We start from the raw sequence: 54,748 nt of genomic DNA on the forward strand, positions 1-54,748 counted from the left end.
CCCGCCCCGCACCAGACGAAAGCCGAGGTGATCCGGCGGCAGGCCCACGGCACAGCCGCCGACACTGGCATCCCGGACAAAGTCGATGACCGCCGCGCGGTGCACGCCGCCGGCGATGCGCACGCCGCAGTAGGGCTCGGTCTCGGCGACGGTCCCGTCCGGCGAAAGGCGGCCGCTCTGCATGCAGCCGTCGGTCCATTCCCAGACATTGCCGGACACGTCGGCCAGCCCCTTGGAGTTCAGGCCGAAGGCCCCTGCCCCGTGCAGGGCCGGGTCCGCCTCGCGCCGCAGGGCGATGCCCTTGCTGTAGGCGGCCAGCATCTGCTGGCCCGGATCGGTGGCCTCGTAGTCCGCGCCCCCGTCGCCGTAGCGTTCCGCCGCCGCGAGCTGCCATTCGCGATCGGACGGCAGGCGCCAGGCCTGGCCGGTGCGGTCCGAGTACCAGTCGGCAAAGGCGCTGGCGTCGCTCCAGCTGACCCCGGTCTGCGGCATCGCGTCCGCGACCGGCCGTGCGGGCGCACAGGCCCCGTCGGCCACGCAGGCCCGGTACTGCGCGCCCGTGACCTGGAACTTCATGATCGCAAAGCCCGGCACCGCGACGGGCAGTCGCCTCGGCGTGCGGGTCTTGCCCGCCTGCGTGAAGCTCCCCAGCGGCCGGTAGAGGATCTCGCCGCTGTCCACCGTCACCAGGTCGGGTTGCGGAAACGGCGGCGCGGCGGGCGGGTCGACCAGCACGCCAAGGGACGCGGCGGCGGCGATGACGGGCAGAGCGAGTACGGTCTTCATGTCGGATCCCTCCAGAACGGGCGAGGGCGGCCGCAGGTCGCGGCCGCCCCCTGCCCCGGCGGTGTCGGAGCTGCCTCAGAAAGCGGCGATGGCACTTGGCGCGAGGACCTGTTCCATCAGGTCGTTGTTCCAGTCGCCCTCGACCATCACGTGTGCGGTCGCGCCCAGGTTCACCGCCTCGATCAGGTTGTGGTTCACGTAGGCGTAGACGCCCGGCTGCAGGAACTCGTAGAGCGCCGCTCCGGCCGAACCGCCGCGGATGAACCAGGTTTCCATGTCGCGGTCCGGCGGGTTGTTGAACTTGCCGCCTTCCCAGACCAGGTCGCCGTGGCCGCCGATCAGGTGCGGACGCGTATCCCGGTTGCCCTGGCTGTGGACGAACAGGACCTTTTCCCCCACCGCGGCCTTCATCGCGTTGTCGCCGGTCAGGGCCCCCACCGCGCCGTTGAAGACGACGTGACTGGGGATCAGCCCGTTCATCACCTCCAGCGAGTCGGGATAGCTTTCGGCCACGTCCGCGTAACGCTTGTAGTTGCCGTCCGCATCCTTCGGGATGTAGAACTCGTTTTCGCCGATGTAGTAGACGCGGTCATAGCGGACGGGCCTGCCCTCGTGGTCCTTCAGCCCGTCGCGCGGCAGGATCATGATGGTGCCCACCATTCCCGCGGCGACGTGCCAGGGGATCATCGGGCCGCCCGGGGCGCAGTGATAGACGAAGGTGCCCGGCCGGGTGGCCTTGAAGCGCAGGATCGTCTTTTCGCCAGGGTTCACCAGCGTCAGCGCACCACCCCCCAACGCGCCCGTGGCGGCGTGGAAGTCGATGTTGTGCTGCAGCATGTTGTCCGCCGGGTTGATCAGCGTCAGTTCCACGTAGTCGCCTTCGTGGACGACCATCATCGGCCCGGGGATCGACCCGTTGAAGGTCATGCCCTGGAGGTATGCGCCGTCGTCGACCTGGATTTCCTTTTCGACGATGGTCATCTCGAACTCGACAATCCGGGGCGCGCCGGTGACCACCTGTTCGTGATCGTGCACGTAGGGCGGCGCCACCAGCTCGCGGCGAATACGCTTCAGCGTCGAGAGATCCGCCGGTGCGGCAACGGGCGTGAATGCCTCTTCGGCATGGGTGGCCCTGGCGAGGATGGGCAAGCTCGCCGCTCCGGCGACCCCCATCAATGCGGCCCTTCTCGTCAGCATTTTCAATCTCCTTTCCGGTATGAATGCTGTTGAGAAAAGAATAACGAACCCGTGAGATCCAAACGTTGTGGAAACGCAAGTTTCAGGCCCGTTCCGGCGGTCCGGCCACGATTTCCACGCCGATCTTGCGCAGCAGTGGTAGCTGATTGTCCGCCAGCACCACCGCCGCGGTCGAGGCGGCATCCGCCATCGCGGCGCTGTCGTGCAGGGCGGTCACCGGCGTGCTGCGCAGGGCTCCTGCCCTCCCCGCGGGATCGAAGATATGGCCGATGCCCGCGCCCGGACCGACCAGCGTGGCGCCCAGTTCCGAGGTGGCGACCGCCCTGTTCGTCAGGCGCAGCACCCGGCCACCCGGCAGCCGTACAGGCCAGCCGTGGCCGGCGCCGTCGCTCAGCACGCGGATTTCCCCGGCATTCACCATGACGTTGTGCAGGCCCGCGCGGGTCAGCAGCTGGGCCAAACGGTCGGTGGCAAAGCCCTGCGCGATGCCATTGAGCGTCATGGCCATGCCGTCCCGCCCGAAACGCACCGCGTCGGCCGCGACCGACACCCTGTCGAACCCGATCCAGCCCCGCGCCTCCTGCAAGCGGTCGGGGTCGGGGCGCCTGCCTGTCGCCGCCTCTGCATGGAGCGCAAAAAGCGGCTGCACGGTGGGATCAAAGGCGCCCTCGGTCACCGCGTGTATCGCGCGGGCGACCGACAGAAGGTGCAGGACATCCGGGTCCGGATCCGGCAGGACGCCGTCCCGGTTCAGCCGCGACAGGGCGCTGTCGGGGCGGTAGAGCGAGAACAGGCGCTCGATCCGCTCCAGCTCGGCGGCGATGGCGGCAAAGACGGGGGCCGCCTCCTCCTGCGTGACACCCGGCAGCGCGACCTCGGTATGAGCCCCCAGCGCGTGCCCGCGCCAGGTGGCGACCGGCGCGGCCGCCGACAACCGCGAGGCGGCACAGGCCGCCGCCGTGATCGCAAGAAGGCGCCGTCGCGTGATCCCGCTCATTCTGCCGCCTCCGTGTTCATGACGTGACCGACCATTTCTGGCATGTCCGGCCGGACATAACTCTCGGGCACCTCGCCCCATGTCACGACCCGCCCGCCGTGTTCGGCCACGAAGGCCAGCGCGGCCGCCCGGTCGCCGAAGGGGATGGCCTCGGGCACGCCCATGCCGCCCGGCCGGTCGCTTTCGATCACCAGGCTGGCCGCATCCGCCGCCAGCCAGTTCGCGATGCCCGGGATCGCCCAGCTTTCGGCGCGGGCCATGTCCGAGACGAAGATGCCCGCGATCTCGGCGTCCCGCTCGGGGTCGTATAGGTAGGCGACCGCGTCCGAGACCTGGGCAAACCACAGAGGCGCCGCCTGCCCCTTGAGGTGGATCTGCGCCTTGGGTCCCGGGTGATCGGCCACGAACATCTGGCAGTAATGGCCAAGCGCTTCGTCGGTCATGGCGACGGGCAGCACGGCGGCGGTTTCTTCCTTGCACCCCGCGAGGGCGACAGAGGCGAGCAGGACGAGGACAAGCGGTTTCATGGAACGATCCTTTTCGTGCGGATGACGCCCAGCATCAGGCAGGCGCCCAGCCAGAGGCCGAGACCGGCCAGCGCGGCGACGGGCGGAAACGGCAGCGTCCGCGCCAGCCCGTCGATGCCCGCGATGGGCGCGGTCTCGATCAGGGCGAGGTTATAGAGCCGGAAGGCGTCGGCGGGATTGGCGATCACGAGCCACGGAAAGACGTGCGAGGCAAAGGTGCCCTCGCCCGAGGCCATGAGCGCGCCCAGCAGCGCCACGTCGTAGAGCACGACCAGCAGCAGCCAGGTGCCCACCGCCGCGGCCGCCGCCCGGGCCGTCCGCCCGGCCAGCGCCGACAGCATCAGCCCGACGCCGACAAAGACCGCCCCCAGCACTGCGGCGGTGACCATGAGGCGCAGCCATGCCGCGATGCCCTCGGCCCCGGTACCCAGCCACACCGCCGCCAGCAGCCCGGCACCGCCAAAGGCCAGCGCGATGGCCAGCCCGACGGCCGCGGCCTGCGCCAGGAACTTGCCGACAAACACCTCCCATCGGCGGACGGGCGTGGCGAAGGTCAGCGCAAGGGTGCCGCGCTCGATTTCGCCGGCCAGCGAGTCGTAGGACATCAGCAGGGCGATCAGCGGGATCAGGTAGACCGACAGCGTCGCCAGGCTGGCGGCGGTCAGCGTTAGCACGTCGGCCTTGAGCGCCGCCCCCTGCCCCGCGCCGAAGAGCGCGAGCGCCACGGCGAAGAGCCCTAGGACGCCGGTCGCCAGCACGACCCAGAGGTTGCGCCGGGCCTGCCGGAATTCCTGCTCGAAGATGGTACCGATCCGGGTGGTCATGTGCGGTCCTCCGTCTCGTTACGCCCCGAATAGTGCCGGTAGATGTCGTTCAGTCCCGGCGCGGCGAGGTCGATGTCGCTCAGCGCATGTTCGTGGCGCCCGAGCTGCGCCAGCATCGCCAGCTTGGCGTCCTGCGGGCATTCGAGCTCCAGCCGGCAGCCGTTGACGCGGCGCCCCCCGAATGCTGCGTGCAACTCGTCCGCCGCGCCGGGCTTCGCCGTCACGCGGATCCGTGTGGGCAGCGCCGCGCCCGCCGCCAGCTCGGCCAGGGTGCCGTCCGCTCGCAGTTTCCCCTGTGCGAGGATGGCGACGCGATCGGTCCGGTCCTGCACCTCTTCCAGGCTGTGCGAGGACAGCAGGACGGCAGAGCCGCGTGCGGCGGCATCGGCGATGATCTCGTAGAACTCCTGGCGCGACACGGGGTCGAGCCCGCTTGTCGGCTCGTCCAACAGCAGGAGCCGCGGCGCGCCGATCAGCGCCTGTGCCAGCCCGAGGCGCTGGCGCATCCCCTTGGAATAGGTCCCGACGGTCCGGTCGGACGCCTCCGTCAGACCGACACGCGCCAGCAGGTCGGCCACCGCCGCCCGCGGTGCACCGCGCAGCCCCGAGAAAAAGACCAGCACCTCGCGCCCCGTCAAGTTGCGCGGGAACGAGACGACCTCGGGCAGGTAGTTGACGGCGATGCGGGCCGCGTCGGTTCCGGGTGCGTGGCCTGTCACGGCTATCCGCCCCGCGGACGGTTGCAGGAAGCCCAGCACCGCCTTGAACAGCGTCGACTTGCCGGCACCGTTATGGCCCAGAAGCGCCAGCCGCTCGCCCGGCCGGACGGACAGGGAAACGTCCTCCAGTGCCCTGAGCCGCCCGAAGGACAGGCAGAGGTTTCGGATATCGAGAATGGGATCAGTCATGAGGGATCTCCCTGCGGCACGCCCGCGTCTCCGGGCGAGGCCAGCGGATGGCTGTCGATCACGCCGCCGGGCAGCAGGCCCGGAAACTTCGACTGCGACCAGCGGACAAGCTGCATGGCCGGCGCCCCCATCAGCAGCCGCGCCGCAGGCTGCGACCAGACCAGCCGGTCGATGCTGTCGTTGGGCCGGTAGGGGCTGTCGGCCAGCCCGTCGCCGTTCACGTCGAAGGAGGCATGATCGGACCAGTAGTTGCCCCGTCCCGCCTCGGACCACTCCAGCCAGCGGGTGCCGACATATTTCACCTGCGACCGGTTCCCGACGAAAGCATTCCCCACAAGGGCGTTGCCCTGACTTCCGGCGGTGAAATGCACGCCGATGCTGCAGCCTTCGAACCGGTTCGCCTCGAAGCGGTTGTGGTTGGAATTGTAGACGAAGAGGCACTTCTCGCCGCCGTCGCGCACCTCGTTGCGGCGCAACTCGGCCTTGTTGGCGAAGTTCATGAAGTAGCCGTGATTGGCATCGCCCTCAGACAGGTTCCGCGCCACCAGCAGCCGCGTGGAATACATGAAGGCAAAGCCCATGTCGTTGCCGCGGCTGATATTGTCCGTGACCTCGATGCGGTTGGCGTACATGGAATGAAAGGCAAAGCGCAGGTCGGTGAAAGTGTTGCGCCGATAGACCGCGTCGTTCGAGGTGGTGATGAACACCCCGTCGCGTCCCTTGGCAATGGTGTTGTCCTCGACCGTCAGGTCGGGGGCGTTCCAGACGTAGATGCCGGGGCCGCGTTCGGCGACGCGCAGGTCGTTGCGGCCCTCGATCCGGTTGCCGCGAATGGTGACGTCCCTGGCGCCGTGCACGTCGATGCCGATCAGGTTGCCGTCGAGCGTCACGCCCTCGATCACCGCGCGGTCGGCGCCCTTCAGCAGGCGGATGCCGCTGTCGAGATCGGCAAGCGACGCCCCGGCCCCCGCGATGGTCACACCGGAAATCGTGACATCCGGCGCCGTGACGGTGACGACAGAACCCTTGCCCGGACCGTCGATCCGGGCAAGGCGCCCCGTTAGTGTGAGCGGCTTTGTTATCTCGACCGGCCCGGCATAGGTGCCGTCTGCGAGCACCAGTTCGTCGCCGGGCCGGGCCTCTGCAACGGCCCGTGCCAGCGCACCCTGACCCGGCCGCACCTCGACTCGCTCCGCGAGGCAGGCAAGCGGGGTAAGGGCCAAGGATAACGTCAGGATCAGGATGCGCAGCATCGGATCTGCCCCTTAAGCGACCGGCTTGACCAGCATCCGGCCGCGCATCTCCATGTGGAGCGCGTGGCAGAACCACTGGCAGTAGTACCAGTGCACCCCCGGCCGGTCGGCGGTGAAGGTGACGGAGGCGGTGGCCTGCGGACCGACCTCGAAGGCGATGCCGTGGTTGCCTAGGGTAAAGCCGTGGGTCAGGTCGTCCACATCGTCCATATTGGTTATGTAGACCGTCACCTCGTCACCCTGCGTGACCTCAAAAGCCTCGAGACTGAAGGCCGGCGCGACCGAGTGCATGTAGACCCGGACCTTGTTGCCGTCCCGGATCACGTCGGCCCCCCAATCAAGGTCGACCCCGTCTTTTTCGGCCTGAAGGCGCGCCTCTTCCCACAGAGTGTCGCCGCGATCGTAGATCGACGCCGGGTTCACCTTGTCTGCCCGCACAAGGATACAGTCATGCGGCTCGGCAAAGGTAGGTCCGTCGTGCACCAGCGCCATCTTGTCGCCCGAAATGTCGATCACCTGGTCGTTCTCTGGCTTCAGGGGCCCGACGTTCAGGAACCTGTCCTTCGAGAACTTGTTGAGCGAGATCAGGAACTGGCCATCGGCCTCCAGCGTTTCGCCCATCGTGGTGTGGTTGTGGCCGGGCTGGTAATGGACATCGATCTTTTCAATGATCGGGTCCGCATCCTCGCCACTATAGGCGCGGATCGCGTCGCCAATGTTCCATTTCACCATCTGGCTGTCGAGGAACAGAGTGGTAAAGGCGTTGCCCTTGCCATCGAAAGCGGTGTGAAGCGGGCCCAGACCAAGTTGGGGTTCGGCCACTACGGCGGAACGCGGCTCGGCCCCGCCGAACACCTCGGGCAGCTTCGTCACGTCGATGACGGTCACGGTTGGCGACAGTTTGCCGTTGATGCACAGATGCCGCTTGTCCGGCGCCATGTTGCAGCCGTGGGGAGAGTTCGAGACCGGGATATACTGCGTGTATTTGCCCGCCTTGCGCCCGTCCAGGACCTTGACGCCGTTGTACTCCTTGAAGTCTCCCGCCGCGATGCCCGCCTCAATCGCCTTGATGTCAAATACAACGACCCAGTCTTGCTCATTGGCGGTCATATCCGCCAGAGTGACCCCGTTTTCCGAGTTGTAGCAGGTCGAGAAGGCAAAGAGCCCGTCATAATCGGCGTCGCAGTTGTCAAGGTTGCCGTTGACGATCACCTGCCAAGCGATTTCCATCGTGTCACCGTCGATGGCGGTAAAGATCGAGACGTATTTCTCTGGCTCATCCAGAACGATACCGTCGTTCGGCAGCGGGATACGGTGTTCGCCATTGGCAAAGACATAGCCCGTGCGCGGGTATTTCTGCGGCCGCAACCCGTGGATGTCCGAAGTATTGGGGATCTCGATGATCTTGTCGGTCTTCATGATGTCGCAGCGGATGCGCGCGACACGGGTGTTGGCCTTGTCATTGGCGAAAATGTAACGCCCGTCATAGGTGCCCTCGGTAAAGGACATGTGCGGGTGGTGCAGGTCGCCGTTGTCATAGGTGACGCGCCCACGCTTGGCGAGGAACTCCTTGGTTTCGGGCAAAAGGCCCTCGGTCAGGATCTTGAGGCTTTCGTTGGTCGAGCCCCAGCCGGTGGCCGAGCAGCGGTTGAACACCGGGATGCGCATAAGTTCACGCATCGAGGGCACGCCGATGATGCGCACCTCACCCGACTGGCCCGAGGACCAGAAGCCATAGTAGCTGTCCAGTTGACCCGGCGCGACCTCGGTCGCCGCCGTGGCCGCATGGGCCTTGCGGGCAGAGGCGAGCATGCTGAGCCCCCCGGTGCCGGCAACGGTCACCAGCGCCGCGACGCCCGCCGTCCCCTTGAACAATCCGCGCCGCGAGACGCCTGTCGTTTCTTCTTCGCTCATTGTCTTTTCTCCTTCATTTGGTGCTGGAAAGCTGGTTGGGATGGCCGAGGTTCGGCCTGTCGGCCCGTTGGGCATGGGCGGCAAGCGAGGCCGCGGAGGCCGCGCCGCTAGCCCGCCGCTTGTCACGCTTGATGACGACCGGGCAGCGGGCATGATCCTGATAGAGCACCTGGCAATTCAGGCAGGAGATGCATTCGTTCGGATTGATCTCTCCGGTCGGATGAATGGCCTTGACCGGGCAGTCCGTCGCGCAAAGCTGGCAGGGGTTGCCGCATTCCTTGTAGCGCTTCAGCCAGCGGAACATGTGCAGCCGCGCCGGGATCGCCAGCCCGCCGCCCAGTGGGCAGACGTAGCGGCAATAAAAACGTTCGATGCACAGCCCCGGCAGCAGGAAGGCCACCGCGATCAGCACATAGGGCAGCGGGCGCGCGAACTTCAGGATGATGGCGGTCTTGAAGGGTTCGACCTCGGCAAAGCGTTCCGCCAGTTCCAGCGAGTAGAGCGACAGGCCGAAGAGCCCGAGGAAAATGACGTATTTCAGCGCCCAGAGCCGCTCATGCAGCCCCCAGGGCAGCGTCACCTGCGGCACACCCAGCCGCCGCGCGATCTTGTTGGACAATTCCTGCAGGGCGCCGAAGGGGCAGAGCCAGCCGCAATAGGCACCCCGCGCCCAGAACAGCAGCGCGGCGGCCACGGCGAACCACAGGATGAAGATCAGCGGATCCATCAGGAAGGTGTTCCACTGGAAATCGCTGAACAGCGCGTTGACCACGGCGAGGATGTTGACGACCGAAAGCTGCGCGTTGGCGATCCAGCCGACGAAGACCAGCGTGAAGACCAGGTAGGCATTGCGGAGGATCGCAAAGGCCCGGGCGTTCCTGGTCGCTATGCCCTGAAAGAAGAAGATCCCCGACAACAGCGCCAGTGCGGCGGTCAGGACGACGACCTGCGTCCGCTTGGTGTCCCAGATCCGCTGCCAGAGCGCATCGCGCGCGGCGGCGTCCGAGGGCTCGGGCGCGGCCTCGGCGGCCGGGGCGGCGGCGACGGTGCGGGTGTAGAGATCAGGCAGTTCGAAGCCCAGGTCATAGGTCAGAAAGACCTTGTCGATCGGCCCCACGGCACGACTGACGAGAAACTGCAGCCGGAACGGCGCGGCCGGATCGAAACCCGCCTCGGCCGGGATGACGAACAGGTCCATCTCTGGGAGGTCCGGCGCGCCTTCGGCCGCGACCCGGACGATGCGGCTGTGATCGCGGTCGCGGAAACGATAGGACATCTCGTCCTGGATCAGCTGGAACCGGTCAAAGATGCCGCCGCGCACATAGCCCGAACCCTTGAAGGACCAGCGCCCTGCCCCGAACACGGCGATCGCCTCGTCGCCGGGCTGCAACCGCTCTGACAGGTTCTGCCAGGCCGCCTCGCCCAGCAGCGACCGTCCGATGGTCGGATGGCTGACCAGCGCGGTCCAGACATCCACATGCGCGTCGGTTCCCGGCCCCGGCTCGGCGTTCTTGTCGGTGCGCGGATCGCCGAGCGCGGCGAAGTCCGCGTTGATCGACTCGACATCCAGCATGAGCCGCCGCAGCGCACCGTTCCCGGCCAGCGTCTCCCAGCCGGCGACGTCGCCCGCGTCCCGGTCGATTTCCCGCATCGGGCCGGCCTGTTCCGGCGCCGCGAAGCCGTCCAGCCCCAGCGCCCGCGCCGCCTTGACCCCGGCGCGCAGGATGGAATCGTCGATCACCATGATCGTCACCGTCGCGCCCGACACGATCTGCAGGTCGTCGGCGTCCCGCGGGCCGGACACGCCGCGCAGGTCAAACCCGGTGTAATGGTCGATCACCGCACGGATCTCGGATTCCGGGATGCCCACCAGCACGATGGGTTCGGAGTGTTTTACCAGTTTCGCGCCGGTCAGCATCGCGTCCGGCGAGATGCCGGCGAGGATGTGGATGGGTTTGCCGGAATAGCCCGTGGTCGGGACGAAATCGGAGGTCAGAAAGACCCAGCCGATGGTTTCGCCGCCGCTCAGGGCGGGCACGAGCCCGTCGTCCCGCGCCGGTCCGAATGCCGTCGCGCCGGGGACCACGTCGGCCACCTCCACGCCATCGAGAAAGCCTGTCACCAGCGGATCGGCGCGGCCCGGCACGGCAAGGCCAGTGATCGCCATCAGTGCCAATAGCAGGAATGCCCGCATCGTCTTGTCCACCGCTCTCGTCTGATTGATCCGTTCAATGACGGCTTAGCCGGAAGCCGAGAGGCGAAGTTTGCGATTGCGCAACAAACAGGCGGAAAGGCCTGTGCCGGGGATGGTGACGGCAATTCAGACGGCGCGATCCTGCACGCCGGCGCGCGGGTCAGATCACCAGATCGTCGGCATAGGCCCTGAGGATCCACTCCGGCAGGATCGGCGCGGCCCTTGTGAGGCGTCCATTGGCAAAGACCAGCATCTGCCCTGGCGCCGTGTTGAGGCGGGATTTGTCGAAGACCATGCCCCTGTCGGCCCGCAGCACCGCCGCGCGGATAAGTGGCGAGCCTCGGTCGTACTGCGCGCGGATCTTTTCTTCGGGCACGTCGTGCCCGCCCTCCTCGGTGCGGCCCCTGACACGACTCCCCGAGAGATCGTGGCTGTCGACGCCCACGTGCATCACCACGACGATGTAGCCATGTGCACGGGCATCTTCGATGATGTCCAGCTTGGAGGGATGCGAGAACACGGTTTCGGTGGCGAATCTCCGACCCGCCTGCATCATCTCGGCCCGGCGCGCGTCGGCGCTCCTGGCGGCCTGGTAGGACGCCGCCATCGACGGATCGCGCAGCTCGTCGCGTTGGATGATGTCGGCATTGATGAATTGACCGGCGAAGGCAGGCGCGACGCGGGGCTGGTAGAGGGTCGATTTACCGGCGCCGTACGGCCCGGCCAGCAAGACGAGGCTGGGCCTCAAGCAGGATCGTCCTGACCGGCATAGACGAGGTTGCCACCGGTATCGAGACCGCCCCCCCCCGGCCAAGAGCCTGGCGCCGGGCGAAGAAGGCCTCTTCAGCCTCGGACGGCTGCGCCATCTTCTCGGTGAAGGCGTCGAGCCATGCGGATTCCTCGTCCTCCTGCAATTGGGACGTGTCCAGCCTGCCTTCCAGGGCCGCGGTGATGCGGGCATAATTGAAGTGTCCCGAGTGTTCGATCGCCCAGCCGATTTTCAACCAGTGGGTGATCTGGCCAGCCACGGACCGGCTGTGCAGGTCCGCCTCGCGGCGAACCAGGGCCATGATGACGTCGGCAAGTTTCACAGATTGTGCCATGGGCGCCTCCTTACATGCCTCTCAGGTGGCAAAATGCCACCTCAAAGTTAATCTCCGGAGGCCGGCGCGCGGACCCGCGGTTGCTGCCCGTGATTGTCCGTCGTACCGGTCAGCCGGACGGGTTCTCGTCGTCGCCCTGCCCCGTCTTCACGCCGCGCCGAATGGCCGTCAGCCCCTGTCCGACCTCGCCCATGGCGGACGAGATTTTGCCGCGGCCAAACAGGATGATTACCATGAGCAGGACCAGAACCAGTCCCGGCAGTCCGATGTTGTTGAGCATGTTGTCGTATCCGAATGCGCCCGGTGCGGCTTGCGCCGGGGAATGTGATGAATGCCTTGCGGCACGTCCCCTTTCTGGCCGGTTTCCGTGCAGTCGACGTTGCGCAACCGCAATGTGAGGACGCATCGGCCCGCCGTCTCACACTCCGATCTCGATCCTTCGCAACCCAGGGAATTCCAGTTGCGCCGCGCCCCTCAGCAGGCGCTGGTGATGGGTCTGCACGTATTGCGCTAGGAACCGGCTGGGCGCGCGCAGCGCCAGCACACCGCCCTCGTAACAGGCAAGGGTCAATGGCGAGAACCAGCGACGGTGCAGCGACGGTTCCAGCTCGGCCAGCCACGCCTGCGTGCGTGCCCAGGGATCGCCCGACGCCGGTGTCTCTCGTTTCGTGGCCTCGGTCCGCGCCCCCTTCCCTTTGAAATCCACACGCACCACCTTTTCAGAAGCGGACGGCGTGGCGGTCTGCCGTGCCATCCGGTCGGAATAATCCGGCCCGACCCGGTCCCAGACCGGCGCGCCCAGCCGGGGGATCTCGGCGATGTTGAGACGGTAGGCGGCCACCCTGCCCCGGACGCCGGGTCGCAGCTGCAGTTGCAGCAGGATCGAGGCCGCGGTGAGCCGCTTGATCTCCCGCTTGACGGTGCGTTCGTCGACCGACCACAGCCGGGCCATCTCGCGCTGGCCAACGGTCAGTTCGTCACGCGCCCAGTTGTATCGTGCCGTCACCAGCGTCACGAGCCGCTGTCAATCCCGGAGCAAGATTGGCCAATGCACCGGTGTGACAATCCCCAGCGGTTGGCTCTGACGCGTGCCAAGGCGCACAGGCCGAAGGCCAGTTCAAGGGGGACTGGATTGTTTGGTTTCAGGGATTGCGCTTTCGGCTCTCGCGTAGCCTGAAGCTTTCACCGTTCATCTCGAGGATGTGGACGTGATGGGAAAGCCGATCGAGTATGGCGCCGGACAGGCGTTCCGATCCGAAGACCTCGGTCCGTTCGTCGAACGGCAGGTTCGAGGTGGTGATGATCGAGCCTCGCTCATATCGCTGTGAGATAACCTCGAACAACAGCTCCGCGCCGGTTTTGGAAAGCGGAACGAAGCCAAGCTCGTCGATGATCAATAGGTCATGGGTGGTAAGGCTCTTCAGGAGCCGTTGGAGCCTGCGATCATCGACAGCCTCCATGAGTTCGTGAACCAGGGCCGCGGCGATGGTGAAGCCGACCTTCCGGCCCTTCTGGCAGGCGGCCAGACCAAGACCGAGGGCGACGTGCGTCTTGCCCGTGCCGCTCGGGCCCAGAGCGAAGACATTCTCCCGACGGTCGATGAACTCGCAGCGTGCCAACTCCATGGTCAGCGCCTTGTTGAGAGACGGGATAGCCGTGAAGTCGAAGCTGTCGAGGCTCTTGGTCGATGGGAACTTGCGGCAATGGTCGGTCTCGCGATCGGCCAGCAGATCGTCACTGTAGACTTGGTCCGTCATGGACAATTCAGCGTTTTCGGCCATCGTACCGCTCATGTCTGTCTCCGTTCCAAACTGTCACGGCACCGGCGAGTCGCATGCCCGCCGGTCGGGCAATCTCCCGTTCTTCCTGGCAATGCCCAAGACGGCCCGAGGAAAACGGTTCGCCCATGTCGCACCCTGTCCCGATTGGCTTTCGCGCCGTGACCGGCAATCCGCGAACCGTCAAAGTCTTCAACCCAACTGGCAAGGCGCAAGTCACCGGGCGGACACTTTGCCAACACCTGCCAGCCCCAAGGTTCTGGTTGGACGCCGTGGGGAAACCCTGTAAGAGGGCTGGCGCGACAATCAGAGAAGTGAAAACGATTCAATTGGCGCCTCGGATAGCTACGGGCTCCGCTGGGACGGGGAAACCACCGGCACTCGTTCTTCGGGGCGTTTCGGTACGCCTCGGCGGACCGGCGATCCTGCACGACATCTCCATTGACATCAGAGAGCGCCGCATCGGAATTGTCGGGCGCAACGGCTCTGGCAAGACCACGCTGGCACGGGTGATCGCAGGGCTGCAGGCGCCCGATGGCGGGACGGCGCAGATCGACGGAACCGACATGGCGAAAGACCGTAAGGCGGCGCTGCGCACGGTCGGAATCCTGTTCCAGAACCCCGATCATCAGATCATCTTTCCCACCGTCGAGGAGGAAATCTCCTTTGGTCTGGTTCAAATGGGGCGTAAGCGCGACGCGGCTACGCGGGAGACGCGTAAGATCCTCGAACGGTTCGGCAAGTCCCACTGGGCGGGTGCGGCAACCCATGCCCTGTCCCAGGGGCAAAAGCAGCTCGTCTGCCTGATGGCGGTCCTGGCGATGCGACCGGCGGTGATCGTGCTGGACGAACCCTATTCCGGCCTCGACATTCCCACACGTCTGCAACTCATGCGCTTTGTCGATGAGGTCGAGGCGAGCGTCATTCAGATCACCCACGATCCGGCCAGCGTGCGGCATTTCGAACGCGTGATCTGGCTGGATCGTGGCCGGATCCGTCAGGACGGACCGGCGGCCACGGTTCTGGCCGGGTTCGAACACCAGATGCGCAGATGGGGGGAGCAGGATGATCTCTCTGACCTCTCCGGTTGAGACCTGGGCCCACCGCGTGCCGGCGGGCGTCAAGCTGGCCGCCCTGTCGGCGGCGACCATGGTCCTCTTCGCACTGCCAAGCCCCGAATGGCTGGCCCTCGCGCTGGCCGGGGTGGCTGGGCTGACACTGACCGGCGGCCTGCCCTTTGCCCGCGCGGCGGCCCGCGCGCTGAAGATCCTCCTGCCTTTTCTGCTGCTCATCGCCGTCTGGCATGGCGTCACCGGCCAGGTTGCGGCGGGCCTGGCGGTGGCCCTGCGCCTGCTGGCGGCGCTGGCGCTGGCGAATTTCGTCACGATGACGACGCGGCTCAGCGACATGGTGGCGGTCGCGGCCCTGCTGCTGAGCCCGTTCCGGCGTCTTGGCCTGTCGACCCGTGCGCTGGAACTCTCGGTGGCGCTGGTCGTGCGCTTTACCCCGTCGATCGCGCGCAAGGGGGGGCTGCTGGCCGAAGCCTGGCGCGCCCGCTCGGCCCGGCGCACCGGATGGCAGATCGTCATGCCGCTGGCCGCAACGGCGCTGGACGATGCCGAACATGTCGCTGAGGCGCTGCGCGCCCGCGGCGGCCTCGAAACCACGCAACCCACGGACTAAGGAAACCAAATGGAACGCAATCTTGCCCTGATCGCCCTTTTTGCCGCGCTGATCGCCGCATTGGGCATGGTCCCGAAATTCACGCTGGCCTTCGGCGTGCCGATCACAGCCCAAAGCATGGGCGTGATGCTTTGCGGCACCGTGCTGGGGGCCCGCCGCGGCGCGCTGGCGGTCCTGCTGTTCCTGGCGCTGGTGGCGCTTGGCCTGCCGCTGCTGGCCGGTGGACGCGGAGGCCTCGGCGCCTTTGCGACGCCCTCGGTCGGCTTTCTGATCGGCTTTCCCGTGGCCGCCTTCGTCACCGGCCTGATCGTCGAGCGCTGGCGCGCCAGTCTTGCGGCGGTCGCCGCGGTGGCCTCGCTGGTTGGAGGCGTCTTCGTGCTCTATGCCTTCGGCGTGGTCGGCATGTCAGTGATGCTCGACAAGTCGATCCCGGAGGCGGCGCTGCTTGTCACCGCCTTCATTCCCGGCGACGTCATTAAGGCGGTGCTGGCGGGATTGATCACCGCAGGCCTGGCGAAGTCGCGCCCGTCGAGCGTGCAGTCTCGAGGATGACAGCGGCAGGGGGGCAGCACCTGCTTTCTGCGCGGCGCTCGGTCCGGGGCTTCCTGCCCGACCCGGTGCCGCGTCAGGACATCGAGCGCATCCTGACCGCCGCCCGGACCGCCCCCAGCGGGGCCAACCTGCAGCCTGGCCGGTTTCATGCGCTGACCGGCGGACCGCTTGCGGATCTCTCGCAGGCGTTGGTGGCGGCCGCGGAAAGCGGTCGCCCGCCGGTGGCCGAATATTCCTACTTTCCGCAACCCATGCCGCCGGACCTCAAGGCGAAACAACGGGCGGCGGGTTATGCGCTCTATTCCGCGCTGGGGATAGGACGGCGGGACATCGCCGCGCGCAAGGCGCAGTTCAACGAAAACTACCGTTTCTTTTCCGCCCCTGTCGGCATCGTCGTGACCATCCGTCCGGACATGGGCAAGGGCTGTTTCATGGACCTTGGCATGGCCATGATGGCGCTGATGATCGCGGCCTCCGACCTAGGCTATGCCACTTGCGGCATCGGGGCCTTGGCCAATCATGCAGATATCGCCCATGCCCAGCTTGGCCTGGGCGAGGACGAGATGGTCGTTTGCGGCATGGCGTTGGGACGCGCGGACCCGTTGGCGCCGGTAAACGGCGTGCGGACAGAGCGTGAAGCGCTGTCTGTCTTTGCGACGCTGCGCGGTTTCAACTGACCGACATCAGGACCGCCGTGCCCAGCCCGCCCGCTGCCGCAATTGTGGCCAGCCCGGTGCCGCCCCGCTGCCGGAGTTCATGGAAGAGCCGCACCGCGTTGATCGCGCCCGAGGCCCCCACCGGATGGCCGCGCGCCAGCCCGCCTCCGGCGCGGTTCACGATGCTCGGGTCCAGCCCGGCACCATTGACGCAGGCGATGGCCTGCACGGCGTAGGCCTCCATCACCTCGGCAACCGAGAGCGCCCCGGCGTCCATGCCTGCCCGGTCCAGAACCTTGCGGATCGCCGCAACCGGGGCAAGGCCGGGACGCTCCACGCGCCCGCCCAGCGTCACACCCCCGCGATAGGCAAGCCCGATATCGGGCAACCCGGCAGCGACCCTCTCCGAAACCAGCAGGCAGAACGCCGCGCCATCCGCCGCCACGGCGGCATTGGCGGCCGTGATCGTGCCGCTCAGGCGCGGTGCCCGCGCGGCCAAGCGGGGCGTCAGGTCGCGTGTGAAGGCATCCGCGTGCAACCCGCCAAGGGGTATGATCTCTGCCTCCATCTCCGCCGTCTGTGCCTTGCCGTGACTGTCCACGGCCCAGGCATCCTGCGCCGCGCGGGAAATACCCAGTTCGGCAGACAGCGCCTCGGCGGCATCGTCCATCTCCGGATCGCGCTCTGGCCAGGGCGTGAAGGGAGGACGGTCATAGGCCATTGGCGGGCCGCCTTCGGGGTCGGTCCGCAGGCGCAGGGGCCGCCTGGAATAGGATTCCACACCGCCCGCCGCCACGACCTCCGCCTGCCCCGAAGCGATCAGCGCAGCGCCAATCACCAGCGCGTCAAGCCCGCCGCAACATTGCCGGTCCAGCGTCAGCCCCGCCACCTGGTCCGGCAGACCAGCGGCCAGCGCCACCATGCGGGCTGGGTTGCCCCCGGCCCCGAGCGCGTTGCCCAGGATCACTTCATCGACCTGACATGCCTCCAGCCCCGCCGCCTCGATCACCCGGCGCAACACCGGCGCGCCAAGCTCGTGGAGCTGTAGCCGTGACAGGGCCCCGCCACGTGGTGCCACCGGCGCGCGCAGGGCAGACATGATGCGGACACCGCTCATGCCGGTGGGCCCAGAAGGCGGGCGATGGCGGCAAGGTCGGGCTTGCCGGAAAGGGTCAGCGGAAATTCGTCCAGAACCTGTAGACGGCGTGGCGCGGCAAGCGGGCCAAAGGCCCTGCGGCACCGGACCAGCAGCGCATCGCAAAGCTCTGCCTCCGCCGGCCCGTCGATGACCGCGACAAGATGTGTGCCGCGGCGAGGGTCAGACCGGGGAACAACGGCGCAATGTGTCACCGCCGGATCGCTTAGCAGAAAGGCCTCGATATCCTCGGGAAAGACGTTCTGGTCGGCGATGGTGACCATCCGGTTGCGGCGTCCGGCGACGGTCAGATGGCCCTCCTTGTCGAGCTGCCCCAATTCACCGACCGTGACGAAACCATCCCTTTCGCGTGTTTCTGCGCTGTCACCTTCGGCATAGCCATCAAAAAGGTAAGGGCTGCGCACCCAGATCTCTCCTATGGCCCCCTCCTTGGCGTCGATCCTTATCTCGACACCCGGGTAGGCGCGGCCAACGCTGCCCTCGGGGCCACTGCCATCGCCCCAAGCGACAAAACTGGTCTCGGCGGCACCATAGAACTCACGCAGGTCTGCCTTGGGACACAATGCGGCGATCCGCAGCCACAATTCGGGTGTCAAACGCCCGCCTCCGCAAAGCACATGGCGCAGGCACGGCAACTCGGCCCCTGTTTCGCACAGAAGGCGCAACTGGGTTGGCGTCGCATAGAGGATTGTCGCCTGTGCCGCCTTCACGCCCTGCGCCTGTTGGCGCGGCCTCTGACCAGCGAAGGAATGCAGGTCGGCGCCAAGATGCGCCCCTTCGACCAGGGCATAGAGCGCAAGGGAATGGGCCGGGACGCCCAGGACGGCGTAGCGATCCTCGCTGCCAAGGCTCAGGTGGTTGCGGTTGACCTCGAAACTGGCAATCCAGGAGGCATGGCTGCGCCGGATGGTCTTCGCCGCTCCGGTCGTTCCGCCAGAGCGGCTGTGGAAATACCCCGTGCGTTCTTTGGAAAGGAGACTGACCCCGCATGGTCCGACAGAAAACGCGCGCCCGCTGCGGATGGCTGCGCGCAGGACAACAAGATCCTGCGCCCCGGCCCTGTCCGAATCCTCGCCCTCTCCAACCTGCTGCCCATGCACATACAAACGGGCCTCCGTTGGCCAGCGAAACAGCGCAGTGCTCATGGTTCCGGACCCGGTCGCAGCACTACCGTGGCCTATTTCCGTCATGGAATTTCCTCGTCAAGATCATGGAGTGGTATATGATCGCCAGTTCTTCGTCTGTACTTCGTGGGGGACCAACCGCTCATGGCCGCCAGCCACCACCCTGAATTCAAATAGTTAACCACTCATTGGATTTGGGCAACAAAGCCGACCAGGTCACCGAGATGACCGTCTCGCCCGATGGCAGCGAGATCGCGCTGATCGCGCGCGGCGAGGTCTTCGTCATGTCAACCCGCACCGGCGCAACCCGTCGCGTTACCAGCACGCCGACTCTCGAACGCTACGTCTCCTGGTCCCCGGACGGCCGGAGCCTTGCCTATGCCTCGGAACGGAACGGCACCTGGGACATCGTCGAGGCCCGCCTGACGCGCGACGCCGACACCGGCCTGTCCGGTGCCGTTCCCGTCGAAGAGCGGATCCTGGTCGGCACGGCGGAGGACGAGTTCTCTCCGGTCTATGCGCCGGATGGCGGTCGGATCGCCTATTTCCGGAACCGGACCGAGCTGCGCGTACGACATCGAGGCCGGAACTTCGGTGATCGTCCTGCCCGCAAACGCGTCCAATTCCTATTGTGACGGCGACCGCTCCTTCGCATGGAGCTCCGACGGCCGCTGGCTGGCCGTGATGCTCGGATACGGGTCCCATATGGAAATCGGTGTCGCCGACGCCGCCGGTGCGGTGGAGGGGGTCAACATCAGCCTGAACGGCTTTTCCGACGCAGCGCCCGCGATCAGCGCCGATGGCAAGGTGGTCCTGTGGATGACCGGCCGCTTCGGGCTCCGGGCCGATACCGGACGGATCGAGAGTAGCGACATCTACGCCGCCTTCCTCACCCCCGAAGCCTTCGCGGCCTTCAGCGGCCTCACGGGACAGGACGCGACCGCCCCACAAGACGATGCGGCGAACACCGAAACCGGACCGAACGGGCCGTTTCCCGACCTTTCCGGCATCGAGTATCGCAGCGCACGCCTCAGCCCGTTTTCGGAAAAAATCGCCTATTTCAAGCTCGGGCCGGACAACCGTTCCCTGCTCTACGTCGTCGATCAGCCGAACGGGACGAGTGTCGGGTACCGCAGTCGTGCAGCCGCCGCTGATCGACTCGCGGCTGCACTATGGTGTCCCGGAGATCGGCTTCCGCCTCAACGATGCCGGTTCTTCGAGAACATGGAGGTCCAGCCCGACGTGCTGATCCTGAACAATCCGGAGAGCATCGCCGCAGGGCGTGACCCTCAGCTCGAAGGTGCCGTCGAGACACTACTGGGCCTGGTCGACCGTGGTCGAGAGTAGCCCGCCCTGCCACGCCGAACGATGCCGGAGGCGCGTCTACCGCCACCGGGACAGGCGGATCGGTAGGAAAACCCGGGCAGAGGCACCCCCACCCGGGCAACCCGCTATCGGGAGTTCGACCGACCTGACGCCGTTCCAGGGTGCACGGGCCGGTCAGGCGGAAATGGGAATACAGGCTCTCGGCTACGAACTCGCCTGGCAGCGCGGACTGACCTCCTACTATTACAACGCGCAGACCGGAGCCTGTGTCGAGGTCGTGACGTCAGACGGCCGTTATTCCTCGGTTCGCATGCTGAACTCTGCCGTCTGCACCGACGGCAGGCCCGCATAGACCTTCCGACAGCGTAACCGCCGCCGGTGTTTCACCGGGAAAGCACCGAGCGGGCGAGTCGGTGAATGGGCGCCTGCCGGGGGCCTCCGGCCAAGACAGCGGCGGCCTTTTCAAACGGTTCCGCCGGACATGCGCGACCGATCTAGTCGTCGGCGTCCTTCTCCCGGCACAACGCGCCTGGCGTTCCTCCGGCCACACTCGCGCAGCGCCACAGCAAAGATCGCTCCGGGTGGAAGATGTGTTTCGCATGTCTCCTGTCTTCGTTCACGCCGCGGTGCCCGCGGCAGCTCCAAGGATCGACACCCCGAAAAACATCCAGTCGTTCAGGATGTGCGCACCCGCGGAGACAGCGAGGTTCTTGGTCATGATATACGGCAGAAGGAGCACGATCCGCGCGACCCCCACGCCCATCAGTGCCTGAACGACGTTCCAGTTGTAGGTCGGCAAGTGCGCTGCCGCGAAAAGAACCGCGACAACAAGCGTCGCCACGACGATGGCCCATTTGCGCCCCATTCCTGCAGTTGTCAGCCAGAACAGCAGAGCGAGAAACGGCAGGATCGACATGACCTCCTCGCCGACCAGTTGGATCGCGCTCTGCGAAAAGAAAAGCAGCCGGTCCGTCGCATCCGCCGAGGCGACATTTGCAATCGCCTCGTTGGCAGAGGTGTCGACGAGGCGGATCATGATCATGCCGACCAAAAGCGTGACGATGAGGTTCAGCACGGCGAAGGCGATCATCCAGAGGAAATCCGAGCCGCGAAGCCGCCGGAACAGCGCCGTCCAGGACCGCCCCGCGACGATTGCAAGCGCGGCAAGGGGAATGGCGGAGTATAGCAACGCAATCAGAAAGCGCGCCGGAACGCCGCTCACCAGTCGTGGCCCCTGAGTCAGCACCAGGAACCCGATCACAACGGCAACCATCACCAAAACCCACCCGCCGGTCGAGATCGTCACCGGACAACCGCGGTAAAACGGAAAATCATCATGCTCGCGTTCGAGCCATCGGAACCGTCCGGTGTCTGATATCATCTGCGCCGTATCAGCCATGGGGCGATCCTTCTTTCTTCAATCAACTCATGCGCCGCTGCTGGTGCCCTTCCCGGCGGTCCGTGCGAAGCCGCACTATCACGGCGGCAACAGCGATGACGTCGGTGCCGAATTGAACCGCGAACGCGAATGTCGGCGTTTGGGAGCCGGGTGCGAGAATGGAAAAAGATTGAATTCTACCGCTGCGAACTCCAAGAGACGACGCACCTTCGGTCTCGATGGACGTGAATTTGGAAGCGTCGAGGCACGAACAGTCGACCGATCGCAACGACGCTTCACCGTCATCAGTAACACGTTTTGTCCTTAGCTGGCAGGACTTTTGTGCAAGCTACCAGGTGTTAAGTCACCCCTACACGCTTGGGAGACCGGCTCCAGGCCAAGGCCGGCGTTGGCCGATGGTTCGCCTTCTACAACCACCGGCGGCCCCACGCCGCCCATGGCGAACAGCCGCCCTCCGTGGTCTACTTCAACCAGATCGAAACCGACCAGCAGGGGCAGAGAGTAGCTTAAATCATCCCCAAAACTGTCCAAGGATCGGGGAGTAGTTCAATCTATAGCGTGATCCGCCATGTTCGGAAACGGGCCCGCCCAGTGACCTCGTTGATCAAACCTGTTGATGACCGCTGAGCAGTGATCCGGTAGCCTGATAATTTTCCACTGGGAATTGCCCCATGTGAGCACCTTGCCGCGACGGGTTCGGTCGGGGAGATATGGAGTGATCGACATGGGATTTCTGAGTGTTGTCCGACGTTGGACATTGCGTGACAAAATGCCAATTCGCGAGACGGCCCGGCGCGCCGGGCTGTCTCGCGACACCATCAGAACGTATCTGCGCGAGGGCGCGGTCGAACCGAAGGTCAATCGCCATCACGGCCGAGCAAGCTGGACCCATATGCGGATCGTCTGTCAGCCTGGTTGCTGGCGCAGACGCGGAAGGCGCACAAGGAACGCCTCACCGTGAAGCAGATGCATGCCGATCCGGTGAAGCCTGGTCTTGATGGTTCTTGCGGGCCTGTGGCGGCCTTTGCCCGCGCTTGGCGCGCCGATCGGCATCGAGCGGAGCAGACGACTGGACGCGGCACCTATGTGCCCTTGGTGTGCCAGCCCGGCGAGGCATTCCAGGTCGACCGGAGCGAGGACCGGGCCAATATCGGCGGCGCGCGGACCAAGCTGCAGGTCGCCCATATCAAGCTGTCGCACAGCCGGGCCTTCCTGGTACGGGCCTGTCCGCTTCAGCCCCATGAGATGCCGCTTGACGCCGATTGGCACGCTTTCCGGGTCTTCGGCGGCGTGCCAGCACGGGGCCGTCACTGCCCGCTTCAAGGCCATGGCCAGCCACTATGTCTTTGAGCCCGAGTTCAGCAACCCGGCCGCTGGCCGGGAGAAGGGACGAGTCGGGAAGAACCTGCAGGATGCGCGCAACCGCCTGTGGCAGGTCATGCCTGTCTTCAAAGATCTGGACGAGTTGAACCGGTGGCTGGAGGATCTCTGTCTGGCCCCTTGGGCCGAGACAAACCACCGGGACCTGCCCGGCACGATTGCTGATGCATGGGAAGCGGAGAAGCCGATGCTGATGGGGCTGCCCCCGGCCTTCGATGGGTTTGTCGAGCACAGCAAACGGGTGTCGCCGACGTGCCTGATCACCTTCGAACGCAATCGCTGCAGTGTGCCCGCCAGCTTTGCGAACCGCCGCGTCAGCCTGCATGTCTATCCGGGCCGGCTGGTGGGAGTGGCCGAAGGTCAGGCCGTTTGCCCCTATGACCGCATCGGTGAGCGATCGCACCACAAACCAGGCAGGGTCATTTATGATTGGCGCCATTCTCTGGCGCTGATCCAGCGCAAACCCGGAGCTTTGCGCAACGGCGCGCCGTTCACCGAGATGCCCCGGAGCCTTCCGCCGGCTGCAAGATCACATGTCGCGCAAGGAAGGCGGCGACCGGGAGATGGTCGATATCTTGTCCCTGGTTCTGCATCACGACGAAGACGCCGTTCTGTGCACCGCAGAACCGGCGCTGGAAGCTGGCGGTCCGACCAAGACGCACATCCTGAACCTGCTGCACAGGCTGATCGACAAGAAGCATTCCGACCATCCCGAGGCCGACCCACCGGATGCCCTGGCCCTGGAAACGGCTCCGAAGGCCAACGTCGACCGCCATGACGGCCTGAGACAGGCCGGGGAGACGCGCCATGCGTCATGATCCAGCAGGAGCCTCGATCGTGATCATGCTGCGTAGCCTCAAGCTGCATGGCATGGCGCAAGCCGTCGATGATCTGGTCGCCCGGGGCGCGCCGGCGTTCGAGGCCGCGACGCCGATGGTGTCCCGGCTGCCCAAGGCCGGGACCGCGGAGCGCGAGGTGCGCTCCATTGCCTATCACACAAAGGTGGCCCACTTCCCATCCTGCAAGGACCTCGCAGGCCTTGACTTCAAATCCAGCGAGATCAACGAAGCCACTGTCCGGCAGTTGCAACGCGGCGCGTTCATGGAAAACGCCGAAAACATCGTGCTGATCGGCGGAGCGGGCAGCGGAAAAGCCACATCGCAACGGCGATCGGCGTTCAGGCCATCGAGCATCACGGATGCAAAGTGCGCTTCTGCCCGACCGTGGAACGCGTCAACGCGCTGGAACAGGAAAAGGCACCCGGAAAGGCCGGGAAGACGGCGCAGACGCTCACCAGGGTCGACTTGGTCATTCCCGACGCGCCCGGCGACCTGCCGTTCAGCTCGTCCGGCGGCGCAATGCTGTTCCACCTCCTGAGCAAGCCCTACGAGCGCACCGGCGTGATCATCGCCACCAACCCCGGCTTCAGCGAATGGGCCCAGGGCTTCGGCGATGCAAAGATGACAACCGCACGGATCGACCGGCTCACTCACCGCTGCCACACCATGGAAACCGGCAACGATAGCGACCGCTTCACGGCCAGCCCCGAGGCGGCAAAGAAAAGCGAAAGGAGACAACGACATTGACCACGACATGACCGCTGACAAACAATAAGGGCGGGTCACTTCTCGGTGAAAATACCGGGTCACTGCTCAGCGGAAATCAACAATCACGCCATCCAGACGCTGCGATTGCGCGCTTTCCTCTGGTCGTTCGACGCGTTTCCTGAGGAATATTACGATTTCCTGAACAAGGGCGCGCCTCTACCTAACTGGTCGGAACTATATCCTTCGAACTGGAAGCAGGCTGAGCAGGAAGTGCGGCAAAGAGTTCCGGGAAGCGTCGGCGTGTTCGAAGAGCTTGCCGCGGAACTCGACCAGGCACGCGAAACGTATGCAGGAAACACCATCCTGTTTGGCGGCCCTCCGTGCCAGGCCTATTCGCTCGCGGGCCGCTCACGGATCAAAGGCAAGACCGACTACGTTTCCGCGCCGGATGCGCCAGTGACCGCATTGGGTGCAACCCGTCACTACACGGTAAAAGGCACGCCCACCTAGGTTACCACCAATGACCGGGTGGTGCCGTCTTCGGACAGCAGAATAGTGCGTTGCCCGGTCGACATTCCGATGAGCGTGGCCCCCAGGAGAGAGTGAACCGGGATTTCTCCGGCACGCGTCACAAGGCCGAAACTGAGAACCCCGCATTCGATATCTTTTTCGTCCACCACGCAGGAAATATAGCTGCCAAACTTGGCAACATCGGACGGCGCCGCGCCCTCTAAGGCAACGGCCACCTGCAGTTTCTGATGTAGAATGTCCAGCATGAGTTGGGAGTAGGCGACACTGCTGTTGCGGGCGAAGGTCAGAAATCTCTCGATCCCCAGCCGATCGGCTTTTGTCAGGCGGCACTTGCAATCCCCGCCACCCGCTTCGGGCTTTCCGTGTCGCGGTATCGTTGATCCCGTAACGTCAGGTATGGCCATGTTTCCCCCTGGAGTTGCCTCCGACAATCTCAGAACTTTTCTCGAGATGTCCCCGGGAGATCGCTGCGCATAAAACGCCCACGATCCGCCCGGGGCTAAAGGCGGTTCAGCAGAAGAAACCGGAACTTGATCTGATACCTGACCATGGATTGATCGTTGCTTGCCGCCCGACGAGTGTCAATCCCGGCGCACTGATGACCGCGCTCGCGGCGTGACGGGAAAGCTCCCCCGCGACAGCACCTCTCCCTCTGCATCGACAACGAGACGGAACGCGCGGTCGGCACGATAGAAGGTCATGCGCCAACGTCCTTCGTCTTCGCCCGCCCCGCTCTCGGAGCGGCTGCGGATGAGACCGTTCCGCATCTCCTCCCGGACCTGCTCTTCCGTGATCTCGAAGGCCCGCGCGATGGCGGCTGCTTCCACAACGAACCCGCTGTCGGTTTTGGATACTTCGCTCATCGCACCGTCTCCCATTCCCTGGTCCCGCGCCGATCTCCGCCAGTCTGGCTCTGCGCGGTTTCGACCGATTGCGCTCGACTTAAATAGGTATCTATAATACCACTTGAAGGGCATGCCCCGTCAATACAACTGCGACCAAGGCGCCACACCGATGACCCCTATCCAGACGTCCCCACCGCGCAGCCCCTCCGTGCGACCGGAGATCACCGCCGATCTCGAGGCACGGACCGGGCTCGATGACGCGGTGCTGCGCGAGCTGGTCCATGCCTTCTATGGCAAAATCCGCAACGACCCTGTTCTCGGCCCTATCTTCGCGGCGCGCATCGATGACTGGCCACCGCATCTGGAGCGGATGACATCCTTCTGGTCCTCCGTTGCCTTGATGACAGGCCGCTATCATGGCGCCCCGGTGCCCAAGCACGTCGGCCTGCCGATTGACTGGGGCCATTTCGAGCGGTGGCTCACACTCTTTCGCGAGACCGCAACGGAGATCTGCACACCTGCTGGCGCCGCCCATGTCATCGAGCGGGCCGAACGCATCGCACGGACGCTCAACTTCGCGGTCGAAGATGCCAAAGGCACCGGCATCCCGAAACTGGTTTGAGGCCGGCATGGCGAAGCATTCCGACATCGACATCGCACGCGTTCACGACGAGGCGTCCGGCGCTGACCGTGCGAGGCTGCTGGTGGATCGGATCTGGGCGCGAGGTATCTCGAAGACCGGTCTCGGACACGATGCCTGGCTCAAGGACATCGCGCCGACCACCGAGCTCAGGAAATGGTTCGACCACGATCCGGACAAATGGGGAGAATTCCGCAACCGCTATCTGCACGAATTGGCGGACAACGCGGACGCCGTTGACCGCTGCCTCGCATGGTGCCGAGCAGGCCCCGTCACGCTGCTCTTCGCAGCGAAGGACCGGGAGCACAATCAGGCGGTGGTGCTGCGGGACTATCTGAAGCAGCGCCTCAAGGGGGACACCACATGAGTGCCGATCCGGAGTCCCTTCGCACGCCCCTGTGCGACCTTCTGGGATGCAAGTATCCCGTCATCCTGGCCGGTATGGGAGGCGTCGCGCGTTCCGAACTGGCCGCCGCGGTTGCAAATGCCGGCGGTTTCCCGACACTGGGGATGGTGCGCGAAGCGCCATCACTCATCATCTCGGAAATCGAGGCTTACCGCCGGCTGTCGGACCGCCCTTTTGCCGTCAACCTCATCCCCGCAGCCACCGACCCAGGTCTGCTGGACCAGCAAATCGAAACCTGCCTCGCGATGGAAGTGGCGGTCTTTTCATTCTTTTGGGACGTGGTGCCCGAGGCCGTTGCCCGGGTGAAGGAGGCAGGCGCTCTTCTGCTGCACCAGGTGGGCACGCTGCGCGCGGCACGGGAGGCCGAAGCCGCCGGTGCGGATGTGTTGATCTCACAGGGGCAGGATGCAGGCGGCCACGTGCACGGCCGCACCCCGACATTCGACCTGCTCCGGGCCGTGCTGGACACCACGGCCTTGCCGGTTGTTGCCTCCGGCGGCATCTGCACCGGGCTGGCGCTGGCCGAGGCGTTGGCGATGGGGGCGCAAGGCGTGCAATGCGGCACTGCCTTCCTCGCCACGCAGGAATCCTTCGCCCATGAGTGTCACAAGCGGCGCATTGTCGATGCAGGGCCGCAGGACACGGTCTTGACCGATGGTTTCGTGTTGAACTGGCCCAAGGGGTCGGCTGTGCGCGTCCTGCGCAACAGCGTTACGGATGGCTTCGGCACGGATCTGATGGGCCACGATCCCGACGCGATCCCCCGCGAGATCATCGCCCATGACGGCGACATTCCACGCCTACGCCAGAGCACGGATTCACCGCTGCGCACGACGACGGGCGCGCTGGAGCAGATGCCGCATTACGCCGGTACCGGTTTGGGGGAAATCGTCGGGATCGTGCCAGCCGCGCGCCGGCTGCTCGACCTTTGTACCGAGGCGGCGGCGCTTCGCGGCATCGCGGGACGGGCGCAGGCTCCAGGCGAGGGCGCAGCATGACCATCCTACTTCTTCTCATCCCCGTGACGCTGGCGATGGGCACTGTCGGACTCGGCGCGTTCTTCTGGGCGATGAGACACGACCAATTTGACGATCCGGACGGGGATGCCCGCCGGATCCTCCAGACGGAGGACCGTCCGCTGCCACCAAGACATAGAACCGACCGGGAGGTTGCCAGATGATGGAGCGGTTGACAGGTGCCGAACGCCAGATCGCATTGATGATTTGTGTCGTCATGGCGATTGTCGGGCTGGTAATGGCCGCAGCGGGTCGTGGCGATCCGATGGGGAGTCACGGCGCGATCGTTCTGATTGCGGCCGGTATCGTGACCTGCTTCGTCCTGCGTGCGATTGGCGAGCCCGAACCGGCCGAGGACCGCACGACCAGCTACTACGACGACCCGACCAAGGCCGGGCTCGTGATCGCCCTGTTCTGGGCCGTCGTCGGTATGGGCATGGGGGTTTGGGTCGCGGCGCAACTTGCCTGGCCCGATCTGCGCTTCGACGCGGCGTGGTCGAGCTTTGGCCGCATCCGCCCCGTTCACACATCGGGGGTGATCTTTGGTTTCGGTGGCAATGCCCTCATCGCCACGTCCTATCACGTCATGCAACGCACCAGCCGGGCTCGGCTCGCCGGACATGTCTCACCGTGGTTCGTGCTGCTGGGGTTCAACCTCTTCTGTATTGTCGCCGCCTCGGGCTACCTGATGGGCGTTACCCAGTCCAAGGAATACGCCGAGCCGGAATGGTATGCCGACATCTGGCTGGTGATCGTCTGGGTCGTCTACTTCGTGCTCTACATTCGTACGCTGGCGCGCCGCAACGAGCCGCATATATACGTCGCCAACTGGTATTACCTCGCCTTCATCCTGGTCGTGGCGATCCTGCACATCGTCAACAACCTCGCCGTCCCCGCCAGCCTGACAGGAGCAAAGAGCTACTCGGCCTTCGCGGGCGTCCAGGATGCGATGACGCAATGGTGGTATGGCCACAACGCGGTCGCCTTCTTCCTGACCGCAGGTTTCCTCGGCATGCTCTACTACTTCCTGCCCAAGCGGGCGGAGCGGCCGATCTACTCCTACCGCCTGTCGATCCTGTCGTTCTGGGGCATTGTGTTCTTCTACATCTGGGCCGGCTCGCACCACCTGCACTACACCGCCCTGCCGCAATGGGTGCAGACGCTGGGCATGACCTTTTCGGTCATGCTGCTGGTGCCCTCCTGGGCCAGTGCGGGCAACGCGTTGATGACGCTGAACGGCGCCTGGCACAAGGTGCGCGACGATGCCACGCTGCGCTTCATGATGGTGGCGGCGGTGTTCTACGGGCTGTCCACCTTCGAAGGCTCATTCATGGCAGTGCGTGCGGTGAACTCACTATCGCATTATACCGACTGGACCGTGGGCCACGTCCATGCGGGCGCGATGGGCTGGGTGGCGCTGATCACCTTCGGCTCGATCTACTCTGTCGTTCCGCTGCTGTGGAAGCGCGAGACGATGTATTCCTGGAAGCTGGTGGAATGGCACTTCTGGCTCGCGCTGGCGGGCACGGTGATCTACGTCTTCGCGATGTGGAACAGCGGCATCGTCCAGGGGCTGATGTGGCGCACCTACACCGACAGCGGCACGCTGGCCTATTCCTTCACCGACACGCTGGTCGCGATGCACCCCTATTACGTCGCACGGGCCTGCGGCGGGGCGCTGTTCCTGACCGGCGCGATCCTGGCTGCCTACAACGTCTACATGACGATCCGGCACGCCCCTGAAAAACGCCCGGAACGCGACTACCCGACTTCGTCCGAGGCGACCGAACCCGCCGTCCCGGCAGCGGAGTGACCCGATGTTTCGCAAGATCCTCTCCCCATTCGCCCGCCTGTTCGAGTTCCACGCCCGGACCCACTACCGCACCGAGCGGCACTCGATGGCCCTGACCCTCGGGATCATCGTCGCCGCCGGGGTGGGCGGTTTCGTGGAAATCGCGCCGCTCTTCACCATCGACGAAACGGTCGAGGCCGCACCGGACATGCGGCTCTACACACCTCTGGAACAGGCCGGGCGCGACATCTACATCCGCGAGGGCTGCTATGCCTGTCACAGCCAGATGATCCGCACGCTTCAGGACGAGGTGGACCGCTACGGGCCCTACTCGCTGGCGGTGGAATCGCAGTACGATCACCCGATGCTCTGGGGCTCCAAGCGGACCGGGCCGGACCTCGCCCGGCTGGGCAACAAGTATTCCGACGACTGGCACGTGCGCCACCTCGTCGATCCGCGCGCGGTGGTGCCGGAATCGGTGATGCCGCAATACGCCTTCCTGCTGGACAGGACGCTCGAGACAGAGAGCCTGCCGGACCGTCTTGCGGCACTGCGGGCAGTGGGCGTGCCCTACAGCGACGAACAGATCGACAATGCCGATGCCGACGCCCGCGGCCAGGCGCGGCCCGACACCGACGCGGCCGACGGCGTAAGCAAGCGATATGGCGACGCGACCAGCGTCCGCCACTTCGACGGACAGCGGGATCGCGTCACGGAGATGGATGCCCTGGTGGCCTACCTTCAGATCCTTGGCGGGCTCACGGATGCCGCCTTCGCAAATCAGCCACCAGGGGAGGACTGACAGGATGGACCTCACGCACGACCTGACCTCGGTGATCGCCAAGTCCTTCGGGCTGTTCTACCTCATCGCCCTGTCGGTGGGGATCACCGTCTACGCCTATTGGCCGTCGCTGGGCAAACGCTTCGACAAGGCCGCGAACAGTATCCTGGATGACGAGGACGGGCCATGTCGGTAAAGGAACGCGACCCACTGACCGGTCACCAGACCACGGGCCACGAATGGAACGGCATCACCGAGCTGAACACCCGCGTTCCACGGGCGGTGTGGTTCTTCATCATCGTCACGCATATCTGGGCGCTGGTCTACTGGGTGCTCATGCCGGCCTGGCCTCTGGTGAATACCTTTACCCGCGGGCTGCTGGGCATCGACCAACAGGTACAGGTGGATAAGCGCGTGGCGGCGGCAGACGCCACCCGAAGCCTCTGGGCGGACCGGATCGCCGCGCTTTCTCTGGACGAGATCCGCGACGACCCGGTTCTGGTGTCCCACGTCGACCAGACCGCACCCGCACTCTTCGGCGACAATTGCGCGGCCTGCCACGGAAGCCGCGCCGAAGGCGGCCCCGGTTATCCCTCCCTTGTCGATGACGCCTGGCTTTGGGGTGGCGACGACGAGACGATCCTCGAAACCCTGCGTGTCGGCATCAATGCCCCGCATCCCGACACGCGCTATGCCGAGATGCCGGCCTTTGGCCGTGATGGCATGCTCGACCGGGACCAGATCCGCGTCGTGGCGGGCTATGTGCAGTCGCTGGCGGGCCTCCACAGCGGCGCCCCGCCCGAACGGCTGGAAGAAGGCGCCGCGCTCTTCGCCGACAATTGCGCAAGCTGCCACGGCGAGGACGGCACGGGCATGCACGACCTCGGCGCCCCGAACCTCACTGACAGCCACTGGATCTACGGTGGCTCCGATGAGGCTCTGTTCGAGACGATCTATGGTGGCCGACAGGGCTGGATGCCCGCATGGGAAAACCGCCTGACCGAAGCGCAGCGCAAGATGCTTGCCATCTACATCACGTCGCTGGCTGACGAGGGCCCGGAATGACCATTGAACGCCCCCGAGTTCTGGCGATCTCCGCCGCATTTCTGGTGGTGGCCGTCTTCGCCGCCGCCAAAATCCATCTCGTCTCTGTCTCGCTGTCGTCGCAACCGAGCTGCGTTGAAACCGCCAAGGAAGGCGCCGGCACCTACCGCCCGGCGAAACCGTCATGCTGAGCCAGAACAACGCCCCGCCGCCTCCCGACAATCCGCACGCCGGGGGCGTCATTCCGAAGGTGGTCCCACCCCTAGCGCGCCCGAGCCCGCACGCCCGCGATCTGCCGTGGCGCACCGCCTTCACATGGCTGCGGGCCGGGTGGCGCGATCTCTGGACCCACCCGCTTCCGAGTCTGGTCTACGGCCTCGGCGTTTTCCTCGTCTCGGTCGCCGTGGTCTGGTTCCTGTTCCACCTGGAGTTCGACTATGCCCTGTTCCCGGCGCTGGCGGGCTTCATGGTGGTCGGGCCGCTGATCGCCGGCGGGCTCTACGAGAAAAGCCGGCGACTGGAGGCGGGCGAACCGGTCGGCCTCGCGCCGATGCTCTTCGTCCGGCTTCGATCCGGCCGTGCCGGTGTCTTCATGGGGGTCATGCTTCTGGGGCTGTTCCTGCTGTGGATGCGCGCGGCGGTCCTCATCTATGCGCTGTTCTTCGGCATGGTGGCCTTTCCCGGCACCGAGGAGATCGTTCCGATGCTTTTCCTGACTCCCACTGGCTGGGCCCTGTTGCTGATCGGCTCTGCCGTCGGTGCGCTCTTCGCCGCCTTCTCATTCGCCATCAGCGTGTTCGCCTTTCCGATGCTGCTGACAGAACGGACCGACGCGCTTTCTGCGCTCGGGATCAGCATGGCGATGGTCTGGAACAACCTCGCGGTGATGATTGCCTGGGGCGCCATCGTGGTGGCGCTGTTCGTCTTATGTCTGCTCACCGCCGGGCTGGGGCTGATCCTGGTGTTTCCGCTGCTGGGACACGCGACGTGGCATTGCTACCGTGCCATCCGCTCCGACGATGCCGCCGCGCATGAAGATGACCGCATGTTCATTCGCCCGGCCTGATCCTCCAACGGCGAAGTTGCAGAAGCCTGCGACCTGATGCGAGACCGGCCGCGGCAAGACAAATCTCCTGGCCATCGCCAGTGCTGCACCCGAAACCCATTGTCGTCGGCGTCAGACCAAATGCAGCGCAGCTTACACTCACCGCGCCCACACCCGCACAACATCCCCTTCGACGTCATCCTGCGCGAGAACGGTTTGCACAACGGTCGAGGATCGAATAGCTGACTGGAAAATGGGCACTCGTGATGCCGATGCACACATTTTCCGCACCCAGCCAACACTCCCCCTTGATGCGACGAGGCACATGAACAATATCGACGAAAAGCTCCAACCGATCCTTGCCGAAGTGGCGCGGCGTAACGCGGGCGAGCCGGAATTTCACCAGGCCGTGCACGAGGTGATGGAAAGCCTCGGGCGCGTCGTGGCAAAGCACCCTGATTATCTCGAACAAGCGCTCATCGAACGGATCTGCGAACCCGAGCGCCAGATTATCTTTCGCATCCCTTGGGTTGACGACCAGGGGAATGTCCAGATCAATCGAGGATTTCGCGTCCAGTTCAACTCGTCCCTCGGCCCCTACAAGGGGGGGATGCGCTTCCATCCGTCTGTCAATCTGGGGATCGTCAAGTTCCTGGGCTTCGAGCAGACTTTCAAGAATGCCCTGACCGGTCTGCCGATCGGTGGCGGAAAAGGCGGATCGGATTTCGACCCCAAGAACAAATCCGATGGCGAGATCATGCGCTTCTGTCAATCGCTCATGACCGAACTGCACCGCCACCTGGGCGAGCAGACGGATGTGCCGGCCGGTGACATCGGCGTTGGCGGACGTGAAATCGGATACATGTTCGGGCAATACAAGCGCCTGACCAACCGTTATGAATCGGGCGTGTTTACCGGCAAGGACATCGCCTACGGCGGATCCCGAGCCAGGACAGAGGCAACCGGCTTCGGCAACACGTATTTTACCAAGGCGATGCTTGAAACGCGCCAGACCGACTTCGATGGCAAGCGCGTTGTGGTATCGGGTTCGGGCAATGTTGCCATCCATACCATCGAAAAAGTGCAATCCTTTGGGGGCATGGTCATCGCCTGTTCGGATTCCAGCGGTTACGTCATAGATGAAGCCGGGATTGACCTTGCCCTGCTTCAGGAGGTCAAATCCGTGCGCCGCGAGCGCATTTCGGAGTATGCCCGGCTACGTGGGAACGGAGCCCGTTTCATTCCTGTCGGAAAGGGCTCTGTCTGGGATCTACCCTGTGACGTGGCAATGCCCTCGGCCACCCAGAACGAACTGACGGGCAAGGACGCGAAATCACTGGTCAAGAACGGCGTTCTGGCGGTTGGCGAAGGCGCGAACATGCCCTGCACCCCCGAAGCGATCCGCATCCTGCGTGAGGCCGGCATCCTGTTCGGGCCAGGCAAGGCTGCGAACGCGGGGGGCGTTGCAACCTCGGCACTGGAAATGCAGCAGAACGCCAGCCGTGATCGCTGGAGCTTTGAGCAGACCGAACAGCGGCTGGCTCAGATCATGAAAAGCATCCACGACAGATGCGCCGAAACTGCCGATGAATATGGCGCGCCCGGTGACTACGTCCTGGGCGCGAACATCGCCGGTTTCGAGCGGGTTGCGAAAGCCATGCGGATGCTGGGCGTGATCTGAGCCGATCACCTCGGTCATCGAAAAACGAGGGCGATCTCTTCCTTGCTCAGAAGCATCCATCCACCGGGGGGCAGCGTGTCGGGCAGGCAGAGATCGCCCAAGCGTTCACGTCGCAGAGCTTCGACGAAATTTCCGGTGGCGGCGAACATGCGGCGAACCTGGTGGTATCGGCCCTCGGTCACGGTGATCAGGGCTTCGGTTTCCGAGATTATGTCCAGCACCGCCGGCGCCAGGGGTTTGTCATCGCCTCTGAGCGTGAGTGTGCCCGACGCAAACAGTGCGATTTCCGTGCCGTCGAGTGGACGGGCAAGCGTGGCGCGGTAGGTTTTGCTGAGCCGGCTTCTGGGGCTGCTGATACGGTGCAGAAGGTCACCGTCGTCGGTCAGAAGCAAAAGGCCTGAGGTCTGTTTGTCCAAACGCCCGATGGTCGAAATTGCGGGCTTGCGGCGTCGCCAGCGCGCAGGCAGCCTGTCATAGACAAGTTCGCCTGCCTCCTTGTGCGAACAGGTCACGCCCAAGGGTTTGTTCATCATGACGACCAGGCCGGCAAGCGGATCAAGCGGCTTGCCCGCGACCGTCATGCGGCGGGGCAGATCCGCGCTGACAGGGATGCGGATGGAGGCGTCCAGGATCTCAGCCTGATCGAAGACAATGCCACCAACCCGCGCCAGCCGCGCGATGTCCTTGCGCGCACCATATCCCATCGAGGACAGGAACTTGTCTACACGTGTGAATGAACTGCTGGACAAATCCGGTGATCCTCGTAAGCGAAATGCACCACGCCGGGCTCTTGCGGCTCTATCGCCATGATCGGCCCCATCCGGAAAGTCCAGTTTGAATGCTGGAGAATGACCGGTCTTCGGTCCATCGGGACGATGGTTTCGGGAACCGGAGGGTGATAGCCCAGAGCGCCATGGGCTCGCTTGGTGTTGCGGTGTTTCCTTCTTCGCTCGATCGGAGCCAGCGCTTGGCTGGGGCTACAGAAGAGTCCTCCGCTGAACATTTTTTCGCCGGACCGGGCATTGAAGCTCGCGCAGCACAGGTTTTCCCAAGGTAAGCCCGGTTCGGCGTAGGCCGTCCCGGCTACGCTGGCCGAATCCAGTGCCTGACAGCCTCGACGGTTCCCTCAATCGCGAAGCGCGCGCCGCAACCTCTTGCGCTCTTCGAAGTCCTCGGTGACGTCGCGCATGATCGCCGCGACCGCCTGCAAGTCACCGTCCTCGTCGCGCAACGGGACGATGGAGAACTGGATCGAGATTTGCGCTCCGTCCTTCCGGATTGCAGGAACAGACAGAAGATCGCCTGCGCCATATTTGGTTTGACCGGTCCGCATGGTGGCCTCGTAGCCGATCCAGTGTCGCTCACGCAGTCGCTCCGGCGTGATGATGTCCAATGACTGGCCAAGCGCCTCCCCCTCTGCAAAGCCGAATATCCGCTCGGCGCCCCCGTTCCAGACGCGGATGATGCCTTTGCGGTCGGCGACCACCAGCGCATCGGGCATGCCCTCGAACAATTTTCGCGCAATCTGGTCCCAGTCCATCGTTAGCCTCCGACTTCGGTCCCACGCTCGGTGAGTATGACATCCATCGGAATATCGTGGGGCTGCGGATAGATTGTGGGTAGCTGCGCCGCGGCGAGTCCCACACCGATGCTGAAGGGGCGCGGTGACAGCGCCGCCAGGGTTCGATCGAAATACCCTCCACCATAGCCAAGGCGATAACCCTCGCTGTCCCAGCCCATGAGAGGCGCGAGAACGACGTCCGGCATCACCTCCGGCGCGTCCCGTGGCGGCACGGGAATGTTCCAGTGTCCGCGCTCCATCCGGGTCTCCGGAGTCCATAGGCGGAACACCAGGGGCGCCGCCCGCGTCTCCACCAAAGGCAGGGCGATGCGGCGGCCAGACGCGTGCATCTCGGTCATCAGAGGTCGCAGGTCCGGCTCGTCCTTGATCGGCCAATAGAAGGCGGCGACCCCGTCGCCCGCCCCGGCAGAGTGCCCTGCAAACAATTTCTTCAGTCCTGCCATCAGCGCTTCACCTGTTGCTTTACTCTGGGACGAGGAAAGCGTCCGACGCGCCTCGCGAAGCCGCTTGCGTTCCGCCGTGCGCCACCGGGCCACGTCGCGCTCTTGTTCGGGATCTACGGTCAAGGGATCGAAATACCCAGGATCGACCTCTGCCGCCATGCAGGGTGGCGAGGCAAAGTTTCCCTCATTCTTGAAGCTGTTGGACCCATTGCCCATGTCCACCCCCCAAACTTCAGGTATAGTCATTCTCGCGGCAGGAGCCGCGTCTCCGCGCCGGGACTATTCACTTCTCTGGATAAGCGCCATATTAGGATAATCGCCATAATAGGCACTGTAAATACCACTTCATGGATGGCAGATGCGCCTTACCTCATTCACCGACTACGGACTCCGCATGCTGATGCGCCTTGCCAGCGCGCCGGACCGGGCTTTTTCCACTGCTGATCTCGCCGAGGAATTCCAGCTTTCCCGCAACCATCTCATTAAGATCATGCAGAAACTCGGCCGGGCCGGACTGGTGCAGACACGTCGTGGGGGCGGCGGCGGTGCTACCCTGGCCCACGCCCCCGAGGAAATCCGGCTGGGGGACGTGGTGCGAGTGTTGGAAGAGGGTCAGGCACTTGTCGAATGCCTCCAACCGAACGGCGGGGATTGCACCATCGACGGATGCTGTAGCCTGAAGACCCGGCTTCGGGTGGCCGAGATGGCCTTTATCGAGAACCTCAACCGCTCGACCCTTGCCGATGTTGCCCTCCCCGCACCGGAACCCGTCTGACGCGGCATCATGACGCCATGTTGGCGCAGGTTAACTGAGACGGCGCGTTACACGCGCTTCCTTTCCGCAGATCGGTCCGCTACTCGACGCATCAGACCGGCTCCACGGTTTCGATCTTCATAACGCGGACAATGACAGTATTGCCGTCCTCTTTCTTCAGGGGCTCTTCCTGGTGTCTTGACATGCCCAAGAGAGTTGCGCCCAGCAGAGATCCCACCGGAATGCGGCCCGGCCGTTCTACTACGCTCATGGTCAAAATGCCTTTCCGTACTGAACCAGTGCTTTCAGCATAAGTAATGCGTTTCATAGGCAATGCGATTTGGTCGATGCCTTTGCCAGCCGCTTTCCCGGCCGTTCTCATCTTGTAGCGCAGGATGCCCTCTACAAGACGCGGCATGTTCTGTGCCGCGGGGTCATCTCGGGACAGCAGCCACTCGATGTCGGTGCGGTCAGAAGGCCGAAGAAAGAACTCGGCATCGTTGAGGTGTTTTTCAGGCGTGGTGTCGTAAGCATAGCTGTTCGGCACCCGCACATGTTGTGCGTCGGTCATGTTTGTCTCCCAGGGGCTGATCTCAGCAGACCCGATGTCTCTATCAAAATGTTCGAGAAATCCCCGGGTGGCCGTGAACGCGGTTAAGCGCTCGCCGCCCGGGCAGGGAGGCGGTTCAGAAGCAGAAACCGGAAAAGGTTTTCGTTCGTAACCATGCGATCAACCTATGCAACAAATGGATTCTGTCAATCGTCACTGCCATGGTGCGGCGAAGTGGCACCACTATGAGAGTCAGTTCTCACTGCTGCGCGACGATAAACCGAGGTCTTTGATCTCCTTTTGAGGGGCGTCATCCATGAGCCTCGTCCGCCTCTGATGGCGTCAGTGCCAGAAGGTCGCAGGCTACGCCGTGCTCTTGATAAACGCACGCGGATTGCCGATATCTCAGTCATGACCATGTTCAGTCTTCATACGAGGTTCCTGCTCAACGCAGGAAACACACTGAACCGCCGGTAACCCCGGGCGGGATCAGGCCGCTTGCCGGTCCGCGTCTCGGGGTCTTCTCGATCTCTTACAGATCAGTCGAAGTGACAAACGCGCCAATCTGGCCGGACGATCACGCCTGTGCGGGTCGCCAGCTGACGTGGAGCGTGCGTCTCGGTTCAGTTTCCTCGTCATGGAGCATGACATGCACCCCCACGTCTTCAAATCCAATACCCATCACTTCCCACTCCCTCGAACGGCCAGTCAGCGCAGCCGCAAACCCGGAGCGTTTCGACGTTGGCTCCGGACCGCATTTCACCACTGGCAACGCCGGAAGATGATCGAAACTCTTCGAGGCATGGACGATCGCCTGCTGCGCGACATCGGAATTGATCGCAGTGATATCCCGCGCGTCGTCGATGGTCTCGCGGATCGCGAACTGAGCATGCGTCCAGTTTCTTCGGATGTGCAGGTCGATGCCCGGTGGCGCGGCGGCCGAACGGCATAGCCGGTCCTATTCTCGAGAATGCGCACCACTGGACTGCAGGGGTGCGCAGCCTTCGCCGTGTCGTGGCTCTCTATGGAGCTATGGAAAGGAGTGACAAAATGATGATTTGCAAGGCAGATTTCGAAGAACTGTTTCCGGAGCTTTTCCGGCCAAGTGACATGGAGAGGTCGGTCGCCGAGCCGGGCGCCAAATGCCTGGCGCGACGGGAAGACGATGGTGGTCGCACGGCATCGGCAAACATCATCCCGCTGCGACACCGCCGGCCGGTCCAGGAAGGTCGACGTGACTCGATCTTCGAGACGGGCCGGCGGTGACCCCCTGTCGTCGAAGTCCGCCTCGTGGACCTCGTCAACAATTCGCCTTCTTCACCTTCGCGGGATCTTTGCATCCTTGTCCGTTCCAGAACCGGCCCGCTCGCGAGGATTGACAGGGTGCGCCCAAAGACTAAGGTCTCCTCATGGTCACGCACGAAAACCTTTTCCGGTTTCTGCTTCTGAACCGCCCGGGTCCCCGGGCGGTCTGCGCATAAGCGCGTCTTCGACCACCCGGGGCTTTCTCACATCCTTTCATCTGAGAACGCGGGCTTCACCGCTCCGGGAGACACATCATGACTATTACCAGGATCACCCACCTGCCTGCCGGCAGTGACTTTCGATCGCTCTTTGAACGCTCCGCTGTCGAGACAGGCTTTCTTCTCACCGTCGACGACCGGCTCGGTATCGAGCGCCTGCTCCGCCATCGCGGAACCAGGAATGCGCCAAACCCCCCTCTTCTAAATGGACTGCTGCGTCACAAGCTGCGGATCTCGCGCGGAACCCCCGAGCCGGCCTCGCCTGATCTCGTCGTGGCCGGATCCCATGTCACCTACATGATCAGCGGTGAGGGCGCTCGCAGCGGCGTGCTTTCCATGAACCCCGCACCGGTCCCGGGACATATCCTCGTTGCCTCATTGCTTGGAGCCACCCTGATCGGAATGCGAAAGCTGCAGAAGGTTCCGCTCCTGCGGGACGACGGTCAGATCGAAGTCGTTGTCGTACTGGACGTGAGTCCATCTTCGGACGACGCCGCGGCCTGATGCTTTGATCCGTCCATGACGGGTCGGGGACTATGACCACCCAAAATTCACTCACAGCACAAGTAGATTGAAAGGAAACCACGATGAACAAACAACGCTCCACCTCTCTTGGCACCGGCCGGCGGCCCAAGGTCGTCATAAGCGCTGAATGCCTGGGTAGGCTCGAGGCACTTGCCGAGGGCGCGATCCAGCGCAATCCGGACCTTGCCGACCGGTTGCTCGGCGAAATCGGTCGGGCCCGGATCGTTCCGGCGGCGAAACTCCCGCAGAACGTTGTGGCGATCGGGCGCGCGGCCACCTTTCGCGACGAAACGACCGGCCAGGAAAAAACGGTAACGCCAGTCTATCCCGAGGACGCCGACATCGCACGCGGCCGGATCTCAATCCTGACACCGATCGGGGTTGCCCTGATCGGATTGGCAGAGGGCGCATCGCTCCACTGGGACACCAGGGACGGAGAGCAGCGGGTCCTGACCGTGCTCCACGTCGCGTCCCAGGATGTCCCCGAAGGCCTGGAGGCACAATGATCCGACACACATTGGGCCCTGCCGAAGCCCATGCTCTGCCCGGAAGGAACCGCGCGATGCGCTGATGAAGCCACGACGCTCCTTCCGGGATAACAGCAATCGCCGCTTCGGCGCCTTCCCTTCCCATTGAAAGAGGGGCTCATGAATCGTCACCTTCCGCTTGCCTGCCCGTCCTGCAAGACATCGCTTCCCCGCGCAGCCGCTCATCGCTGTCCCAGCTGTCGGCACATTCTCGGGGGCAATACCCCCATTGTCCGAATTTCCTGTCGTCGTTGTGGCTCTGCCGTCGAGCGACATATCGGCGCCGCCGTGACCTGCCTCCAGTGCAGGTCTCGCAGACCATCGCCGCACCAGCGACAGGGCTGCTGACATGAGACTTCTCTCACATCTCCGTCGGCTGACCTGGCCTTCGATTCTGCTTCTTGTCGCCGCCGGTCTGGTAATCTTCGACCAGGATGTCGAGCGGTGGGTCGAAATGTCCCTCCGCTTGCCTGGCGGCGTTGTCGGTTGTCTTGCCGCGGCCTGGCTCGGTAGCCGGCTGTTCGGCCTGTTCGCAGATCGCCGGAGACGCGACAAGCGCCCATACCCCCGCCTGTTTCGGGATCTCGTGGCGGTTCTGCTGTTCTTCGCCGCCATCGTTGCCTCTGCCGCGCTTTTGCTGGAACAAGGTCTCCTTGGCGCGCTTGCGGGATCGAGCTTGATACTCGCGGTGCTGGGTTTCGCAATCCGGAACGTCGTGGCCGACACGCTGTCCGGCATCGCATTGGGCGTTGAGGCACCCTACCGGATTGGGGACTGGGTCGATATCGAGCAGGTCGCACGAGGCAAGGTCATCGAGATCGGCTGGCGCACGACACGGGTGCTGACGTTGGACTCGACCTACATGATCCTGCCGAACAGCCAGATCGCGCGCCGACGCATCATCAACTACTCCGCGCCGAAACCGCAGTATCGCGCGCAGCTGTCTCTGAAGCTTGCGCATGAGGTTCCCGTGGACGCCGCCAAGGAAATGATCCTGAAGGCGGTGGGCGAAGCGCGCCTGATCCAGAGCGAACCGGCACCGGATGTCCGCGTCCAGGAGCTTGGAAGCGACAGCAATTCCTATGCGGTCCGGTTCTGGTTGTCGCGCTTCGAACGGGACGTCGATTGCCGGGACGAGCTGCTGTCTCTGATCGACCGCGCGTTGCGGCAAGCGAAAGTCCCGACCCCACGCATGCAGATCGAGCTGAATTGGAGTAGCCCCCTGAAAGTGGTCCACCAACTGGGATAGTTTTGTCCCGCAAATTGGAGGATCAGCGATGGCTGGGAAACGAGAGAAGCCCGAAGATATCGTATCGAAGCTTCGGCAAGTTGAAGTTTTGGAGGGTCAAGGAATGACGGTAGCGGAGGCCGTGCGCCAGATCGGCGTGACGCAGCAGACGTTCTACCGATGGCGTAAGCTCTATGGCGGGATGGGCAGGTCTCAGCTCGCACGGCTGAAGGAACTGGAGAAAGAGAACCAGCGGCTGCGGCGGGCTGTATCTGATCTCACCCTGGACAAACTGATCCTGACCGAGGCAGCAAAGGGAAACTTCTGAGCCCTTCGCGTCGCCGTAAATGCATCGACCATGTGCGGCAGGAACTGGGCGTGTCTGAGCGCCGCGCCTGCCGCACGTTGGGCCAGCATCGATCCACGCAGCGCAAGGTGCCCCAGGGCCGGGTCGATGAAGAGCGTCTGACCGATGACATCATCGAACTGGCCGATCAGTACGGGCGCTATGGATATCGGATGGTGACCGGCTTGCTCAACAATGCAGGCTGGCACGTGAACCATAAGCGGGTCGAACGCATCTGGCGGCGTGAAGGGCTGAAGGTCCCGCAGAAACAGAAGAAAAAGGGGCGGCTTTGGCTGAACGACGGGTCCTGCGTGCGGCTCAGGCCAGAGCGGCCGAACCACGTCTGGTCCTATGACTTCGTGCAAGACCGAACCCACGATGGCCGGGCCTATCGGACGCTCAACATCATCGACGAATACACCAGGGAAGCGCTGATGATCCGCGTCGATCGCAGGCTCAACTCAACCGACGTGCTGGATGCGCTGACGGATCTGTTCATCCTGCGCGGCCCGCCGGAATACATAAGATCGGACAACGTCCTATGTCGGGAGAATCTGGCCGCTTAGGTCAGCAGGTCGTGGGACATCCGACGAACCGGATGCCCTGTAAAGGTTGCCCAGACGGGCTCTGCCGTCAAGAAATGATCTCTTCCATAGCAAACACAGGGTACGCGCTCTGGCGGCCCTCACCGTCCTCAATACGAGATCCCAAATCCCAAGCAGAAGGCCCGAACATTATCTACGAGGTCAGCGAGCTGCCTCCACGGCTCATGTCAGAGAGTGGTCCTTCCGCCTGGGCTCACCCCCTCGAAGAAGGGGCGATAGGGATCGCCGTGTTTGACCACGGCGTGTACGGTGCGCGCCATCTTGGCCGCGATCGCGGTGTAGGCCTTGCGGCGCAGATGGGCGTTGTGTCGGTCCTTCGAGATGTAGCGCTCGAACTTGTCGCGGAAGCTGTTGGTCCGCTTGAGAACAGCGGTTTGGCCGGCCATCCAGAGGGTCCGCCGAAGCCGGGCATTGCCGTACTTCGAGATGCGGCTCTGACCGCGGAACATGCCGGACTGGACGGTGGCGAGGTCCATGCCACAGAACTTCAGGAACTGCCGATGATGCCGGAAGCGGCGTAGATCTCCAGCCTCCGCGAGGATTGTCATGGCGTTGATCGGGCCGATGCCTGGGATGGTTGTCAGAAGCTGGTAGTCGGGATGATCGGACAGAAGCTCGACGGCTCTCGCCTCGATCTCGTTGCGCTGTCGGACCAGGCTTCTGCCTTCGGCGAGGACCAGGCGGAACATGCGAACGGCGTCGGAATCCGGTCCGACGGGCAAACCGACGGAGTCCACTGCCGTGGCGTAAATATCTGAAAGCAGGCGCTCCTTTGAAACCTTCTTGCCCACCACCTGCCAGGCATCAGCGATGAAGGCTTCCCGGGTCATAGTCGTGATCATCATCGGTGTCGGGTACTTCTCGAGGAACGCCAGGAACCAGTCAGTGCGCGAGCTTCGATGAAATCGTTCGGCCTCGGGGAAGTAGAGCGGCAGGTAATGGGTCAGGATGCGGTGCCACAGCTCGGTCTTCGAGCGCGAGACGATCTCGTGCGTCTTCGACAGCTCCTGGATGTCGGCAGTGCCGGTGACCAGCGGATCGTGGAAGAACTGCACGGCACCGATCTCCAGCATGTGCAGGATGACCTGGGCGTCCTTCGGATCATTCTTGTCCCAACTGTTGTGCAGGGCCTCACGCGTCCGAGCCAGTCCAACTGACGAGACCAGCTTCAAATCAAACCCGGCCTGTCCAAGATGATGCGCCAGGGGCCTGTGATAGTTCCCGGTGGCCTCGAACCCGATCCGGACCGGCAGCTCGTAGCTGGAGAGGGCGGCCGATAGCCGACGGAAGTCCTCCAACGTGTTGGTGATGGTCATGCGCCGGCGGCGCACCTTGCCCGGAACAGCGACGAGCACTTCGTGGCGGTGCTTGGAAATGTCGATGGCGACCAGGACGGTCGAAGGGATAGAATGAGTGGCGGTCATAGCCGGTCTCCTCAGCGGTGTGGTTTGTGCAAAACCACTGTTGAGACCTGAGACCCGGTTATGGCCACCCGCTGCGCTATCTGAGGGCTGCGCGCGTGGCCATCACCTCAAAACAGCCCTTCTTCCCAACGTGCTATGGCCCGGAGTTCATCGCCCAGAAAGTGCGCGACTGGATTGCCGCTGTCGGCGCAAAGACAGCGTATATCGAACCAGGCTCACCCTGGGAGAACGGATACTGTGAAAGCTTCAACGCTCGCTTCCGCGATGAATTGTTGAACGGTGAGCTGTTCTACAGCCTGCGCGAGGCCCAGATAATCATCGAGAAGTGGCGGGTACACTACAACACGGTCAGGCCGCACAGCGCCTTGGGATATCGCCCGCCTGCTCCAGAAAGCATCGTTCCGATAGACCTGAGGCCGACGATGCACTAACTATCAAACCGGACCACCCGATGGGGGCAAGCCACCAGGACCATCGAGAAGCGCCGCTTGCTGCATCGCCAGACCGCGGCGTAAACTGAAACCTGAATGAGCCTGGCCCTCTGTACGAGATCAACTGCTCGTGTTCCAAATCATCTGACGACGGACATCAGAGCATTGCGCCCCCCACGAATGTTTAAAGCGTCCAACTTTTAATCTGAGACATATCCGAGGGTCTGAAAGTAGTTCCGGCACAGTCGTGTGCATGGACGCGATCCGGGTCAACATCCGCAGCGGCGGCGCGGTCTCAAGCAAGGCGGTCTTCGTGGCGTTGGCCATCCTTCCGGACGGCACGCGGGACGTGCTGCGGCTATGGTTTCAGGCCAACGAGGGCGACAAGTTCTGGGCCAGAATGGCCGAGGTACCGCGTGAACTTCCGCATCGCCCTCAGATACATCGTCTGAGGCTTGCGCTGCAGCCCCTTGATCCGCATGCCTTCGAGAAAGCGCTGGCGCAGCGCACGCACATACTGATCCGTTATCAAAACCAACCGTTATCAGATTGAGACGGCCTCAATCGTCAGACAGGTGCGCCCAGCTACAAAATCACCGCGCCCCAATCAAAGCGCAACACTCGCCACAAGCGCCAATCCCACGAAAGCGGTTTTCGTACTCGTCCTCACAGACGACATTCATATCGTCCGCAGCGAAAGGCCGCTCTCCCGAAACCTCTGCGCGAAGGCGATGGAACACGGGCGGCCCACAGCCGCCATTCATCACGGCGTCTCAACGCAGCGGTGCGGTCCGCCAAACTTGCCATTCGCTGCATGTGCAAAGATTGTGCAGTTCGTCACTCCACTAAATTAGTTGGCGTCTGGAGGAGGGGATGGGCCTGGGAGCCAACCTTCTCTGCCGACTAACATATTGGAAATACTTGCATCATGGACAGGAGCTTTGCTTGGATTCCGCACTCGTGACGCAGGTCCACGACATTCCTGAGCGACCGGGAGAAGAAAACATCGAGCATCATCTGCATGGTCGATCGCCCGCCAGAGCAGAGCCCCAAACCGTCGGATCGCCCCAAATCCCTGCCCAAGTACCCACGCCGGCGCCACGACCGCAACCCCTCACCTGGCGTTTGCGGATCTCCTCAGCAAACAGTGGCCCGTACTGTTGCCTCCAGAAGAGGACTTGTCCGTGGCCGATGTCGATTCCCCGCTTGTTCGGCAGTTTCTCGACGTCATGAATTGGCAGACGGAACCGTATGAGCGACATAGTCGCCAGTCGGATGATCTCCGGTGATGTCCTTAAACTGCGGAATTGGCTGGGTTTGTTCGTCCATTCAGGCTTTCTGACAGCGCTACCCGGTTCAAGTTGATTTGACTTGACTGTGCCCCCTCAGGTCAGGGTTGCCTGGGCGAGAGACCTGAGCATCCAAGCCACGCTTTCCGCACCGGGATCCACGGTTCCGATACTGTCTTCGCCGACATAGCTCGATTTGCCGCGTCGGGCGCGCATGTCCCTGGTGGAGCGCGCGCCATCTTCCGCCGCCTTTGCCGCAGCCGACAGGGCATCCTGAATCGAGGCTCCAGCGGCGGCACGGGCGACAAACACATCCGCTGCCGGCTTGATCGCGTCGTACATGGTCTTGTCGCCCAACCGTGCGCCGCCACGGTCGACGACGCCTTGCGCTGCCGCCTGAAGGCCCATGCCGAGCGTTTCTGTGTCGAGCGTTTCGTTACCCTCGCCAGCGGCGGCGGCAAGACGCAAGAAGATCGTCCCGTACAAGGCTCCCGAGGAGCCGCCGACGGTGCCGACGATCGCGAAGCCAACCGACTTGAACAGATCGCCCGGAGTCGAGAACCCTTTGGCGCCGTCGAGCAACGCGACCACCGCGCGCATGCCGCGTCGCATGTTTGCGCCGTGGTCGGCGTCGCCGGTGGCCGAGTCGAGCTCTGACAGAGCCTGCTGGCCCTGATCGATCCGGTCGGCGTATGAACGAAGGAAGGTGCTGATTTGGTTTACAGAAAGGCTGTCAGTCATGTCATCGTCCCCAGCGCAGGTCGGCCGTGTGAACCGGCGCGTCCCAAAGTTCCGTCATTTCGTCGTCCAGTTCCAGCAGCGTCAGCGCGGCGCCCATCTGCTCCAGCGAAGTCACATAATTGCCCACCAGCGCCCGCGCGGGATCGTAGCCGGCGCGCATCAGACAAGCGTGCACCTCCCCGTACAGCAGATAGAGTTCGCTTTCGGGAGTTCCGCCAAGACCGCTGAGAAGCGTCAGGATGCGCGCGCCCTTCGCAGGTTTGAGATCGCTCAGGACCTCTTGCAAAAGCACACCGGCAATCTCGGCGGCCTGGCGCAGGGGCACACGCTTGCGTCCGGGCGATCCGCTGATACCGATGCCGATGTCCATCTCGTCGTCGGCCATCTGGTAGATCGGCTTGCCCCGCGCCGGAGGAATGCACGAAGTCAGTCCCACGCTGAAGGTACGCGCGCGCGCATTGACTCGCCGGGCGATGGAGACGACAGCATCGAGATCGTCGCCGCGCTCGGCCGCAGCGCCTGCGATCTTTTCCACCAGCACAGTCGCGCCGAGGCCGCGCCTGCCGGCGCTCTCATCATCATCGGGGATCGAGCAATCGTCGTTGATCAGGACGGTGACGGGTCTGATGTCCTCGAACGCAAGGATCTCTTGCGCGATGCCGAAGTTCATCACCTCGCCGGTGAAGTTCTTGACGATGTGAACCGTGCCGGCGCCGCTCTCGGTGGCCCTGGTCGCCGCAATGATCTGGTCCGGGACCGGCGAGGTGAAAATCTCTCCCGGACAGGCCGCGTCCAGCATGCCGGGCCCGACGAAACCGGTGTGCAACGGTTCGCAACCCGAGCCGCCGCCTGCGATAAGCCCCACCTTGCGCCGAGCGCCGATGTCGGTTCTCCGCAGCACGCGCGGTGACGGGTCCAGCGCGATGATGTCGGGGTTCGCGGCGACAAGGCCGGCAAGGTAGTCCGGAACCACGGTCTCGGGGGAATTGATGAACTTCTTCATCCGGTTGTCTCCGTTAATGGGCGTTGCCTGGGTTCAACGGGATTGCACTGCACGCCGGTGCAGCGCCTCTGCGATGACCAGTGCCAGGATCACCAGCCCACCCTTGGAAATCAGTTGCCAGTTGGTCGTGACCTGTAGGACCAGCAGCCCTGTGTTCAGTACGCCGAGGATCAAAACGCCCCATACCGTGCCGATGATGCTGCCACGCCCGCCAGTCAGTGCCGCGCCGCCGATCACCGCCGCAGCGATGGCGTCGATCTCGACCCCCTGGGCAATGCCACCGAACCCTGCCTGTACAAAGCCCGCGAGCATCACGCCACCAAAGGCCGCAGTCAGACCGCTTATCACCATCACGGAGGCACGGATCCGAACCGCACTGTGGCCCACCAGTTCGGCAGCGCGCGGATTGGTGCCCACTGCATAGGCAGCATATCCGAAGCGCGCGCGCGACAGCAGAACATGTGCGACGACAACCAACGCCACCATGTACCAGAATGGCGGGCTTGCCGGTATCGTCGATGCAAAACGAAACGCTACTTGAAAGCTTGCGTCGTTAATCGCAATGGATTGCTGCAACGGTTGCAGGGACTGCGCGATACCAAGCGTGATGGACAGTGTCGCCAGCGTAACGAGAAAAGACGGAAAGCGCGGAAAGCTCGGTATCAGCAGGGCTGTGAAGAGACCGTTCACAAGGCCAACCGCCCCACCGGCGGCAAGGGCGGCCAGCACCGCCAGCGGCCAGTGCCATTCTGCGGTCACTAGAAGGGCCGTGATCGTGCTGGCCAGCCCGGCAACGCCGCCCACGGACAGGTCGACCTCGCCACAGACAAGGCAGAGCGTCATGCCAATCGCGATGGAAACGAGAGGGATCGACAGCTGAACGACAGTTGTTGCAGACCCGATCGTGAACTGCTCGGGCGCGATCAGACCGAACGCCCCAACAAGGACGACCAGGTACAGGATCGCGGGATTGCGTTGCGCGAAGCGAATTGCGCGGCTCGGGGTAGTTGTGATTGTGGCGGTGTCGGTCATCGTCTTGGCTTTCAGCGTCGCATAAGAAGGATGGCGACGCCGATCAGCGCGCCCTTGGTGATGTCCTGCCAGGGTCCGGGCAAGCCAAGCACCGCGATGCCGGTAAAGATCATAGTCAGCAACAGGGCGCCAAGCGCGGTGCCCAGCACGTTCCCCGTTCCGCCACCCAACCGCCCACCGCCGAGAACGACCGCGGCGATCACGTCAAGCTCCATGCCACCGGCCGTCTGCGCGATACCATAGTTGGTTCGGCCCGCCAGGATGACACCACCGATCGCGGCAGCCATCGCGCCAACCACAAGGACCAGCGCCTTGTGCCTTGCGACTGCGACACCGGCAAGACGGGCGCTTTCGGCGTGTGACCCCACGGCGCGTGTCCAGTTACCGAATCGCGTCTTGTGAAAGGCAATCCAAGCAACCGCCGCCAGGGCCGCCGCGATCACGAACGGAATCGGCAGCCCCAATGGCTTGAGACGGAAGAAGCGGATGAAGTCCAGGTCGCGCACCGCCATGGGCTGCAACGAGATCGTCATCGCCACACCCTTGACTATCAGCAGCATTCCGAGCGTTGCAAGGAAGGACGGCAACCGAAACAGAAGCGTCAGGAGCGCGTTCACCGTGCCTACCGCCAGCCCGACCGCAAGGGCCGCCAGCAGGATCAGGGGAATTGCGAAGTCGCCCTTCGACGCCCAGGCGGTCAGGACCGACACCAGTGCGACGACCGATCCCACAGACAGGTCGATTTCGCCCGCCGCGATGACGAAGGTTGCGCCGAGGGCGACGATCAGCAGAACCGACCACTGCCGCAGGATGTTCGTCAGACTGCTCGCGCTGAGGAAATGCGGCACCGTCAGCGCCAACCCGGTCCCCACAAGCAGCACCAGACAGACAAGAAGCAGGATCCTTGGATTGACCTTGCGCACCCTGGCCAGAACCGCGGCTTCAGCACTGTTTGCGGCATATGTCTCTTGCAGACCGGCCATCATTTCGTGCCTCCCGTCGCCATCAGCACCAAAGCGCCCTCGTCGCGCTCGTCGGCGGGATCCGGGCTTTCGATACGTCCCTTGCGGATAACCAGGATCCGGTCACAAAGTCCGATGAGTTCGTCGAACTCGGACGAGGCGACCAGAACACCCATGCCCGCCTCCGCGAGTTCTCGCACCAGTGCATGGATCTCGGCCTTGGCACCGATGTCAATCCCGGCAGTTGGTTCATCCAGCAAGAGCAGCTTCGGAGCGCGCAGCAGCCAGCGTGCAATGATCGCCTTTTGCTGGTTGCCGCCACTCAGGAAGCCGATGTCCAGATCGATCGAGGCCGCCCGGATGCCAAGACGCGCCACTTCTTCGAGTGCGGCCTTGCGGGCCTCGGCCCGACGAACCAATCCGCCGCGACTGAAAAGATCGCGAAAGGACGCAAGCGCGATGTTCTGCCAAAGCGGCTTGCCGGCAAAGATGCCCATGAGCTTCCGGTCCTCGGGGACCAGCGCGATGCCCGCCCGCATCGCATCCACCGGCGAGCGTGGCTTGATCTCGCGCCCGGCGAGCCGGATCGTGCCCGCCGTGTTGCGCCGCAGGCCGAACAGGCATTCAAGCAATTCGCTTCGTCCACTGCCCAGCATTCCGGCGATTCCGACGATCTCCCCCTTGCCGACGGTCAGGCCGATTCCGTCAAGGCCGATGTCCGGCGCTTTCAATCCGGCGATGGTCAACAGGGGCTCGCGAGGACGCCCCGACCCCCTTTTGTCTGAACTTTGGGCGGCGTCGGCGGCCGGGCCAAGCATCGCTTCGACCAGCGACGAATGGTCGAAAGCACCGCGCGCGAGCCGGGCGACTGTACGACCGTCCCGTAGTACGGTGACGACGTCGGCCAGTTGCATGACCTCGTCCAGGCGGTGCGTGATGAAAACAACCGCAAGATGCGAGCGAAGCTGTTCGAGAAGCTTGCAAAGCGCGATCTGCTCGCGCCGCGTCAATGCGGCGGTCGGTTCGTCCAGAATCAATACCCGCGCGTCCATCGACACGGCACGGGCAATCTCGACCATCTGCCGATCGCCGATCGACAGGTCGCCGCATCGGGCGCCGACCGGAATATCGACGTCGAGTTGTGCCAAGGCCGCGCGCGCATCGTGGTTCATCTTGCGCCGGTCGATCAGCCCTCCGCGCATAGGCTCGCGCCCGAGAAAGATGTTCTCGGCGACGTCAAGGTCATCGAGTACGCACAGTTCCTGGTGCACCATTGCGATGCCGGCAGTCTGGGCATCTGCAGGCCGGCCGAAGTGAACCTCGTGGCCGGCCAGCCGGATCTCGCCCGCATCAGCTGCAATGGCTCCGCAGAGGATCTGCATCAGCGTGGATTTCCCGGCGCCGTTATGGCCGACGATTCCGTGGATCGTTCTCTGGTCCACGTCCAGTTCCGCCCCGCGAAGCGCACGCGCAGCACCGAAGCGCTTTTCGATCCCGCGCAATGACATAAGCCTTTGCGGCGAAGAGCTGTCATTCGGTGCAACGATCTGGTTTGGATAGGGCATCTCTAAGTTCCACAGGAATTCGGCAGACGCCCGGGCGCACGACACCCTGTCGTCGCGCCCGGGCGGATAGGACTGCGTCAGAACGGCAGTGCCTCGCCGCCCCAGTCGTTTTGCCAGGCGGCCTCGACATTGTCGGGCGTTGTGACGGTCCCCACGGTCTTGACGATCAGGGGTACGCGTTGTCCGAGGAGGATCTTCCCCATGACGTTGGCATCCGCGATCCCGGACTGCGAAATGGGCAGGCTGTAGGTGACGTGCACCGGCCATCCGCCGGTCAGAAGGTCTGCCGCGGTCCCTTCGTCGAGATCGAAGGCAATCACCCAGGTATCTTCACGTCCCGCGTCGCGGATCGCGGCCGAGGCGCCGGCATACCAATGCCCCAGAGCCGCGACGACATGGGCGTTCGGATATTGCTGCAACGCCGCTGTCGTCGCCGCTTGCGCGTCTTCGACTCCGGGCGCCACCGGCTTCTCCTCGACAAGCGTCATCTTGCAGATGTCCTGCACTTCCGGCAGCTCGAGCCCTTGCTTGAATCCGATGGTACGTGCGATGTCGAAGAATGCAGGGCTCTTGGCGGTCAGCAGCACGACGTCTGTTTCCGTGATGCCTTCATCACGCAGCTTCTTCGCCATCGGCAACACCAGATCACGCGCGTTTTCCGCCTGATCCGGCATGATGGTCGAGGTAGTCGGGAAGTAGGCCGACGAGGGCGCAACCACGCTGGTCGAGGCGACCCCTCCATCGTGCATCTGGCGCATCGCTTGGCTGAACACGACCCAGTCGACTGCCAAAGTTCCGATGACCGGAACACCTTGCTGGATCATTAGCTGCACGCCCGCGATATCGCGGTCGGGTTTGCCCTGCACATCGTAGACGGTCTTCTCGCCCGCCCATTTGTCGACCTCGGCCTCCCAGAAACGGTTCCAGCCGACGATGGCCGGAACAAAGAGGCCGTACCAGCTGTGGCCCACCTTCGGGGACATGGACCGCAATTCGGCGATCTCATCCCGGGTCAGCACCACATCCGATGACGTATCGGGGGCGGCGTCCTTCATGGCGTCGAGCCAGAAGTTGACTGCCCCCTGGATATCGTCCGCGATCGGATCGGTGCCCAACGGATAGGCCTGAACCGTTGCGGCGCGCGCCAGCCTCGGTGCGGCGAGCGAACCTAGCAGGCCGGCAGCAGTGACGGCGGTCGAGCCGGCAAGAAACTGGCGGCGACCGATTCGGGTCAAGGATCGAGCGTGCTCGGGATTCGCTTTTCCGATGAGGGATTTGGAGGGCATGGCATGTTCCTTTTCGAGCAATGCAGTATCTAATATTTCAGATATCAGACATCAGTTCAAGCCGGATTTGCGGGACTCGCCGAAATCTCGGCGCCGCCAATCGCCCGCGCTGAAATCTGTAACGCTCCGTTCGTGCCATGTTTTTTTGACTCGCGGCCTGCAGCCGCGAGGTACCAAATTGAAAGTCTTGGAAATTTTCCCTTTCGCCTGATTCCGGCATACAGCGCTAAAGGGGTCTTGCCTTAAATCTGAAATCTGATACATTACATAAACAATTTCAGTTTGACGCGAGGAGAGCGTGAAATCATGACCGAGCATAAGGACAAGACCCGAATGACCGGAATCACGCGGAGGGGACTGCTGAGGTCAAGTCCTGCCCTTCTGGGAGGTGCAGCTTTGCTGAACGGCAGCGGCCTGCTGCCCGGAGCCGGAGCCCAAGCGGCGACGGCATCGCATTCGACACTGGATTACGATGCGCTTGTTCGGGCGCAACTGGAAGGCAGGACGATTCGGTGCGGGTTCACTCCCCCGATCCTCTCGGAATTTTTCAACATCATGGAACATGCCTGCTATCGGCAGGCACAGGATTACTCGGAACGCTTCGGTGTGAAATGGGAATGGCAGCGCGCTTCGCCCAGCGGCAATTTCAACTCCGTCGAGGGCCAGTACAACATCATTCAGAACTGGATCACCGCCGGGCTTGACGCAATCTTCGTATGCACCGCCGGCACGCCTTCGGACACATCGAAGATCTATACAGAAGCGCGCGCCAAGGGCGTCGACATAATCCAATTCAACATGCCGATCTCGCTGTGGCCGATCGAAGAGCAGAAAGCCGTCTGCTCGGTCGGGTACCACGACACGCTGCAGTCGGGCTACGTCGCCGGCAAGTATATCGCTGAGCAACTAGGCGGAAAGGGCAAAGTCCTTCAGATCTGGGGCCCGTCCGGAAGCCCATGGGCCGAGGCGCGCCAGCGCGGTTTCGACATGGTCCTGGCCGAGTATCCAGACCTTCAGGTCGTCGGCAAGGCGGACGGCGGCTATGTCCGCGACAAGGGCTTCTCGGCGGCGCAGAACCTTCTGACGTCCAACCCGGATGTCAACGCGATCTACGGCGAGAACGAGGAGATGGCGCTCGGGGCCTCGCAGGCAATAGACGCCCTAGGGATGCGGCACTGGGACGGCCAGGGCGGCATCATCACGATCGGCGCAGACGGCCTGCAATCGGGGTTCGACGCGATCCGGCAGGGACGGCTTTCGGCGACCATCGAGGTCGGCGGCGTGGGCCAGGGCCTGACCCTTGTCGAAATGCTGATGGCGCATCGGTATCTCGGCAAGATCGTCGCGGATGTGTACAACGTGCCCGTGACGCTGGTCACCAAAGACAATGTCGACCAGGTCGAAGCATTACAGGCATGGGCCCTGGCGGCGCCTGAACTCTGAACCTCCCTGCGGCGAAGGCCGTGACCTGCGGGGCGGGAGGAGAGTCCTGCCCCGTTCTTTTTCGGGCACGTGTAAAGGAACTCCCATGAACGATTTGCGCCTCGTCGCGGATGTGAAGCAGGAGCTTGGCGAGAGCATTCTGTGGGACGACGCCCGGAACGAGCTGGTCTGGGTCGACATCCACAAGGGCGCCATCTGGCGCCTGTCGTTGCGAACCAGCAAACTTCGCCGTCACGCCCTTCCGGATCGGGTCGGCGCCATAGGCCTGACCCGTTCGGGACGGTACGTGGTGGGACTGGCCGGCGGATTCGGCTTTTTCGACCCGGAGAACGACACCTGGATCGGCAGCGTGGATATCGAGTCCGACAAGCCGGCGACACGCCTGAACGACGGACGCTGCGACCGGTACGGCAACTTCATCTGCGGCGGGATGCGCGAAACCGACGACACATCGGTGACCAGCGCGTTGTACCGTTTCCGGCCCGACGGGCGCGTGGACACCGTTCTTGCACCCATCGGCTGCGCCAACAGCACCTGTTTCTCGCCTGACGGCCGGGTGATGTACTTCTCTGACATGCCGACGGGCAAGATCCTTGCCTACGACTACGATCCGGACGGCGCCCCCGGCGCGCATCGCATCATTGCCGACCTTTCGGACCAGCCGGGTCTTGCCGACGGCTCCACAGTCGACGCCGAGGGATGCATCTGGAATGCGCAGTGGGGCGGAGGAAAGCTGGTGCGCTACACGCCCGATGGCCAGGTCGAGCGCGAGATCGCCCTGCCCGTCACCAACCCCACCTGCGTCGGCTTTGGTGGCGAAGACTTGAGCACGCTATTCATCACATCTGCCTCTTTCATGCTGAACGAGGCGCAGCGCGCGTCGGAACCTGACGCAGGCAGCCTGTTTGCCGTGAATGTCCTCGTCGGCGGCCTGCCCGAACCGCGTTTCGCAGATTGATCCCTTTTCAAGCGGCGGCGATTTCCGCCGGGATTGCCCCCGGGTATGTTAGCACGATCGCCGCATATGCGTTGGCGCGTCGCGCGGCAAGTTCTGGGTCTTCTCCGATATGAAGCCCGCTGAGGAATGCCGCATTCCACGCGTCGCCGGCGCCAGTTGAGTCGACGAGTTCGGCGACGGGATCCACCGGAATATGGTGCGTGACGCCGTCTTTCTGGATCAGCACCCCGTCAGCGCCCATCTTCATCGCGACACCGCCACTGCCCGCGTCGGCAAAATACTTCAGGGCGCGACCGCTCGTCAGATCCTGGTTCGAGATAAGCGGCACGTCAGCCGGATAGCTCGGCAGGGTCCAGGCGGCATGGGGTGCGACTCTGTGAAATGCCTGCCTGGCACTTTCCAGCCCGCCGCGGCGCGACCAGAGTTGTGGCCGGTAGTTGGGGTCG

The 54,748-nt window shown here is 63.8% G+C and carries 59 protein-coding genes and 6 pseudogenes (1 of these 65 cut by a window edge); 32 read left to right on the top strand and 33 right to left on the bottom strand.

Annotation, left to right across the window (positions count from 1 at the left end):
• The 14 genes and pseudogenes from RBB42_RS18880 to istB form a co-directional block, all read right to left on the bottom strand.
• Positions 1-786 (bottom strand): SUMF1/EgtB/PvdO family nonheme iron enzyme (locus RBB42_RS18880; RefSeq protein ID WP_306043751.1); only part of this gene is annotated, 786 nt, incomplete at its 3' end.
• Positions 787-861: 75 nt separating this feature from the next.
• Positions 862-1,983, bottom strand: coding sequence for a copper-containing nitrite reductase (gene nirK, locus RBB42_RS18885; protein ID WP_043146657.1), 1,122 nt, complete (start codon positions 1,981-1,983; stop codon positions 862-864).
• A gap of 82 nt (positions 1,984-2,065) precedes the next feature.
• Positions 2,066-2,980 (bottom strand): FAD:protein FMN transferase, encoded by a 915-nt coding sequence (locus RBB42_RS18890; protein WP_305971221.1) that lies wholly within the window; start codon positions 2,978-2,980, stop codon positions 2,066-2,068.
• Positions 2,977-3,507, bottom strand: a complete 531-nt coding sequence (locus RBB42_RS18895) for a nitrous oxide reductase accessory protein NosL (protein ID WP_305971222.1) — start codon at positions 3,505-3,507, stop codon at positions 2,977-2,979. The genes RBB42_RS18890 and RBB42_RS18895 overlap by 4 nt, the downstream gene beginning before the upstream one ends.
• Positions 3,504-4,331 (bottom strand): ABC transporter permease, encoded by an 828-nt coding sequence (locus RBB42_RS18900; RefSeq protein WP_043146663.1) that lies wholly within the window; start codon positions 4,329-4,331, stop codon positions 3,504-3,506. The genes RBB42_RS18895 and RBB42_RS18900 overlap by 4 nt, the downstream gene beginning before the upstream one ends.
• Positions 4,328-5,239: an ABC transporter ATP-binding protein gene (locus RBB42_RS18905; protein ID WP_305971223.1), complete on the bottom strand. Its 912-nt coding sequence runs from the start codon at positions 5,237-5,239 to the stop codon at positions 4,328-4,330. Before RBB42_RS18905 ends, RBB42_RS18900 begins: the two co-directional genes overlap by 4 nt.
• Positions 5,236-6,492: a nitrous oxide reductase family maturation protein NosD gene (locus RBB42_RS18910; protein WP_305971224.1), complete on the bottom strand. Its 1,257-nt coding sequence runs from the start codon at positions 6,490-6,492 to the stop codon at positions 5,236-5,238. Before RBB42_RS18910 ends, RBB42_RS18905 begins: the two co-directional genes overlap by 4 nt.
• A 12-nt stretch (positions 6,493-6,504) precedes the next feature.
• A complete protein-coding gene (gene nosZ / locus RBB42_RS18915; RefSeq protein WP_305971225.1) occupies positions 6,505-8,406 on the bottom strand; it encodes a TAT-dependent nitrous-oxide reductase in 1,902 nt (633 codons plus the stop codon).
• A 13-nt stretch (positions 8,407-8,419) separates the two neighbouring features.
• Positions 8,420-10,600, bottom strand: coding sequence for a 4Fe-4S binding protein (locus RBB42_RS18920; protein ID WP_371931751.1), 2,181 nt, complete (start codon positions 10,598-10,600; stop codon positions 8,420-8,422).
• A 160-nt stretch (positions 10,601-10,760) separates the two neighbouring features.
• Complete coding sequence (locus RBB42_RS18925; protein ID WP_305971226.1) at positions 10,761-11,348, bottom strand: ATPase; 588 nt, start codon at positions 11,346-11,348, stop codon at positions 10,761-10,763.
• Positions 11,345-11,703 (bottom strand): annotated as a pseudogene (locus RBB42_RS18930) (TA system antitoxin ParD family protein). The gene RBB42_RS18925 and the pseudogene RBB42_RS18930 overlap by 4 nt, the downstream one beginning before the upstream one ends.
• Before the next feature lie 109 nt (positions 11,704-11,812).
• Positions 11,813-11,983, bottom strand: coding sequence for a twin-arginine translocase TatA/TatE family subunit (locus RBB42_RS18935; RefSeq protein ID WP_305971228.1), 171 nt, complete (start codon positions 11,981-11,983; stop codon positions 11,813-11,815).
• A gap of 138 nt (positions 11,984-12,121) precedes the next feature.
• Complete coding sequence (locus tag RBB42_RS18940; RefSeq protein ID WP_305971229.1) at positions 12,122-12,718, bottom strand: DnaA N-terminal domain-containing protein; 597 nt, start codon at positions 12,716-12,718, stop codon at positions 12,122-12,124.
• Positions 12,719-12,845: 127 nt separating this feature from the next.
• Positions 12,846-13,400, bottom strand: a pseudogene (gene istB, locus RBB42_RS18945) (IS21-like element helper ATPase IstB); the annotation flags it as partial.
• A gap of 395 nt (positions 13,401-13,795) precedes the next feature.
• On the opposite strand from istB, the gene RBB42_RS18950 reads away from it, so the two are divergent.
• From RBB42_RS18950 to RBB42_RS18965, 4 genes are read left to right on the top strand one after another with little or no spacing between them, the layout of a single operon-like run.
• A complete protein-coding gene (locus tag RBB42_RS18950) occupies positions 13,796-14,572 on the top strand; it encodes an energy-coupling factor ABC transporter ATP-binding protein (RefSeq protein ID WP_305971230.1) in 777 nt (258 codons plus the stop codon).
• Complete coding sequence (locus RBB42_RS18955; protein WP_305971231.1) at positions 14,547-15,164, top strand: energy-coupling factor transporter transmembrane component T family protein; 618 nt, start codon at positions 14,547-14,549, stop codon at positions 15,162-15,164. The genes RBB42_RS18950 and RBB42_RS18955 overlap by 26 nt, the downstream gene beginning before the upstream one ends.
• 9 nt (positions 15,165-15,173) lie before the next feature.
• A complete protein-coding gene (locus tag RBB42_RS18960) occupies positions 15,174-15,716 on the top strand; it encodes a biotin transporter BioY (protein WP_305971232.1) in 543 nt (180 codons plus the stop codon).
• The gene (locus RBB42_RS18965; RefSeq protein ID WP_305971233.1) at positions 15,713-16,393 is read left to right on the top strand and encodes a nitroreductase; all 681 of its coding nucleotides are present in this window, start codon (positions 15,713-15,715) and stop codon (positions 16,391-16,393) included. Before RBB42_RS18960 ends, RBB42_RS18965 begins: the two co-directional genes overlap by 4 nt.
• On the opposite strand, the gene RBB42_RS18970 is transcribed toward RBB42_RS18965, so the two are convergent.
• Together RBB42_RS18970 and RBB42_RS18975 are read right to left on the bottom strand one after the other, a co-directional pair.
• Positions 16,386-17,489, bottom strand: a complete 1,104-nt coding sequence (locus RBB42_RS18970; protein ID WP_305971234.1) for a thiolase family protein — start codon at positions 17,487-17,489, stop codon at positions 16,386-16,388. The two genes, RBB42_RS18965 and RBB42_RS18970, sit on opposite strands and share 8 nt — an antisense overlap.
• On the bottom strand, positions 17,486-18,673 hold the full coding sequence (locus RBB42_RS18975) for an AMP-binding protein (protein WP_305971235.1): 1,188 nt from the start codon (positions 18,671-18,673) through the stop codon (positions 17,486-17,488). Before RBB42_RS18975 ends, RBB42_RS18970 begins: the two co-directional genes overlap by 4 nt.
• A 167-nt stretch (positions 18,674-18,840) precedes the next feature.
• Between RBB42_RS18975 and RBB42_RS18980 the strand changes: the two genes are divergently transcribed.
• The 3 genes from RBB42_RS18980 to RBB42_RS18990 all read left to right on the top strand — a co-directional run bounded on the left by RBB42_RS18980 (position 18,841) and on the right by RBB42_RS18990 (position 20,330).
• Positions 18,841-19,287, top strand: coding sequence for a PD40 domain-containing protein (locus RBB42_RS18980; RefSeq protein ID WP_043146567.1), 447 nt, complete (start codon positions 18,841-18,843; stop codon positions 19,285-19,287).
• A complete protein-coding gene (locus RBB42_RS18985) occupies positions 19,247-19,999 on the top strand; it encodes a PD40 domain-containing protein (RefSeq protein ID WP_043146568.1) in 753 nt (250 codons plus the stop codon). The genes RBB42_RS18980 and RBB42_RS18985 overlap by 41 nt, the downstream gene beginning before the upstream one ends.
• Positions 20,000-20,162: 163 nt before the next feature.
• Positions 20,163-20,330: a hypothetical protein gene (locus RBB42_RS18990; RefSeq protein ID WP_223306323.1), complete on the top strand. Its 168-nt coding sequence runs from the start codon at positions 20,163-20,165 to the stop codon at positions 20,328-20,330.
• Positions 20,331-20,594: 264 nt separating this feature from the next.
• Here RBB42_RS18990 and RBB42_RS18995 read toward each other — a convergent pair whose 3' ends face one another.
• Complete coding sequence (locus tag RBB42_RS18995) at positions 20,595-21,377, bottom strand: CPBP family glutamic-type intramembrane protease (RefSeq protein WP_043146569.1); 783 nt, start codon at positions 21,375-21,377, stop codon at positions 20,595-20,597.
• Positions 21,378-21,734: 357 nt separating this feature from the next.
• Here RBB42_RS18995 and RBB42_RS19000 point away from each other — a divergent pair, with 357 nt between their 5' ends.
• From RBB42_RS19000 to RBB42_RS19015, 4 genes and pseudogenes are all read left to right on the top strand, one after another.
• Complete coding sequence (locus tag RBB42_RS19000) at positions 21,735-21,887, top strand: integrase core domain-containing protein (RefSeq protein ID WP_305971237.1); 153 nt, start codon at positions 21,735-21,737, stop codon at positions 21,885-21,887.
• A 214-nt stretch (positions 21,888-22,101) separates the two neighbouring features.
• Positions 22,102-23,575: pseudogene (locus RBB42_RS19005) on the top strand (IS21/IS408/IS1162 family transposase).
• Between the two features lie 52 nt (positions 23,576-23,627).
• A pseudogene (locus RBB42_RS19010) lies at positions 23,628-24,343 on the top strand (ATP-binding protein).
• Between the two features lie 45 nt (positions 24,344-24,388).
• On the top strand, positions 24,389-24,814 hold the full coding sequence (locus RBB42_RS19015) for a hypothetical protein (RefSeq protein ID WP_190285500.1): 426 nt from the start codon (positions 24,389-24,391) through the stop codon (positions 24,812-24,814).
• Here the strand turns inward: RBB42_RS19015 and RBB42_RS19020 are convergent.
• Positions 24,811-25,239 (bottom strand): hypothetical protein, encoded by a 429-nt coding sequence (locus tag RBB42_RS19020; protein WP_305971238.1) that lies wholly within the window; start codon positions 25,237-25,239, stop codon positions 24,811-24,813. The two genes, RBB42_RS19015 and RBB42_RS19020, sit on opposite strands and share 4 nt — an antisense overlap.
• 177 nt (positions 25,240-25,416) lie before the next feature.
• Positions 25,417-25,698: a DUF6522 family protein gene (locus RBB42_RS19025; protein ID WP_043146603.1), complete on the bottom strand. Its 282-nt coding sequence runs from the start codon at positions 25,696-25,698 to the stop codon at positions 25,417-25,419.
• A 112-nt stretch (positions 25,699-25,810) separates the two neighbouring features.
• Between RBB42_RS19025 and RBB42_RS19030 the strand changes: the two genes are divergently transcribed.
• From RBB42_RS19030 to gdhA, 11 genes are all read left to right on the top strand, one after another.
• Complete coding sequence (locus tag RBB42_RS19030) at positions 25,811-26,302, top strand: group III truncated hemoglobin (RefSeq protein ID WP_305971248.1); 492 nt, start codon at positions 25,811-25,813, stop codon at positions 26,300-26,302.
• 7 nt (positions 26,303-26,309) lie between these two features.
• The gene (locus RBB42_RS19035) at positions 26,310-26,687 is read left to right on the top strand and encodes a DUF488 domain-containing protein (RefSeq protein WP_043146572.1); all 378 of its coding nucleotides are present in this window, start codon (positions 26,310-26,312) and stop codon (positions 26,685-26,687) included.
• Entirely contained in the window at positions 26,684-27,724 is a 1,041-nt protein-coding gene (locus tag RBB42_RS19040; RefSeq protein ID WP_305971239.1) for an NAD(P)H-dependent flavin oxidoreductase, read from the top strand. The genes RBB42_RS19035 and RBB42_RS19040 overlap by 4 nt, the downstream gene beginning before the upstream one ends.
• Positions 27,721-27,906, top strand: coding sequence for a cbb3-type cytochrome oxidase assembly protein CcoS (gene ccoS / locus RBB42_RS19045; RefSeq protein WP_043146573.1), 186 nt, complete (start codon positions 27,721-27,723; stop codon positions 27,904-27,906). Before RBB42_RS19040 ends, ccoS begins: the two co-directional genes overlap by 4 nt.
• Positions 27,903-29,555, top strand: coding sequence for a cytochrome-c oxidase, cbb3-type subunit I (gene ccoN / locus RBB42_RS19050; protein WP_043146574.1), 1,653 nt, complete (start codon positions 27,903-27,905; stop codon positions 29,553-29,555). Before ccoS ends, ccoN begins: the two co-directional genes overlap by 4 nt.
• A gap of 4 nt (positions 29,556-29,559) precedes the next feature.
• A complete protein-coding gene (ccoO, locus tag RBB42_RS19055; RefSeq protein ID WP_052244879.1) occupies positions 29,560-30,336 on the top strand; it encodes a cytochrome-c oxidase, cbb3-type subunit II in 777 nt (258 codons plus the stop codon).
• A 4-nt stretch (positions 30,337-30,340) separates the two neighbouring features.
• Positions 30,341-30,511 (top strand): cbb3-type cytochrome c oxidase subunit 3, encoded by a 171-nt coding sequence (locus RBB42_RS19060; RefSeq protein WP_069086739.1) that lies wholly within the window; start codon positions 30,341-30,343, stop codon positions 30,509-30,511.
• Positions 30,502-31,380, top strand: a complete 879-nt coding sequence (ccoP, locus tag RBB42_RS19065; protein WP_043146575.1) for a cytochrome-c oxidase, cbb3-type subunit III — start codon at positions 30,502-30,504, stop codon at positions 31,378-31,380. The genes RBB42_RS19060 and ccoP overlap by 10 nt, the downstream gene beginning before the upstream one ends.
• Positions 31,377-31,550, top strand: coding sequence for a hypothetical protein (locus tag RBB42_RS19070; protein WP_190285501.1), 174 nt, complete (start codon positions 31,377-31,379; stop codon positions 31,548-31,550). The genes ccoP and RBB42_RS19070 overlap by 4 nt, the downstream gene beginning before the upstream one ends.
• Entirely contained in the window at positions 31,544-32,425 is an 882-nt protein-coding gene (locus RBB42_RS19075) for a DUF2189 domain-containing protein (RefSeq protein ID WP_052244880.1), read from the top strand. The genes RBB42_RS19070 and RBB42_RS19075 overlap by 7 nt, the downstream gene beginning before the upstream one ends.
• A 304-nt stretch (positions 32,426-32,729) precedes the next feature.
• Entirely contained in the window at positions 32,730-34,085 is a 1,356-nt protein-coding gene (gene gdhA, locus RBB42_RS19080) for an NADP-specific glutamate dehydrogenase (RefSeq protein ID WP_043146576.1), read from the top strand.
• 14 nt (positions 34,086-34,099) lie between these two features.
• Here gdhA and RBB42_RS19085 read toward each other — a convergent pair whose 3' ends face one another.
• From RBB42_RS19085 to RBB42_RS19095, 4 genes are read right to left on the bottom strand one after another with little or no spacing between them, the layout of a single operon-like run.
• Positions 34,100-34,834: a pseudouridine synthase gene (locus RBB42_RS19085; RefSeq protein WP_043146577.1), complete on the bottom strand. Its 735-nt coding sequence runs from the start codon at positions 34,832-34,834 to the stop codon at positions 34,100-34,102.
• Entirely contained in the window at positions 34,807-35,187 is a 381-nt protein-coding gene (locus RBB42_RS28150) for an integrase core domain-containing protein (RefSeq protein WP_371931752.1), read from the bottom strand. The genes RBB42_RS19085 and RBB42_RS28150 overlap by 28 nt, the downstream gene beginning before the upstream one ends.
• Before the next feature lie 24 nt (positions 35,188-35,211).
• The gene (locus RBB42_RS19090) at positions 35,212-35,625 is read right to left on the bottom strand and encodes a PAS domain-containing protein (protein ID WP_043146578.1); all 414 of its coding nucleotides are present in this window, start codon (positions 35,623-35,625) and stop codon (positions 35,212-35,214) included.
• A 2-nt stretch (positions 35,626-35,627) separates the two neighbouring features.
• Positions 35,628-36,356 carry a 5-formyltetrahydrofolate cyclo-ligase gene (locus tag RBB42_RS19095; RefSeq protein WP_305971240.1) on the bottom strand — a complete coding sequence of 243 codons (729 nt, stop codon included), beginning with the start codon at positions 36,354-36,356 and terminating at the stop codon, positions 35,628-35,630.
• A 112-nt stretch (positions 36,357-36,468) separates the two neighbouring features.
• Between RBB42_RS19095 and RBB42_RS19100 the strand changes: the two genes are divergently transcribed.
• Complete coding sequence (locus RBB42_RS19100) at positions 36,469-36,885, top strand: RrF2 family transcriptional regulator (RefSeq protein WP_043146580.1); 417 nt, start codon at positions 36,469-36,471, stop codon at positions 36,883-36,885.
• Between the two features lie 91 nt (positions 36,886-36,976).
• Here RBB42_RS19100 and RBB42_RS19105 read toward each other — a convergent pair whose 3' ends face one another.
• Positions 36,977-37,435 (bottom strand): hypothetical protein, encoded by a 459-nt coding sequence (locus RBB42_RS19105; protein WP_043146581.1) that lies wholly within the window; start codon positions 37,433-37,435, stop codon positions 36,977-36,979.
• Positions 37,436-38,063: 628 nt separating this feature from the next.
• Here RBB42_RS19105 and RBB42_RS19110 point away from each other — a divergent pair.
• The 3 genes from RBB42_RS19110 (at position 38,064) to rnk (ending at position 39,968) form a co-directional block, all read left to right on the top strand.
• Entirely contained in the window at positions 38,064-38,366 is a 303-nt protein-coding gene (locus RBB42_RS19110; RefSeq protein ID WP_223306325.1) for a DUF1127 domain-containing protein, read from the top strand.
• A gap of 607 nt (positions 38,367-38,973) precedes the next feature.
• A complete protein-coding gene (locus RBB42_RS19115; RefSeq protein WP_043146583.1) occupies positions 38,974-39,441 on the top strand; it encodes a hypothetical protein in 468 nt (155 codons plus the stop codon).
• A gap of 83 nt (positions 39,442-39,524) precedes the next feature.
• Positions 39,525-39,968, top strand: coding sequence for a nucleoside diphosphate kinase regulator (gene rnk / locus RBB42_RS19120; protein WP_043146584.1), 444 nt, complete (start codon positions 39,525-39,527; stop codon positions 39,966-39,968).
• A 382-nt stretch (positions 39,969-40,350) separates the two neighbouring features.
• On the opposite strand, the gene RBB42_RS19125 is transcribed toward rnk, so the two are convergent.
• Complete coding sequence (locus RBB42_RS19125) at positions 40,351-40,635, bottom strand: hypothetical protein (RefSeq protein ID WP_223306328.1); 285 nt, start codon at positions 40,633-40,635, stop codon at positions 40,351-40,353.
• A gap of 42 nt (positions 40,636-40,677) precedes the next feature.
• Here RBB42_RS19125 and RBB42_RS19130 point away from each other — a divergent pair, with 42 nt between their 5' ends.
• Both RBB42_RS19130 and RBB42_RS19135 read left to right on the top strand, forming a co-directional pair.
• Entirely contained in the window at positions 40,678-41,238 is a 561-nt protein-coding gene (locus RBB42_RS19130) for a mechanosensitive ion channel family protein (protein ID WP_371931750.1), read from the top strand.
• A 28-nt stretch (positions 41,239-41,266) separates the two neighbouring features.
• Positions 41,267-42,099: pseudogene (locus RBB42_RS19135) on the top strand (IS3 family transposase); the annotation flags it as partial.
• A gap of 236 nt (positions 42,100-42,335) precedes the next feature.
• On the opposite strand, the gene RBB42_RS19140 reads toward RBB42_RS19135, so the two are convergent.
• The gene (locus tag RBB42_RS19140) at positions 42,336-43,592 is read right to left on the bottom strand and encodes an IS110 family RNA-guided transposase (RefSeq protein ID WP_305971241.1); all 1,257 of its coding nucleotides are present in this window, start codon (positions 43,590-43,592) and stop codon (positions 42,336-42,338) included.
• A gap of 137 nt (positions 43,593-43,729) precedes the next feature.
• On the opposite strand from RBB42_RS19140, the pseudogene RBB42_RS19145 reads away from it, so the two are divergent.
• Positions 43,730-44,023, top strand: a pseudogene (locus RBB42_RS19145) (integrase core domain-containing protein); the annotation flags it as partial.
• Positions 44,024-44,276: 253 nt separating this feature from the next.
• Positions 44,277-44,576 (top strand): transposase, encoded by a 300-nt coding sequence (locus RBB42_RS19150; RefSeq protein ID WP_043146588.1) that lies wholly within the window; start codon positions 44,277-44,279, stop codon positions 44,574-44,576.
• Positions 44,577-45,408: 832 nt separating this feature from the next.
• Here RBB42_RS19150 and dhaL read toward each other — a convergent pair.
• The 6 genes from dhaL to RBB42_RS19180 all read right to left on the bottom strand — a co-directional run bounded on the left by dhaL (position 45,409) and on the right by RBB42_RS19180 (position 51,901).
• A complete protein-coding gene (dhaL, locus tag RBB42_RS19155; protein ID WP_043146589.1) occupies positions 45,409-46,053 on the bottom strand; it encodes a dihydroxyacetone kinase subunit DhaL in 645 nt (214 codons plus the stop codon).
• A 1-nt stretch (position 46,054) separates the two neighbouring features.
• Positions 46,055-47,056 carry a dihydroxyacetone kinase subunit DhaK gene (locus RBB42_RS19160; RefSeq protein ID WP_043146590.1) on the bottom strand — a complete coding sequence of 334 codons (1,002 nt, stop codon included), beginning with the start codon at positions 47,054-47,056 and terminating at the stop codon, positions 46,055-46,057.
• Positions 47,057-47,089: 33 nt separating this feature from the next.
• Positions 47,090-48,088 carry an ABC transporter permease gene (locus tag RBB42_RS19165; RefSeq protein ID WP_052244883.1) on the bottom strand — a complete coding sequence of 333 codons (999 nt, stop codon included), beginning with the start codon at positions 48,086-48,088 and terminating at the stop codon, positions 47,090-47,092.
• A gap of 11 nt (positions 48,089-48,099) precedes the next feature.
• On the bottom strand, positions 48,100-49,074 hold the full coding sequence (locus RBB42_RS19170) for an ABC transporter permease (protein ID WP_052244884.1): 975 nt from the start codon (positions 49,072-49,074) through the stop codon (positions 48,100-48,102).
• Positions 49,071-50,615, bottom strand: a complete 1,545-nt coding sequence (locus tag RBB42_RS19175) for a sugar ABC transporter ATP-binding protein (RefSeq protein ID WP_069086740.1) — start codon at positions 50,613-50,615, stop codon at positions 49,071-49,073. The genes RBB42_RS19170 and RBB42_RS19175 overlap by 4 nt, the downstream gene beginning before the upstream one ends.
• Positions 50,616-50,692: 77 nt before the next feature.
• Complete coding sequence (locus RBB42_RS19180; RefSeq protein ID WP_305971242.1) at positions 50,693-51,901, bottom strand: substrate-binding domain-containing protein; 1,209 nt, start codon at positions 51,899-51,901, stop codon at positions 50,693-50,695.
• Between the two features lie 306 nt (positions 51,902-52,207).
• Here RBB42_RS19180 and RBB42_RS19185 point away from each other — a divergent pair, with 306 nt between their 5' ends.
• Together RBB42_RS19185 and RBB42_RS19190 are read left to right on the top strand one after the other, a co-directional pair.
• The gene (locus RBB42_RS19185; protein ID WP_305971243.1) at positions 52,208-53,344 is read left to right on the top strand and encodes a sugar ABC transporter substrate-binding protein; all 1,137 of its coding nucleotides are present in this window, start codon (positions 52,208-52,210) and stop codon (positions 53,342-53,344) included.
• An 85-nt stretch (positions 53,345-53,429) separates the two neighbouring features.
• Positions 53,430-54,302: an SMP-30/gluconolactonase/LRE family protein gene (locus tag RBB42_RS19190; RefSeq protein ID WP_043146594.1), complete on the top strand. Its 873-nt coding sequence runs from the start codon at positions 53,430-53,432 to the stop codon at positions 54,300-54,302.
• A gap of 7 nt (positions 54,303-54,309) precedes the next feature.
• Here RBB42_RS19190 and RBB42_RS19195 read toward each other — a convergent pair whose 3' ends face one another.
• Positions 54,310-54,748: the end of a sugar kinase gene (locus RBB42_RS19195; RefSeq protein ID WP_043146595.1), read on the bottom strand. 470 nt of this gene lie beyond the right edge of the window; only the last 439 of its 909 coding nucleotides appear in the window; its start codon lies beyond the right edge, outside the window; it ends in the stop codon at positions 54,310-54,312.

The organism is Mameliella sp. MMSF_3455, assembly GCF_030733205.1.
Taxonomy (GTDB): domain Bacteria; phylum Pseudomonadota; class Alphaproteobacteria; order Rhodobacterales; family Rhodobacteraceae; genus Antarctobacter.

Excerpts from the sequence above, each read along its gene's own strand:
- nirK (WP_043146657.1), bottom strand. The coding sequence starts at position 1,983 with ATGCTGACGAGAAGGGCCGCATTGATGGGGGTCGCCGGAGCGGCGAGC.
- RBB42_RS18890 (WP_305971221.1), bottom strand. The coding sequence starts at position 2,980 with ATGAGCGGGATCACGCGACGGCGCCTTCTTGCGATCACGGCGGCGGCC.
- RBB42_RS18895 (WP_305971222.1), bottom strand. The coding sequence starts at position 3,507 with ATGAAACCGCTTGTCCTCGTCCTGCTCGCCTCTGTCGCCCTCGCGGGG.
- RBB42_RS18900 (WP_043146663.1), bottom strand. The coding sequence starts at position 4,331 with ATGACCACCCGGATCGGTACCATCTTCGAGCAGGAATTCCGGCAGGCC.
- RBB42_RS18905 (WP_305971223.1), bottom strand. The coding sequence starts at position 5,239 with ATGACTGATCCCATTCTCGATATCCGAAACCTCTGCCTGTCCTTCGGG.
- RBB42_RS18910 (WP_305971224.1), bottom strand. The coding sequence starts at position 6,492 with ATGCTGCGCATCCTGATCCTGACGTTATCCTTGGCCCTTACCCCGCTT.
- nosZ (WP_305971225.1), bottom strand. The coding sequence starts at position 8,406 with ATGAGCGAAGAAGAAACGACAGGCGTCTCGCGGCGCGGATTGTTCAAG.
- RBB42_RS18920 (WP_371931751.1), bottom strand. The coding sequence starts at position 10,600 with ATGCGGGCATTCCTGCTATTGGCACTGATGGCGATCACTGGCCTTGCC.
- RBB42_RS18935 (WP_305971228.1), bottom strand. The coding sequence starts at position 11,983 with ATGCTCAACAACATCGGACTGCCGGGACTGGTTCTGGTCCTGCTCATG.
- RBB42_RS18955 (WP_305971231.1), top strand. The coding sequence starts at position 14,547 with ATGATCTCTCTGACCTCTCCGGTTGAGACCTGGGCCCACCGCGTGCCG.
- RBB42_RS18960 (WP_305971232.1), top strand. The coding sequence starts at position 15,174 with ATGGAACGCAATCTTGCCCTGATCGCCCTTTTTGCCGCGCTGATCGCC.
- RBB42_RS18965 (WP_305971233.1), top strand. The coding sequence starts at position 15,713 with ATGACAGCGGCAGGGGGGCAGCACCTGCTTTCTGCGCGGCGCTCGGTC.
- RBB42_RS18970 (WP_305971234.1), bottom strand. The coding sequence starts at position 17,489 with ATGAGCGGTGTCCGCATCATGTCTGCCCTGCGCGCGCCGGTGGCACCA.
- RBB42_RS18975 (WP_305971235.1), bottom strand. The coding sequence starts at position 18,673 with ATGAGCACTGCGCTGTTTCGCTGGCCAACGGAGGCCCGTTTGTATGTG.
- RBB42_RS18990 (WP_223306323.1), top strand. The coding sequence starts at position 20,163 with ATGGGAATACAGGCTCTCGGCTACGAACTCGCCTGGCAGCGCGGACTG.
- RBB42_RS18995 (WP_043146569.1), bottom strand. The coding sequence starts at position 21,377 with ATGGCTGATACGGCGCAGATGATATCAGACACCGGACGGTTCCGATGG.
- RBB42_RS19020 (WP_305971238.1), bottom strand. The coding sequence starts at position 25,239 with ATGGCCATACCTGACGTTACGGGATCAACGATACCGCGACACGGAAAG.
- RBB42_RS19025 (WP_043146603.1), bottom strand. The coding sequence starts at position 25,698 with ATGAGCGAAGTATCCAAAACCGACAGCGGGTTCGTTGTGGAAGCAGCC.
- RBB42_RS19030 (WP_305971248.1), top strand. The coding sequence starts at position 25,811 with ATGCCCCGTCAATACAACTGCGACCAAGGCGCCACACCGATGACCCCT.
- RBB42_RS19035 (WP_043146572.1), top strand. The coding sequence starts at position 26,310 with ATGGCGAAGCATTCCGACATCGACATCGCACGCGTTCACGACGAGGCG.
- RBB42_RS19040 (WP_305971239.1), top strand. The coding sequence starts at position 26,684 with ATGAGTGCCGATCCGGAGTCCCTTCGCACGCCCCTGTGCGACCTTCTG.
- ccoS (WP_043146573.1), top strand. The coding sequence starts at position 27,721 with ATGACCATCCTACTTCTTCTCATCCCCGTGACGCTGGCGATGGGCACT.
- ccoN (WP_043146574.1), top strand. The coding sequence starts at position 27,903 with ATGATGGAGCGGTTGACAGGTGCCGAACGCCAGATCGCATTGATGATT.
- ccoO (WP_052244879.1), top strand. The coding sequence starts at position 29,560 with ATGTTTCGCAAGATCCTCTCCCCATTCGCCCGCCTGTTCGAGTTCCAC.
- RBB42_RS19060 (WP_069086739.1), top strand. The coding sequence starts at position 30,341 with ATGGACCTCACGCACGACCTGACCTCGGTGATCGCCAAGTCCTTCGGG.
- ccoP (WP_043146575.1), top strand. The coding sequence starts at position 30,502 with ATGTCGGTAAAGGAACGCGACCCACTGACCGGTCACCAGACCACGGGC.
- RBB42_RS19070 (WP_190285501.1), top strand. The coding sequence starts at position 31,377 with ATGACCATTGAACGCCCCCGAGTTCTGGCGATCTCCGCCGCATTTCTG.
- RBB42_RS19075 (WP_052244880.1), top strand. The coding sequence starts at position 31,544 with ATGCTGAGCCAGAACAACGCCCCGCCGCCTCCCGACAATCCGCACGCC.
- gdhA (WP_043146576.1), top strand. The coding sequence starts at position 32,730 with ATGAACAATATCGACGAAAAGCTCCAACCGATCCTTGCCGAAGTGGCG.
- RBB42_RS19090 (WP_043146578.1), bottom strand. The coding sequence starts at position 35,625 with ATGGACTGGGACCAGATTGCGCGAAAATTGTTCGAGGGCATGCCCGAT.
- RBB42_RS19095 (WP_305971240.1), bottom strand. The coding sequence starts at position 36,356 with ATGACTATACCTGAAGTTTGGGGGGTGGACATGGGCAATGGGTCCAAC.
- RBB42_RS19100 (WP_043146580.1), top strand. The coding sequence starts at position 36,469 with ATGCGCCTTACCTCATTCACCGACTACGGACTCCGCATGCTGATGCGC.
- RBB42_RS19105 (WP_043146581.1), bottom strand. The coding sequence starts at position 37,435 with ATGACCGACGCACAACATGTGCGGGTGCCGAACAGCTATGCTTACGAC.
- RBB42_RS19110 (WP_223306325.1), top strand. The coding sequence starts at position 38,064 with ATGCACCCCCACGTCTTCAAATCCAATACCCATCACTTCCCACTCCCT.
- RBB42_RS19115 (WP_043146583.1), top strand. The coding sequence starts at position 38,974 with ATGACTATTACCAGGATCACCCACCTGCCTGCCGGCAGTGACTTTCGA.
- rnk (WP_043146584.1), top strand. The coding sequence starts at position 39,525 with ATGAACAAACAACGCTCCACCTCTCTTGGCACCGGCCGGCGGCCCAAG.
- RBB42_RS19140 (WP_305971241.1), bottom strand. The coding sequence starts at position 43,592 with ATGACCGCCACTCATTCTATCCCTTCGACCGTCCTGGTCGCCATCGAC.
- RBB42_RS19150 (WP_043146588.1), top strand. The coding sequence starts at position 44,277 with ATGGACGCGATCCGGGTCAACATCCGCAGCGGCGGCGCGGTCTCAAGC.
- dhaL (WP_043146589.1), bottom strand. The coding sequence starts at position 46,053 with ATGACTGACAGCCTTTCTGTAAACCAAATCAGCACCTTCCTTCGTTCA.
- RBB42_RS19160 (WP_043146590.1), bottom strand. The coding sequence starts at position 47,056 with ATGAAGAAGTTCATCAATTCCCCCGAGACCGTGGTTCCGGACTACCTT.
- RBB42_RS19165 (WP_052244883.1), bottom strand. The coding sequence starts at position 48,088 with ATGACCGACACCGCCACAATCACAACTACCCCGAGCCGCGCAATTCGC.
- RBB42_RS19170 (WP_052244884.1), bottom strand. The coding sequence starts at position 49,074 with ATGATGGCCGGTCTGCAAGAGACATATGCCGCAAACAGTGCTGAAGCC.
- RBB42_RS19175 (WP_069086740.1), bottom strand. The coding sequence starts at position 50,615 with ATGCCCTATCCAAACCAGATCGTTGCACCGAATGACAGCTCTTCGCCG.
- RBB42_RS19180 (WP_305971242.1), bottom strand. The coding sequence starts at position 51,901 with ATGCCCTCCAAATCCCTCATCGGAAAAGCGAATCCCGAGCACGCTCGA.
- RBB42_RS19185 (WP_305971243.1), top strand. The coding sequence starts at position 52,208 with ATGACCGAGCATAAGGACAAGACCCGAATGACCGGAATCACGCGGAGG.
- RBB42_RS19190 (WP_043146594.1), top strand. The coding sequence starts at position 53,430 with ATGAACGATTTGCGCCTCGTCGCGGATGTGAAGCAGGAGCTTGGCGAG.